This is a genomic window from Tepidamorphus sp. 3E244, from assembly GCF_046159835.1.
Lineage (GTDB): Bacteria > Pseudomonadota > Alphaproteobacteria > Rhizobiales > Tepidamorphaceae > JACKJK01.
In genome coordinates, this window is record NZ_JBJXCY010000002.1 from 616,299 (window position 1) to 672,198 (window position 55,900).

The window sequence follows — 55,900 nt, forward strand, 5'->3', positions numbered from 1 at the left end:
GCGCGGCATGAGCCTGCAACTGTTCAACGGTACATTCGCAAGCCCCCAGGGCCATCCGCTCTGGGACGATGTTCTGGAGCGCGCCTGGCGAATGCGGATGGCAATCAGCAAGGACGTGCTGGATTCAACCGGACCGCTCGTCTTTGCTGCCGCAGTCGCAGGCTTTGCGAAGCCTGACGAGATCTCGGTGAACTCCTGCCACCTGTTCAGCCCGAACGGCAAGGACGGCAAACCGGCCAGCGATGTGCGACACGGCGACTACGGACACCTTGGCCTGTCGCGGCACAACTGGGCCGGAAGCTGGTTCTCAGACTACCGAGCCAAGCCGTTCAACAATTTCAAGGGTCGCTTCCGCAAGCGCCGCGCGCAGCGCGATGCCAGGCGCTATCCGAGCCCGGAAGATCAACTTGCGAAGATCGATCGCGAGCGCGCTTTGCGGCCGCTGCCTGCCTACCGCGATGATGCCCCGCCCAGCGTCGCGATCTTCGTTCCCGTCCGCAACGCTGCCCACGCCGTGCGCCTGTTGATGCAGCAGGTTGCCCGGATCGACTATCCCCGCGACAGGTTGCGCGTCGTCTTCGGCGAGGGGCCGAGCACCGATGCGAGCGCCGCCATTCTCCAGCGGTTGAAAGAACGCCACGAAGGCGATTTCGCGGGCTTTGACGTGCTGACTTTCGACGGTCCCGACCGCCGATCGAGCGGGTCGCGCTGGCTGCCGTCCGAGCAGCTTGTCCGCCGGGCCGCCATCGCCAAGGCGCGCAACCGGCTGCTGCGCGAGGGTTTGCGCGATACCGACGAACGCGTCCTGTGGATCGACGCCGACGTCTGCGAATTTTCACCCGGCATCCTGCGCCGGCTGCTTTGCGAGGACGAAAAGATCGTCACGCCCAATTGTGTGCTGGAATGGAACGCACACAGCTTCGATCTCAACGCCTTCCTCCAAACCGCCGAAGTCGTCGAAGTGATCCGTTACAAGCACTACAAGCACGGCCTCATGCAGCCGCCGCCGAACGACTACACCCGCCGCCATCTGCACGAACTTCGATACCTCGAGCGCATCCCCCTGACGGGGGTTGGCGGCACAATGCTGCTGGTCGATGCAGAATTGCACCGCGCAGGGCTGGTCTTTCCCGAAACGCCCTACCGCGAACTGATCGAGACGGAAGCCTTCGGCGTGATGGCCAACGATCTCGGTATCGTCCCCATCGGGCTGCCGAACGTCGAAATCCGGCACGTTTCAGCGTGAATGGGGCGTCAGCGAAGCGCCCGTGAGGCTGCTTGTCCTCCCGATTCGGCACAAACTTTCGCTCTGTTAACCATCCGTTTACCACCAGCTAGGAAATTATTGCCCATCGGGCGGTTGCACCGGCAGGCAAGAATTTCCCCTTCCGCACCTTGCAAGCCGCGCATCCGCCCGCAACTGGCCAGGGGCAACACGTGCTGAATCCGCTGTTCGATTTCCTGAAAAGCCTTGGCGCACCGCGCATTGCCGCGATGGGCGCGGTCTCGCTCGGCCTGCTCGGCTTCCTCGTCTGGTTCGTGATGCGGCTCTCCACATCCCCGCTGGTGCCGCTCTACACCGACCTCACATTCCAGGATTCCAACGCGATCGTGGGCGAACTTGATTCGCGCGCCATCGAATATGACCTGCGCCAGGACGGCGCGGTGATCCTCGTCCCGCGCGACCAGGTCCTGCGCCTGCGCATGGACCTCGCAGCGGACGGCCTCCCGTCAGGCGGCGGTGTCGGCTACGAGATCTTCGACAAGGGCGACAGCCTCGGCGCGACGAGCTTCGTCCAGAACGTCAATCACCTGCGCGCGCTGGAAGGTGAACTTGCCCGCTCGATCCGCACCATCAAGGGCGTGCAGGCCGCGCGCGTGCACCTCGTGCTGCCCGAGCGCCAGCTCTTTGCCCGTGACCGCACCGAACCCTCTGCCTCGATCGTCCTGAAGTCCCGAGGCATGATGGAAATGTCGCAGATCAAGGCGATCCAGCACCTCGTTGCCTCCGCCGTGGAAGACCTGTCTCCGGGCCGGGTGTCCGTCGTCGACGAGCGCGGCAAGCTGCTCGCATCTGCTGAATCCAACGATGCCTTTGCCATGTCCGCCACCCTCGACGAACGCCGCGTCGAGATCGAGCATCACCTGCGCAACAAGGTCGAGGCGCTGGTCGCCTCCGTGGTCGGCAACGACCGCGTGCGGGTGCGCATCGCAGCCGACATCAACACGACCCGCACCACCGAGACCGCCGACATCTATGATCCGGCCGGTCGTGTGGTGCGCTCCACCCAGACCCGCGAAGAGCAGAACACATCCAGCGAACCTGTCGCCAATGACGGCGTGACGGTGGGCAACGAACTCCCCGGCGCCAACCAGAATGGCGCTGATGACGGCAACGCGACCCAGGCCGGCAACACGACGGAAGAAGTCGTCAACTACGAGATTTCGCGCACCACCCGCACCCAGGTGCAGGAAGCAGGCAACCTGCGCCGCCTCTCCGTCGCGGTGGTCGTCGACGGAGTCTACAGCACCGGCAACAACGGCGACGTCGTCTACCAGGAGCGCACCCAGCAGGAACTCGACCGAATCTCGGCGCTGGTGCGCAACGCCGTCGGCTACGACGAGAGCCGTGGCGACAGCATCGAGGTCGTGAACCTGCGCTTTGCCGACAACCCTGTCTCGCTTGCAGCGGCTGACGAGGGTGGCTTCCTGACCTTCACCAAGGAAGACTACTTCTCGATTGCAGAGATGGTGGTGCTGTTGATCGTCGGCCTGCTCGTCCTGCTGCTGGTGGTGCGTCCGCTGGTGCGCCGCATCCTGGCCGAACAGCCCAAGCCCGAGGCCGACAAGGCCGCGCAGCTGACCGACCAGAGCGCTGACGCGGCCGCCGCCCTGCCCGCGCCGCAGGCAGAACGCGCGCCCGCGCCCAAGCCCGAATTCCTGGAAGCCGCGAAAGCCGCCGGCAGCGTCCAGGCGGAAGTCATGGAAGAAGTCGGCCAGATCGTCGAATCCAATCCCACTGAAGCCGTCAACGTGCTGCGTCACTGGATCCAGGAGGCGGCATGAGCCAGCAGGTCGCCACCATCGATCCGACGACCCCGACCGTCCGCGATATCGACGCCAACACACCGCTAACCTCGATTTCCGGATCGGAGAAGGCGGCCATCGTGTTGCTCGCGCTCGGCCAGGAACATGGCCGTGCCGTCTGGGCTGCATTCGATGACGACGAGGTGCGCCGCATCTCGATCGCCATGTCCAGGCTCGGCAAGGTCTCCCCGGAAATCGTCGAGCAGCTGCTCGGTCAGTACATCATGGAGCTCGGCAAGGCCGGTGCGCTCGTCGGCAACTTCGAGAACACCGAGCGCCTGCTGGTGCAGTTCCTTCCCGAGGATCGCGTCAACGCGATCATGGAAGAAATCCGCGGCCCCGCCGGGCGCACCATGTGGGAGAAGCTGTCCAACGTTCAGGAAGACGTTCTCGCCAACTACCTGAAGAACGAGTACCCGCAGACCATCGCAGTGGTGCTTTCAAAGATCCGCGCCGAACACGCCTCGCGCGTTCTCTCCATCCTGCCGGAGGAACTGGCGCTGGACGTGGTCGCCCGGATGCTGCGCATGGAATCGATCCAGAAGGACATCCTGGACAAGATCGAGCAGACCCTGCGCATCGAGTTCATGGCCAACCTCTCGCAGACGCGCCGCCGCGATGCGCACGAGTTGATGGCCGACATCTTCAACAACTTCGACCGACAGACCGAGAGCCGGTTCCTGACCGCGCTGGAGGAAGACAACCGCGAAGCCGCCGACCGCATCAAGCAGCTCATGTTCACCTTCGACGATCTCGGCCGCCTCGATGCCGCCGGCATGCAGACGCTCATGCGCAGCGTCGACAAGGACAAGCTCGCCATCGCCCTGAAGGGTGCCAGCGAAAAGATGCGCGACTTCTTCATGGAGAACATGTCGCAGCGTGCCGCCAAGATGCTTCAGGAAGACATGGACGTTCTGGGGCCGGTGCGCCTCAAGGACGTCGACGAGGCACAGGGAAGAATGGTCAACATGGCCAAGGACCTCGCCGCACGCGGCGAGATCCAGATCAGCAAGAAGGGTGGCGAGGACGAGATGGTCTACTGACCATCCGCCTCTGGTTGAGAGTTGAAAGTGGAAATGATGGCAAAGCCCGCTCCGTACATGTTCGACGAGGTCTTCGCGATTGCGCAGACCGGCGAACCCGAGCCCGAGCGTTATGAGGAGGAAGACCTCAAGAAGGCCGCCCATGACGCGCGCCAGGAAGGCTATGCCGCGGGCGAAGCCGCCGGCCGCGCTGCCGCGACCGCGCGCATCGAAAACCAGCTTGCCAAGGCCTGCGACCGACTGTTCGACACCCTGCCCGGCCTGATCGCCGCCTCCGACGCCCACCGCCACATGGCCGAGGATGCCGCTGTCGACGTTGGCGTTCAGATGGCCCGCAAGCTGTCGCGCGCGCTCGTTGCCCGCTACCCGCTGGTCGAGATCGTCGACCTGTTCCGGCAGGCCATCGACGAGGTCCGCACCATTCCCCACATCGTTCTACGCGTGCACGAATCCCTGTCCGAACCGCTTTCGGAACGCGTCGACAAGCTTGCGCGCGAAACCGGCGTGCAGGGTCGCATCGTCGTGCTCGGCGACCCGGACATCATCCCCGGCGACGCACGGCTCGAATGGGCTGACGGCGGCATGGTTCGCGACAGCGCAGAACTGGAAGCCAGCATCGAGGACGCCGTGAAGCGCTTCGCACTGCGCCGCCCGCAGGCGCGCCCCGGCCGCCCCGAACCCATGGCCGACGACGTGAGCGGCGGCCCGGGCGACGACACGCAAAATTCACCGCAAGACGGCCAGGAGGCCTGACCCCATGTCCGACGAAACAGATACCCCGTTCGGCGAGATCGGCGACCTGCCGGCAGGCGGTGCGTCCCACTCGCATGACCACGACGACGACAGCGGCCACCACACCGCCGGCGAGCTGGAAGCCGTCTTCGACATACCGGTGAAGGTTTCCGCCGTGCTGGGCCGCTCGCGCATGGAGGTGAACGACCTCCTGAAGCTCAGCGAGGGCTCCATCGTCGAACTCGACCGCAAGGTCGGTGAAGCCATCGACATCTACGTCAATGACCGCCTCGTGGCGCGCGGCGAAGTCGTGCTCGTTGAAGAGCGCCTCGGCGTGACCATGACGGAAATCGTGAAGGACGAGCGCGCCTGAGTGCGGCTCGCGGGAGATTGAGCGATGAGACTGCTGATTGCCGGAACGCTGAAGGGTCAGCTCACCGAAGCCACCCGGATCGCCATGAGCAAGGGCGCGAAGGTTGTCCACGCCGAGACGGTCGACCAGGCGCTCGCCACGTTGCGCGCCGGACAGGGTGCCGACCTGGTGATGATCGACGTGATGCTCGATGTCGCCGATCTCATCACCAAGCTGTCGGCGGAACGCTTCCACGTTCCCGTCGTCGCCTGCGGCACCGATACCGACACCCGCGCTGCCGTGACCGCCATCCAGGCCGGGGCCAAGGAATACATCCCCCTTCCCCCGGACCCGGAACTGATTGCCGCCGTCCTTGCCGCAGTCGCCGATGAGAGCCATGCGCTCATCTACCGCGATGCCAACATGGCCGGCGTCGTGCGCCTCGCCGAGCAGATCGCTGGCGCCGACGCCTCGATCCTGATTTCCGGCGAGTCCGGCACCGGCAAGGAGGTTCTCGCCCGCTTCGTGCATCGCAAGTCCAAGCGCAACGAGAAGCCGTTCATTTCCATCAACTGCGCCGCCATTCCCGAAGCGCTGCTGGAATCGGAACTCTTCGGCCACGAGAAGGGCGCCTTCACCGGCGCCGTCGGGCGGCGCATCGGCAAGTTCGAGGAAGCCAACGGCGGCACCCTGCTGCTCGATGAAATCTCCGAGATGGACGTGCGCCTTCAGGCGAAGCTCCTGCGCGCCATCCAGGAACGCGTGATCGACCGTGTCGGCGGCACGCGCCCCGTCCCCGTCGATATCCGCATTCTGGCGACCACCAACCGCAACCTGGCCGATGCGGTGAAGGCCGGGACCTTCCGCGAGGACCTGCTCTACCGCCTCAACGTGGTGACGCTGAAGATTCCGCCGCTGCGCGAGCGCCCGGAAGACGTGCTCGCACTGGCAGACCATTTCGCCCACAAGTATGCCGAAGCCAACGGCATGGACGAAAAGCCGCTGTCGGCGGACGCGCGCCGCGAACTGGTACGCAATCGCTGGGTCGGCAACGTGCGCGAGCTGGAAAACACCATCCACCGCGCCGTGCTGCTGTCGATGGGTGGCGAGATCGGGCCAGAAGCCCTTGCCATGCCGGATGGCGCGAGCCTCTCCTCCGGCGATGCCGCCTCGCAGGCGGCGATGACGGCGGAGGCCGTGACCCGCAACCTCGTGGGCCGCACCGTGGCCGACGTGGAGCGCGATCTCATCCTCGACACGTTGGACCATTGCATCGGCAACCGGACCCATGCCGCCAACATTCTCGGCATCTCCATCCGCACGCTGCGCAACAAGCTGAACCAGTATTCGGCCGAAGGTCACGACATCCCGCAGCCGGGCGAAAGTCGCTCCGTCGCCTGACTTTTTTCGTCCGCTCCGCGGCCCGATTAACCATCGGTTAACCATGAACCCGGCAAAAATTGCCGGGTACACCGGGCCACGGGAACATTGATGAGCGACACCAGCAGAGCCAGCGCACGCACCGCCGAGGGAGGGGGCGTCCCCACCTTCCGCGAGATCGTGGATTTCATCCGCCGTGGTGATATCGCGCTCGCGCTCGGCGTGATGACGATCCTCGTCGTCCTCATCATGCCGATGCCGCCGTTCGCGCTCGACATCATGCTGGCGATCTCGATCATCTTTTCGGTCCTGATCCTGATGACCGCGCTGTTCATTCGCGGCGTCCTGGAATTCTCAGCCTTCCCGACCGTGCTGCTGGTCGCGACCATGCTGCGCCTGTCGCTTAACCTCGCCTCCACCCGACTGATCCTCGCCAACGGCCACGAAGGCACGTCAGCGGCTGGCCGCGTCATCGAGGCTTTCGGCAACTTCGTGATGGGCGGCAACTTCGTGATCGGGCTGATCGTCTTCGCGATCCTCGTCACGGTGAACTTCGTCGTCATCACCAAGGGTTCGGGCCGTATCGCGGAAGTCGCCGCGCGCTTCTCCCTCGATGCCATGCCCGGCAAGCAGATGGCGATCGACGCCGACCTGTCCGCCGGTCTCATCGACGAGGAAACCGCCAAGACCCGCCGCCGCAACCTCGAAGACGAAAGCGCCTTCTACGGCGCCATGGACGGTGCCTCGAAGTTCGTGCGTGGCGATGCCATCGCCGGCCTCATCATCACCTTCATCAACGTGATCGGCGGCATCATCATCGGCGTCGGCCAGATGGACCTGAGCTTCGCCGAAGCCAGCGCCTCTTACACGCTGCTGACGGTCGGTGACGGCCTCGTCTCGCAGGTGCCCGCGCTCATCGTCTCCATCGCTGCCGGCCTTCTGGTTTCCAAGGCCGGCGTCAGCGAGGATTCCGATACCGCCCTCGTCACCCAGCTTTCCAGCTACCCCAAGGCCCTTGGCATGACGTCCGGCGTCATGGCCGGTCTCGCCCTGCTGCCGGGCATCCCGCTGCTGCCGTTCCTTGGCCTGTCGGCTGCGGTCGGCGCGATGGCGTGGTCGACGAACAAGTCGAAGCAGAACGCCGTCGTCGAGGCCGAGCAGAAGGAGTTCGAGGCAGCCCAGCCCGTGGTCCCGGCGGAAGAGCCGATCTCTGCCGCGCTCGCCATGGACGACATCAAGCTGGAAGTCGGCTACGGCCTGCTGCCGCTGGTCAACTCGGCTGACGGCGAGGACCGCCTCACCAACCAGATCAAGGCGCTGCGCCGCCAGCTTGCGCAGGAACTGGGCTTCGTCATGCCGCCGGTGCGCGTGCTCGACAACGTGCAGCTCGAGGCCAACGACTACTGCGTGCGCATCAAGGAAGTCGATGCCGGGTCCGGCACCATCTTCCCCAATCAGGTGATGGTGATGGACCCCGCGGGCGGCCAGATCGACCTGCCCGGCTTCCACACGGTGGAGCCGACATTCGGCCTGCCGGCGACCTGGTGCGAGGAAAGCCAGCGCGACCGCGCCGAGATGAAGGGCTACACCGTCGTCGACCCGGCGACAGTCATCTCCACGCACCTTACCGAGTCCATCAAGGCCAACATGTCGGAACTGCTGTCCTACGCCGACGTGTCCAAGATGCTGGCGGACTTGCCGGGCGACCAGCAGAAGCTGGTGGACGACATCGTACCGGGGCAGGTCTCCATGTCCGCGATCCAGCGCGTGCTGCAATACCTGCTTGCCGAGCGTGTCTCGATCCGCGACCTGCCGACGATCCTCGAAGGCATTGCCGAGGCCGCGTCCTTTGCCCGTTCCCCGCAGGCCATCGCCGAGCACGTTCGCTCGCGGCTTTCGCGCCAGCTCTGCGCGCAGCACATGGCGCCGGGCGGCTACCTGCCGATCCTGTCGCTGTCGCCCGACTGGGAGCACGCCTTCTCGCAGTCCCTCGTCGGCGAAGGCGAGGAGCGCCAGCTCGCCATGGCGCCGTCCAAGCTCCAGAACTTCGTGCAGAACGTGCGCGATTCCTTCGAGCAGGCCGCCCGCGACGGCGAACTGCCCGTGCTGATGACGAGCGCCGCCAACCGCCCGCACGTACGCGCCATCGTCGAGCGGTTCCGCCCGCAGACAACCGTCATGTCCCAGAACGAGGTGCATATCCGCGCTCGCCTGAAGACGCTCGGCAACGTCGCCGACACCCGGGCCGCCGCCTGACGGCGTTTCGCGCGCGCTCCACCGCTTGACCGCGCCGCCGATCCTGCGCCAACTGGCGCGATGAATACGATACCGCTGACTGTCAACGGCCTGACCGAGCTTCCCCACGGCATGATCGCTTCCATCGCGACCATGCTTGAAATGAAGGCACCCCCCAAAGGCTTCGCGCCGATGCGCTCGCCCTTCGGCTATTCGCTGGAGCGCCTGAAGGGCGCCGACGTGGACCGCTACCTCACGCTCTACCGCGATATTGGCGGGCCGTGGCTCTGGTACTCCCGGCTGATCCTGCCCGAGGACGAGTTGCGCGCCATCCTCGATGATCCGCGCGTCGAGGCCTACGCCATGACAGGCGGCGGACGCGATGTGGGCATCCTCGAACTCGACAACCGCGTCTCGGGGGAAACCGAACTGGCTTTCCTCGGCCTGACGCCGAAGCGCGTCGGCGCAGGCTTTGGCCGCTACCTGATGAGCGAGGCGATCAACCGCGCCTTCATGCGCGGCATCCGCAGGCTGTGGGTCCACACCTGCACGCTGGACCACCCCAAGGCCATCGACTTCTACAAGGCATCCGGCTTCGAGCCATATGCCATCGGCATCGAGATTGCAGACGACCCGCGCGTCACCGGCCTGCTGCCGCGCGATACGGCTCCGCATGTGCCGATCATTGCCGAACGCGTCGTGATCTGAAGGGCCATCGATGACTTCCACCCACGACTACGAGGACGACCCGCGCAACGCCACGATCCTGATCGACGTGAACGGCGAATTGAAACACCGCGCCGAGGCCACCGTCTCGGTCTTCGATTCCGGCTTCATCCTCGGTGACGGCGTCTGGGAAGGCCTGCGCGTCATGGATCGTGGCGTCGCGTTTCTCGATGCCCATCTCGACCGACTGTTCGAAGGCGCCAAGGCCATCGACATGGATGTCGGGCTGACGCGCGCGCAACTGGCGGACCGCATCTTCGCCTGCCTTGCCGCCAACGACATGCGCGACGGCGTGCACATCCGCCTCATGGTGACGCGTGGCATCAAGCGCACGCCATATCAGGACCCGCGCGTGACCATCGGTCCCGCCACCGTCGTCATCATTCCCGAGTACAAGGAAGCGAAGCCGCAGGTGCGCGCCCGCGGCATCTCGCTCTTCACCGTGCACGTGCGCCGCACCGGCCCTGCCGAGCAGGACCAGAAGCTGAACTCCCATTCCAAGCTCAACTGCATCCTCGCTTGCATCCAGGCGGCCAAGGCCGGCGCGGACGAGGCGCTGATGCTGGACCCGGACGGGTTCGTCGCCACCTGCAACTCGACGCACTTCTTTATCGTGCGAAAGGGCGAGGTCTGGACCTCGACGGGCGACTACTGCCTCGGCGGCATCACCCGCGCCAACGTAATCCAGGTCGCGCAAGAATCCGGCCTCACCGTTCGCGAGAAGCGGTTCTCCCTGACGGACGTCTACGGCGCGGAGGAAGCCTTCGTTACCGGCACATTCGCGGGCCTCGTGCCCGTGCGCGAAGTCGACGGGCGCACCATCGGCAAGCCGGGCGAGGACACCGTTACCGCCGGACCCCTGACCCAGACGCTGTCGGATGCCTACAAGGCGCTGGCGGCGCGCTCCATCACCAGACAGGACACTTCCAGATGAGCGATACCGATATCGAGATCATCCGTGAGGACGGCGAGACCAAGGGGCGCTACATCGCCCGCATTCCCGGAAAGCCGGATGCCGAGCTGACCTATTCGAAGGCCGGGCCGTCACGCATCATCATCGACCACACCGGCGTGCCCGATGCCCTGCGCGGACTTGGCGTTGGCAAGGTGCTGGTGGAACGCGCGGTGAAGGATGCCCGCGAGGCCGGCATCAAGGTGCTGCCGCTGTGCCCCTTCGCCAAGGCGATGATCGAAAAGACCCCGGAATGGCAGGACGTGCTGTGAACGATCCCGTCCGCATCGCCATGTGGTCGGGTCCGCGCAATATCTCGACCGCGATGATGCGCAGCTTCGGCGCGCGCCCCGACAGCTTTGTCACCGACGAGCCGTTCTATGCCGCCTACCTCGATGCGACGAATCTCGACCACCCGATGCGCGATGACATCATCGCCGATGGCGAGCAAGACCCGCACAAGGTCGCGGACTGGCTCACCGGCCCGGTGCCGGGTGGCAAGTCGGTCTTCTACCAGAAGCACATGACGCACCACATGATCCCGTCGGTCCCGCGCGAGTGGATGGGCAAGGTGTCCCACGCGTTCCTGATCCGCGAACCCGAGCGCGTTCTGGCGTCCTACGTCGCCAAGCGCGAGCGCGTCGAACTCGCCGATATCGGCTTCGTCGTCCAGGCAGAACTTTTCGACATGGTGGCCGACATGCTGGGCGAGGCACCGCCCGTCATCGCCGCCCATGACGTGCGCGAGAATCCGGAATCGATCCTCAAGCAGCTTTGTGAACGGCTGGGCGTGACCTTTCTGCCCGACATGCTGTCATGGAAGCCCGGCATCCACGCCACCGACGGCATCTGGGCGAAACACTGGTATCATCAGGTCGAGCGTTCGACCGGCTTCGCACCGCCCGCAGAAAAAGACGCAGGTCTCCCGGTCCTGCCCGCGCACCTGCAACACATCGCGGACGAGGCGCGCCCGCATTACGAGCGGCTCGCACGCCACAGCCTGCGCCCCTGAGCCCGCGCCCTTGGCGGGTCAGTCACACGTCCTCACAAGCGCACGGACGCAGACACGCTTCAGGCCCGTGGCGGTGTTATCCGCCACGTGCCCGGAGCAAGGTGTCGTTTTTGGTGGAACGTCAGCCCTGGAAGGCGAGACGTCCGGCCAGTGCGTCCATTTCCGCCTGATCGCGCTGCGCTTCGGCTGCACGTTCACGGTCGGTGGAGCGCTCCTCGAGAATCTCGATCTTCTTGAGATCTTCGAGCGCCTCGGCCAGCGCATCCTGCGCATCGCGCAACTGGCCGTCCAGTTCGCCTGCCGAGGCAAGCACGTTATCGCGGCGCTGCATCGCGGCGCGTGCAAATGTCGGATATGCGAAATGACCGATATCGGTCACCCCCGCGCGGCTTTCCTCGTCCTTGATCTGGCGCTCCAGATCATCCGCCATGCGGTGGAACTCGGAAATCATGGTCTCGATCTGCGCCAGGTGGCGGCGTTTCTCATCAACCTGAAAACGCTTGAATCGAATCAAGCTTTCTCGCGACTTCATGGCCTCACTCCTTACTCATCAGCCTTACCAGCCCCGGTGACCCCAACAATGGCTGCAAGTTTCCGGTAGCCTTCGTCTATCGTCGTTGCCTCGTCCTTGGCTTGGCTCAGGAATTCTTCCAGCGGTGCGTTGAGGACGATTGCCTCATCGACCAGCGGGTCGCTCCCCTTCCTGTAGGCACCAAGCCGTATCAACTCCTCCATGTCCGCATAGGTGGCGAGCAGATTGCGCGCCCGCTTGATGGCGGGACGGTACTCGGCTGCCGACGATTCAGGCATGGTACGCGAAACCGATTTCAGAATGTTAACGGCGGGGTATCTTCCGCGCTCCGCGATCGATCTTTCCATCACAATGTGTCCGTCGACGATGGAACGAACCGCGTCCGACACCGGTTCATTGTGGTCGTCGCCATCGACGAGCACGGTGAAAAGCCCGGTGATGTTGCCGCTGCCGGCCGGCCCGGGACCTGCCCGCTCCAGCAGGCGCGGCAATTCTGTGAAGACGGTCGGCGTATAGCCTTTGGCAGTGGGCGGCTCGCCGCTGGCAAGGCCGATTTCGCGCTGTGCCATGGCAAATCGCGTCAGCGAGTCCATCATCAGCAGCACGTTCTTGCCCTGGTCGCGGAAATATTCCGCGACCGTCATGGCCATCATCGCAGCCTGCCGGCGCATCAAAGCGGGTTCGTCCGAGGTCGCGACGACGACGCAGGCGTGCTTGAGACCCTCTTCGCCAAGATCGTCCTGCAGGAACTCCTGGACCTCGCGGCCACGTTCGCCCACCAGACCGATGACCGTGACATCGGCATCGGTATTGCGAGCGATCATGGAAAAGAGCACCGACTTGCCGACGCCGGAGCCTGCAAAAATGCCCATGCGCTGCCCGCGGCAGCACGTTGCAAACGTATTGAGCGCGCGCACGCCAAGGTCGATCGGTTTGCCGACGCGCTGTCGGGTGTGTGCCGCCGGCGGCTTTGCGCGCAGGTGGTAGGGATCGGCGCCGCCATCCATGCGGCCCTTGCCGTCCATCGGCCGCCCGCGTCCGTCGATCACCCGGCCAAGCCAGCCGTTGGTCGGCCGGATGACCGGGTCTTCATCCTCCACCACGGCGCGGCAACCCATCCGCACGCCTTCGAGCGGGTCGAGCGGCAGGGCCAGCGCGCGCTCACCGCGAAAGCCCACCACTTCGCAATAGACAATGTGATCCTCGGTGTCGGCGATCCGCAGCCGCGAGCCAACGCGCATCTGCCGCACCGGCCCGGCCACCTCCACCAGCAAGCCCTGCAGCGCCGCCACACGGCCGAAAAGCTCCACCTCGCCGATGGTCTCGACGTCGGCCGAGAGCGCGCGCAGGCGCTCGCTCGACTTCGTCGGCGCCGAAGATGGGGCTGAACGGGCGGCGGAAACCATTTGTTTACGATCTCCGAAAATAATGTGGATGAACGGCGCCCCGCGCCGCGATCCCCAAAACAGTTACCGAAAACGGGTGAACCGCCTGCAAACGGCGAGTCGGATGAATCATCTGCACTCCGTTCTTAAAGTAATTTGTTAACCATATTGGGGCCAAAATCATTCAGTTTTTCAGTGCTCTGGGGCGATTCGCGTAACTCGGAGTCTAACGTAAAAGTTGACGCGAATCAGTTTTTGTTAACCATTGGGCGTTAACAATCGGATTCGCAGGCCGCGGCAGGCACGGGGACTCGCAAGGAATGCGAGTGAGCCTCGCCCAGGATAGGCAGCGGAAGGGATTTTCAGTATGCGGATTTTGCTGATCGAGGACGACAGCGCGACAGCGCAGAGCATCGAGTTGATGCTCAAGTCGGAGAGCTTCAACGTCTATGTGACGGATCTCGGCGAGGAAGGAATCGACCTCGGCAAGATCTATGACTACGACATCATTCTCTTGGATCTCGGGCTGCCGGACATGAGCGGCTACGAGGTTCTCAAGACCTTGCGCCTTTCAAAGGTGAAGACGCCGATCCTCATTCTCTCGGGCAATTCCGGGGTCGAGGACAAGGTTCGCGGTCTCGGCGTCGGCGCCGACGACTACATGACCAAGCCCTTCCACAAGGACGAGCTGGTCGCGCGCATCCACGCCATTGTCCGTCGCTCCAAGGGTCACGCCCAGTCGGTCATCACGACCGGAGACCTCACCGTCAACCTCGACACCAAGACGGTGGAAGTCGCCAGCCAGCGCGTGCACCTGACCGGCAAGGAATACCAGATGCTGGAGCTGCTCTCGCTGCGCAAGGGCACGACGCTGACCAAGGAAATGTTCCTGAACCATCTCTATGGCGGCATCGACGAGCCGGAGCTGAAGATCATCGACGTCTTTATCTGCAAGCTGCGCAAGAAGCTCTCCACCGCAACCGGCGGCAAGAATTACATCGAGACCGTCTGGGGCCGCGGCTACGTCCTGCGCGATCCCGAAGACGAGATGGCAGCCTGACGCAACGCTTCAGGCAAGCAACCAAGAAAAACCCCGCAGTCGGAACCGGCTGCGGGGTTTTTCTTTTGTCTGTCAGCCACTTGAGGCTTCAGCCCGATTCAGAATCCCGCCTCTGGCAAAGCGGACTCTAAGCCTGAACTTCAGCGCGGGCGAACACCCGTGATCGGGAGAACATTCGATCCAGCACGTGTCGCAGAAACCGGGCTTGCCGCAGGCGCAGCGGCGCCGCTGCCGATGCCGCCGAAGGCACCGCCATTTGCGGCCAGTCGCATGGCCGGCCGTTCAGCCGCCTTGCCGTGTCCGTTGGGCCGGTAGATGCCGCGCCCACCCTGCTGCGGAACGAAATCCGTGGTCAGGCCGACAACCGTCTCGGCTGCACCCAGGACCAGGTAGCCGTCGGGAGCGAGAACCCTGGAAATGCGGTTCAGCACGTCGAGTTTCGTCTGCGCATCGAAGTAGATCAGCACGTTGCGGCAGAAAACGACGTCGAACTGGCCGAGATTGGAGAAATTCTCCAGCAGGTTCAGCGTGCGGTACTGCACCATGGCGCGAATGGCCGGGTTCAGCTGCCACATCTCGCCCTGCTGCTCGAAATACTTGAGCAGCATCTGAACGGGCAGGCCGCGCTGAACCTCGAACTGGCTGTAGAGACCGGCGCGAGCCTTTTCCAGCACCTCGTTGGACAGGTCGGTGCCGATGATCTCGGTGCGCCAGTTGGGAAGCTGCGGGGCCATCTCCTTCAGGATCATGGAGATCGAGTAGGGTTCCTGGCCCGTGGACGCTGCCGCGCACCACACCCGCAAGCGCTTGTTCACGCCGCGCGTCTTGATGATGTCGGGCATCACCTGGTCGCGAAACTGGTCGAAGGGCGTCTTGTCGCGGAAGAAGAACGACTCGTTTGTCGTCATCGCTTCCACGACAGCGTTTTCCAACGCCCGGTTGCGGCCTGCGCGCAGCTCGCGCGCGACCTCGCCAATGTCCTCGATGCTGTTGCGGCGAAGGATCGGCTTCAGCCGGCTTTCGAGGAGATATTCCTTGTCGGCGGCGAGCGCGAGGCCCGAACGCTGCTTCAGGAAGGTCTGGAAAAAGGCAAAATCTGCGGGTGTCACGCGAGCGCCCCCATGGCGAGACTGTTGATCTTTCTGCCGATTTCTTCGACCGTCATAAGTGCCGCGCTGGCGCCGGACTGGGCCACGGCCCCCGGCATGCCCCACACGACGCTGGATTCCTTGTCCTGCGCGAGGATCGTGCCGCCGGCATCGGCAATGCTGACCGAGCCGTTGGCCCCGTCACATCCCATACCCGTCAGCACCACGCCGAGCACGGCGGAATTCCACACCGTCGCAGCCGATTGGAAGAGCGGATCGACCGCCGGCTTGCAGAAGTGCACGGGCGCATCGTCGGTCAAGCGGATCTTCGGCGCGGCGCGCGTGCCTGCCACGATCATGTGCTTGCCGCCCGGCGCGACGTAGATGCGGCCCGGAACAATCGGTTCGCCGTTTTCGGCCTCGGCAGCCGGGATGCGCGCGGCGCGCGTCAGATGCTCGGCCAGGATGGCGGTGAACGTCGCCGGCATGTGCTGGGTAATCAGGACCGGCATCCGCTTCCAGATATCGGAAGAAAGCGTCCCCAGGAGCTTGGCAAGCGCCGGCGGGCCGCCGGTTGAAGAACCGATAACCAGCGCGGTGGGCCGGATGCGCGAGAATGACCGGTGCTTGATCGGCTCGCCGGCACCACCTGCGGGCGCAAGGCCCGGCGAGGGCGCAGCGGTCGCGGGACGCGCAGCAGCCGCACCCGGCTTGGCAGACGGCGGCGTGCTGAAGGGCACGCGTGCCTGCGGACGGCCGGCGGCGGCAGCACCCAGCGCGCGGATCTTCTCGATCAGCTCGCGGCGGAAATCACTGGAGGTCGAGACCCCGGAATTGGTCTCGGGCTTGGGCACGTAGTCGGCCGCGCCAAGCGACAGCGCCTTGAGGCTGATCTCGGCATTGCGGCGCGTCAGGGTCGATGCCATGACGATCTTCACGCCCGGGCAGGCCTTGAGCAGCAGCGGCAGCGCCGTCAGCCCGTCCATCTCGGGCATCTCGATGTCGAGAACGATGACGTGCGGTTTGTCCTGCGGCGCTTTTTCAACCGCGACCTGGCCGTTGCGATAGCTGCCGACCAGTTCGATACCGTCTTCCTCGTTGACCCAGCGGGTGACCATGCCGCGCACGACGACGGCGTCGTCGACCACGCAGACACGAATGGCGTTGGCGGCCGAGGCCGGTGGAGAAGTGGGACGGGTGGCGGTCAGTGTCATCGGTCTCGGTCCTGGAGGCGTGAGCACCGGCGAACCGGCTGGAAAGGAAACAGGCCGCCCGAGGGCGGGCAACCCGTCGTCAGGCCAGCAGTCCAGTCTGGAGCAGCTTGGCTTCGACGATTTCGCGGTCGAACGGCTTCATGATGTATTCGTCGGCACCCGAGCGCAGCGCGCGGGCGATCTTGCCGATGTCATTTTCCGTCGTGCAGAAAACGACCTTCGGCGCATCGCCACCGGGCAGCGAGCGAATTTTTTCCAGGAAGGAAATGCCGTCCATTCGCGGCATGTTCCAGTCGAGAAGGATCGCATCCGGGAAGGCATCCGCGCAGGCATCAAGCGCGGTATCGCCGTCCTCGGCTTCGCTGACCATGAAGCCGAGATCTTCAAGGATGCGCCGAGCGACTTTCCGGATAACGCTGGAATCGTCGACGACAAGGCATGTTTTCATCGGGTATCCCCGTACGCTGAACTACAACTCACCACCCGGCATCCTATCGCCGGCATCTTGCCAAAAGCTTACGCGGCGACTGGCTCGCTGGACATCGCGAGCACGCGCGACACGTCGAGCAGAACCATCAGCTGGCCTTCCAGCCGGCACACGCCGGTGGCAATCTCGGCCCACTTGCTGTCGAGGTTCGTCGGCGTCGCCTCGATGGCGGAATTCTGCAGGCGCATCACCTCACCGACCTCGTCGATGACGAGACCGTAGGATTCGCCTTTGTGCTCAATGCCAACAGCCATCGGCAGCGCATCCTTCTCGCGCAGCGGCAGGCCGAGCTTGCGGCGCATGTCGATGGCCGTGACGATACGCCCGCGCAGGTTCAGCACGCCGGCAATGTCACCGCGCGCCTGCGGCACCGGGGTCATGTTCTGCGGGATGAACACGTCATGCACGTCGTTGATGTGCATGCCGAAAAGCTGCTTGCCGATCACCGCGGTGATGTATTCGCGGGTCTCGCCGTTGTCGTTGTCCTGGATCATCTCGGCGCTCATGCGGCAACTCCGGTGCGGTTCTGGCCGAATTCGCCGATCGCGGCGAGAAGGCCGTGGCGGTCGAACTTGGCGACAAAGTCATGGAAGCCGGCCTGGCGGCCGCGTTCGATGGCGGCCGGTTCGCTGTGCGAGGACAGCGCAATGACCGGAAGGCGCGAATGCGAGTTGCTGCGCGAGATGCGCTCGGCCAGCTCGAAGCCGTTCATCTCGGGCATCTCGATGTCGCTGACGACGAGGTCGAACTCTTCGCCCGCTTCGAGTGCTGCAAAGGCAGCCGCACCGCTGGAATAGGTCTTCACCTTGTAACCGGCGGACTTCAGCACCGGCGACAGCATGTTCAGGAAGAACGGCGAGTCGTCGACCAGCATGATGGTGCGGTCGAGGGAGGCTGCCGACATTTCCTTGCGGCCGAACCAGTCGTCGAACGCCATCGGCAGGAAGTGACCCACATCGATGATCTCGGTGGCGTGGTCCTTGACGACCGCCGAGCCGAGAATGCCCGGAAGCGCGGACTGTACCTCGATGTTGAGTTCGTCCTCGACGATGTCGACGATCTTGTCGATCACCAGGCCCATGGAGCGGTTGTTTTCAGTGAAGACCAGCATCGGCTGGGTGCCGGAATCGCGCAGCTTCACCTCTTCGCTGACAAAGATCAGTGGCATCAGGCTGCCGCGATACTGCACCAGCAGGCGTCCGTTGGACCGCTCGATTTTCTCCACTGGGATCTCTTCCAGTCGCGTGACCAGCGAAAGCGGAACCGCCTTCGGATCTTCGCTGCCGGCAGTGAACAACAGCAGGCTCGTCAGTTCGCGGGCGCTGCTGCGCTCCTCGGCTGCCGCGCTGGTGTTGGCGAGCGCCTCGACCACGTCGTTGCGGATCGTGTTCGCGACACCGTTCGGGTCGAGGATCATGATGACCGAACCGTCGCCCAGGATGGTGTTGCCGGAGAAGGTCGGGATGTTGCGGAGCATCGTGGACATCGGCTTCACGACGATTTCCTCGGTGTGGAAGACGCCGTCCACCACGATGCCGAAGATGTTGCCGCCAACCTGCATGACGACGATGAAGCCGCTATCGGCATCCTCCACCACGCTGCCCTCGTCACCGTCGGCGGTTGCCGTGGCATGTTCCATGCCGAGGATGTCGCGCAGCGACATGAGCGGAAGCAACTGGTTGCGCAAGCGAAGGACTGGCGTGTCCTTGATGCGCTCGATCTTGTGATCGCTGTCGGACTGCGCACGCACCAGTTCCACCACCGCAAGCTGCGGGATGGCGAAACGCTGGCCGGCGCACTCCACGATGAGCGCCGACACGATGGCCAACGTCAGCGGAATCTTGATGGTGAATGTCGTGCCTTCGCCCTGTACCGACTTCAGGTCGATGGACCCGCCGATGAGTTCGATATTGGTGCGCACCACGTCCATGCCCACGCCGCGGCCGGAAACCGAGGTGATGGCGGCAGCGGTGGAGAAACCGGCGTTGAAGATGAAACGCTGGATCTGCGTTTCCGACATCTTCTCCATCTCGGCTTCGGTCGCCAGGCCCTTCTCGATCACCTTCTGGCGGATCTTCGCGGCGTTCAGGCCGCGCCCGTCATCGGCGATGGAGATGATGATGTGGCCGCCTTCGTGATAAGCCGAGAGCCGGATGAGGCCCTTGCCGGACTTGCCCTTGGCAACGCGGTCCTCGGTGGTCTCGAGCCCGTGGTCGGCGGAGTTGCGGACCATGTGGGTAAGCGGATCCTTGATGAGCTCCAGAACCTGACGGTCAAGCTCGGTCTCCGCACCGATCATTTCGAGTTCGATATCCTTGTCCAGTTCCTGGGCAAGGTCGCGAACGATACGCGGAAGCTTCTGCCACGCATTGCCGATGGGCTGCATGCGCGTCTTCATGACGCCTTCCTGCAGCTCGGCCGTAACATTGGAGAGGCGCTGCAGCGGCACCTTGAATTCGGAATCCTCGTGGCGGCGCACGATTTCCAGAAGCTGGTTGCGGGTCAGCACCAGTTCGCTGACCATCGTGATGAGGTGCTCCAGCGTCTCGACATTGACGCGCAGCGAGGCCTGCTGGACCGGCGCTTCGCGCTTGGCCTTGTCCTCGGCCTTGGCCGGCTCTTTCTTCGACTCGGGCGCAGCAGCCTTCACTTCAGCGGCAATGGCATCAAGATCAGGGCCCTCGGCTTCCAGGAACGCACGTTCCAGGTCGTCGAGCGAAACTTCACCGGGCTTCAGCGGGCGTTCCAGTTCCTGGAAGACACCGGGAGACTCACCGGCGGCCTGTTCTGCCACGGCTTCGGCGGGGGCCTCGTCGGCCTCGGCAACTGCTTCGCCCGGCTCTTCGGCAGGCGCTGCCTCGCCGCTGATGGCGCGCGCACCTTCTTCCGAAAGCCTGTCGAGTTCGGCGATCAGGTCGTCGTCGGAACCTTCCGGCTCCGCGCCTGTCTCGCCGAGGAGATTCAGAATTTCCTTGATTCGGTCGATCGACTTGAGGATCAGCGAAACTGCCTCTTGCGTCACCGGCGCACCATCACGGAACTTGCCCATGAGGCTTTCGCCCGCATGTGCGAGTGCTTCAAGGCGCGGCAGGCCGAGGAAGCCGCACGTTCCCTTGATCGTGTGTACGAGGCGGAAAACGTTGTCGAGAATCTTGGCGTTGTTCGGTTCCTGCTCGAACTGAACAAGTTGCACATCGACGACGTCGAGGCTTTCGTGGGTTTCGGTCAGAAACTCGCTAAGAAGATCATCCATACGATACGCCCATCTTGTCGGGTTGCCGGCCGTTCGAGCCGGATTTGACCGAATAGTGGGGGCAAACCGTTAAGGATGGATTGCACCGATCTTGGTAGAGCGATGTAGTTTTTGCTTTTAGGCCGGTACCGCGGTGATCGTGCAGCTTTGTTCGCCGGGCTGAAAAGCAACCACAAGACCAGCATCTGCCGCGACAAGCTTGGTGTAGTACGGCTGGATGGAATGGGCATCGATGCCGGTTTCCGGCATCTCTCCCGACACCAGTTCACGCACACCCGCCGGCACCTTCGCATTGGTGCCCTTGGCAAAAACCTTCAGGCTTCCTGTATCGCGGTTCACGTCGGCGGTGATCTCGCCACCGCGCGGAATGATCGTGTTGGCGATGATGATGAGGTTCAGCAGCAGCTTCACCTTGTCCTTCGCAAGCGCGCCGTGGGGCGCGGCCCAGTTCAGCTTTGTCCGCTCGCTCTCGATGAAACCGCGCGTGACCTGCCCGGCTTCGCCAAGATCGATCTCGCTGCCCGCCGACGAGCCGGCACCGTAGGCCATGCGGCAGAACTGGAGCTTGTTGCTGGCCTGTTCGGCGCTCTTGACCACGAGGTCGAGCGCGAATTCATGCATGTCGGCATTGGCTTCATCGGCCATGACTTCGAGGCCGTTGTTGATTGCGCCGACGGGACTGATGAGGTCATGACAGATCTTTGAGGTCAGCAATGCTGCAAGTTCCATCGGGCCGGGCGCTTCTGCTTGGCTCATGTCGGTCCTCCGCATCATTGTGCCGCCACGTCAGCCGAGCAATCGCTGCCGGGTGCAAATCAGTGACCGGTTGATACAATGCGTCGCCCGGCGCTGCCAAGCCGCGATGGACAGGACTGCCATGACAAATTCGGATTTCGACCCCGCTCGCGGCATCGGCGCGACGCTCGCAGCCATCGCGATCGAGGCAGGAATAGCCATTCTCGACGTCTTCCACTCGAATTTCGACGTGGACGAAAAATCGGATCATTCCCCCGTGACCGCAGCCGACAAGCGCGCCGAGCGGATCATCCTCCAGAGACTCGTCGAACATTTCCCGGACGTTCCCGTGATCGCCGAGGAGTCCGTGTCGGCCGGACAGGTCCCGGCGCACGAGGCCCGGATGTTTCTCGTCGACCCCCTGGACGGCACGCGTGAGTTCATCGCGGGGCGCGGCGAGTTCACCGTCAACATCGCGCTCATAGACAACGGCGCGCCGATTGCCGGCGCGCTCTATGCACCTGCGTGGCGCGATGCCTCTGGCTGGATCTGCTTTGCCGATGGCTCGCGCGGGGCCTGCGAGGCGGATGTGGAAAACCCGTCCAGCGAAGACGCGTGCCTGCCACCACAGTCCGCGTGGCGGCGCCTTTCAACCCGCAAGCCGGACGCGAACGGGATGAAGGCGGTTGCCAGCCGCTCGCACCTGAGTGCGGAAACGCGTGACTACCTGGCGCGCATCGGCATCGAACAAACCGTGAGTGCCGGCTCGGCGCTGAAGTTCTGCTTGCTGGCCCGTGGTGAAGCCGACGTATATCCGCGCCTCTCCCCTACGATGGAGTGGGATACGGCGGCAGGCGACGCGATCCTGCGGGCGGCTGGCGGCTGCGTGGTGCGGCGCGACGGCGAGCCGATGGATTACGGCCAGCGGCCGGGTGAATATCTCAACCCACATTTCATCGCGTGGGGAACACCCGAACCGCCGGAACGCTTCCGCGTGACGGCGAACAGGCAGGCCGTCTCAGGCTGAGAGATCAGTTGAAGATGTCGGGAGCAGGCGCATCCGGCGAGGTCGGCTCGACCTTCTTTTCCGGCTTCGGCTCGGGAAGGCCGTTCATGCGCCGCCACTCGGCTTCCGCCATGGCAACGAACTCGTCCGGTGCTTCGTTGAACACGGCGATCTGCTGCGGCGTGTGGAAGAGCAGCACACCGCCCTTGTGCATGACGTAAAGCTCGGGATTGCCGGACGCGTAGTGCCCGCGCGCGAGAGACACGACGCTGAAGCCGCCGAAGCGTGGTGCATAGAGTTCCGGGTGCGCGTCGAAAGCCTGCTGATTGCCGGGATTGGCGAAAATCCAGGCCGCATCATGCCAGCGAGCGAGGTTCAACGGATCACCGGCGCGCGGCCGCCCGTCGGTGAAATAGCTCACCGGGTCAAACCCGGCGATGGCAAAGCCCGTGGTTGCGTCGACGGAAACCGGCAGCGCGTTTTGCGGCACCGGCTGGCCCGGCACCTGCCCGGCAGCTTTCGCGCCACCACCGAACATGATTGCAACAGGCAGCGCGAAAAGCGCCACCAGTGTTGCCACGCCAGCATTTGGCCGGATTGCCGACATTTTGTTAACCAACTCGCTACCATACTGCGCCGCAAGAGCGGCTCAATGGCCGTGAGCGTGCACCTGCAGGCGTTAAAAAACAGCCAAGCAGCGCTTGCGACGGGTCGCCTGGAAACTTTCGGAGACAGTCCATGCTGAACCGTCGCAACTTCGTGTCCGGCCTCGCCGCCACCGGCGCGACCACCGCCGCGCCGTTGACCGCGCTGGCCCAGTTCGCAGATCCCAATGCAACCTATTCTTCCGACGAGATCGTCGACACCGGCCACCGCTTCTTCGGTGCCGTGTCCAAGGGCCTCGCAAAAACCGTGGAATATTGCTTCAGCCAGGCTGGCCGTCCCAACGGCTACATCCTCGGCGAGGAAGGCAGCGGCGCGATTGTCGCGGGCCTGCGCTACGGCGAAGGCACGCTCTACACCAAGAATGCCGGCATGCACCGCGTCTACTGGCAGGGCCCGACCATCGGCTGGGACTTCGGTGGCGAAGGCAGCCGCTGCATGACGCTGGTCTACAATCTCCCCTCCGTTCCGGAACTCTACAAGTATTATGGCGGCGTGAACGGCTCGGCCTACGCCATCGCCGGTCTTGGCGTTGCCTTCTACGGCAACAATAACATGGTGCTGGCACCGATCCGCTCAGGGATCGGCGCGCGTCTGGGCGCCAATATCGGCTACCTCAAACTGACCGCGCACCCGACCTGGAACCCGTTCTGATCTGACGGTTTCCACACCGCTGAATTGACGAACGGCCGGCGCCCTCGCCGGCCGTTTTCGCATGTGCGGCTTTTCGCGTTAGCCTTGATGAAAGGTAAATCTTTCGGTTCGGACAGCTTCCATGGCAAGATGGCTCCACAGGGAACTGTCAGTGTGGGCAAGCATTGTCCGGCACCGCCGATCCGGCGGCACGAAATCACCGAAATCGACGACCAGCGACACGAAACAAAAGCGTTCCAGGCACGGGTGAGAGTACGATGATCGAGTGGATCATGTTGTTCGCGTTGGGTTTTTGCACGGCCGGCATTCTCGCCGTGCTCGCAATCCCCGTCATCTGGCGGCGCGCTGCCAAGATCACCGGACGCCGCATTCGTGGCGCGCTCCCCGTCTCCATGGGCGAAATCCAGGCCGACAAGGACCAGATGCGCGCCGAGTTCGCCATGGCCGCGCGCAAGCTGGAACGCTCCATCGAGGAGTTGAAGCAGAAGTCCGCGCGCCACCAGGCCGAGATCGGCAAGCGTGACGAGGTCATCCGCAGCCAGAAGGTCGAGATCATCAATCGCCGCCGCACCGAGGAAGAGCTTCTCGAGCGCGTCGAGAAACTGGATTCGCGCCTCTCCAAGCAGGACAAGGAACTCTCGACCCGCGACAACGCCATCGAGGCGCGCGATTCAACGCTCGCCGAGCGCCAGTCCGCACTGTCGCGCAGGGATGCCGAAATCGCCGAACTCAACACCCTGTCGGATACCCGCCGGGTCGAGGTTGTGGCCCTGAAGACGCGCATGGAAGCGCTCAAGGCCAACCTGTCGGAGCGCGACGAGAACATCGCCAAGCTGAAGGCCCGCATCACCGAGGCCGAGGACGAGATGAAGTCCGTCCGCAAGATGCTGGCCGAGCGCGAGACAGAATTGTCTGCCCGCGATGGTGAAGTCCGTCGCCTGCGCCAGTCCATCGACAAGCAGGAAAAGGCGATTGCGGAAGCAGACTCCAACATTGCCGGCCTCAAGCGAGCACTCGCGACCGAGCGCAAGCTGGTGACGGAGAAGGATCGGGAGATCGACACCGCCACTGGTTCCATGTCCGAGCGCAACGCCGAGGCGGGACGTCTGGCGGCACAGCTTGCAACTGCCAACAAGCAGCGCGTGCGCGCCGAGGAAAAGCTTCAGAAGCTGGAAACCGAACTGACCGAACTGCGCGCTGGAAACGGGTCGCGCTCGCGCGCCGGCGTCGTGGCGAACGGCAACGGCTCACCCGTCGTCGCCGACAAGGAATGGGAAACGGAGAAGCGCGAGAACGCGCTGCTTCGCGAGCACCTGAACGACTTGGCAGCGGAAGTCGTCAGCCTCACGAGCGCGCTCGATGGCGACAACGGCGAGATCCGCAACATGGCCGACGATCTCGTCTCGACGCCGGCTGGCGGCGAGAGCAAGTCGGCACAGTCGCTGGCGGACCGCATCCGCGCGCTGCAGAGCCAGGTGGCCCGCCATTAGGCGGACACCGATACGAAGTGGCCCGCCATTAGGCGGACACCGATACGAAGCGGCCCGCCACTAGGCGTTTTCTGCGGCTTCTTCCAGGTCCACGTCCACCGCATTGCTCGCCCGCCGGTTCAGCACCTGCCGGTAGACGAAGGCGGCCATGAAGGTCGCCGTCAGCAGCAGGATGATGGTCGGCGCGGGCGCGCTGTCGAGCCAGAAGCTGGCATAGACGCCCGCCACCATCGCGAAGGCCGTGACCAGCACGGCCACCACCATCATCTGCGAGAAGCGGTTCGTCAGCAGGAAGGCGATGGCGCCCGGCGCGATCAGCAACCCAATGGCGAGGATCAGCCCGACTGCTTTCAGCGTGCCCACCACCGTCAGGGAAAGAAGCGCCAGCAGCCCGTAGTGCAGCACGCGCACCGGCAGCCCCACGGCGCGCGCCTGCGCCGGGTCGAAGGCATGCAGCAACAGGTCCTTCCAGCGCACCAGCAGCAGCGCCGTCACCAGCGCGGCGATTAGGCCCGTCGTCCACAGATCTTCTGACCCCACGCCGAGCATGTTGCCGAACAGGATGTGGTCGAGATGCACGTTGGTGCTGACCTTCGTGTAGAGCACCATGCCGAAGCCGAACATGCCGGAGAACACGACACCCATGATCGTGTCCTGCTTCACGCGGCTGTTTTCCTTCAGGTACCCGGTCGCGAGCGCGCACGTCATGCCGGCGATGAAGGCCCCGACCACCAGCGGGATATTGACGATGTAGGCGATGACGATGCCCGGCAGCACTGCGTGGCTGATGGCATCGCCCATCAGCGACCAGCCCTTCAGCACCAGGAAGCACGACAAGATCGCGGTTGGCGGTGCCAGCAGCAGCGCGATCCAGAACGCGTTCTGCATGAAGCCGAACTGGAAGGGCACAAGAAGCTCCATCAATGCGCCTCCTCCAGCGCCAGCCGCGCGCGGCGTCGCGCTGCCAGCAGGCCGTGCTTGGGTGCAAACACGAAGACGCCGAGGAAGATCAGCGTCTGCAGGGTAATGATGATGCCGCCTGTCGCCCCGTCGAGAAAGAACGAGAGATAGGCACCCGCAAAGCTCGTCACCGCGCCGAGAACGACGCTGATGGCGATCAGCCGGGGAAACCGGTCGGTGAGCAGGTAGGCCGTCGCACCCGGCGTCACCACCATGGCGATGACGAGGAATGCGCCGACCGTCTGCAGCGCGGCGACGCACGACGCCGACAGCAGCACGAAAAAGATGAACTTGAGCACGTCGGGCCGCAGGCCGATGGAGCGGGCGTGATCCTCGTCGAAGAACACGACCATCAGGTCCTTCCACTTCAGCAGTAGCACCGCCAGCGACACGAAGCCGATGAGCGCCAGTTGCACCGTGTCGGCGGGCGTGATGGCGAGGATGTTGCCGAGGATGATCGTCTGCACGTCGACCGGCACCGGCGAGACGGAGACCATGAACAGGCCAAGCCCGAAGAAGGACGTGAAGATGATCCCGATGATCGTGTCTTCCTTCAGCCCCGTGCGCTGGTTGAGAAACAGCATCGCGGCGGCTGCCAGCCCGCCGGAGAGAAACGCCCCGACCGCGAACGGCAGGCCGAGCATGTAGGCCCCGGCGACACCGGGCACGATGGAATGGCTCAGCGCATCGCCGATCAGTGACCAGCCCTTGAGCATCAAGTAGGCGGAGAGGAACGCGCAGACCCCGCCCACCAGCGCGCTCACCCACATTGCGTTGGTCATGTAGCCGTAGGCGAAGGGTTCCAGCAGCGTACTCAACTCTCGTCGCGCTCCGCCAGCGTCTTGGTCTGCTCGTCGTAGATGACGAAAGGGCGCTCGTCGTCGGTGATGATGGTCACCTCGCGGTGGTCCTCGTCGTCGTGCAGGTCCTGCCCGCCGAGCACGAAGTGCCGCAGCACGCCGCCGAACGTGTCTTCCAGGTTCGCCCGCGTGAAGGTCTCCACCGTCGGCCCGTAGTGCAGCACGGTGCCCTTCACCAGCACAGCCTGGTCGCAGAATTCCGGCACCGAGCCGAGATTGTGGGTGGAGACGAGCATGACGCGGCCCTCCGCGCGCAACTCGCGCAACAGCGCGATGATCGCGGCCTCGGTCTTCACGTCGACGCCGGTGAAGGGTTCATCGAGCAGGATCACCTGCCCTTCCTGCGCCAGCGCGCGGGCAAGGAAGACCCGCTTTCGCTGGCCGCCGGACAACTCGCCGATCTGCCGGTCGGCAAACTCGGCCATGTTGACCCGTTCCAGCGCAGCGGAGACGGCATCGTGGTCGATACGCGATGGAATGCGCAGGAAGCCCATGCGCCCGTAGCGGCCCATCATCACCACGTCGCGAACGAGGACCGGAAAGGTCCAGTCGACCTCCTCGGCCTGCGGCACGTAGGCGACAATGCCCTGCCCGACCGCGTCCTTCACGTCCATGCCGAGCATTCCGATCTTGCCGCGCCCGAACGGCAGGAACCCCATGATCGCCTTGAACAGCGTGGACTTGCCAGCACCGTTCACGCCGACAAGCGCGGCGATGGTGCCGCGCGGAATGGCGAAGCTCGCATCGCGCAGCGCCGTTACGCCGTTGCGGTAGGTGACCGTGACGCCATCGGCCCACAGCCCGGCTTGCGCCTTGTCGGAAACCTCGACTCGCTCGTCGACCTTCATGTCCATGAGGCGCTCCCGGTCATTGTCCGCCCAGTCCCTTGGCGATGGTGTCGACGGTCACGCGCAGCAGGTCGAGATAGGTCGGCACCGGGCCGCCCTCTTCCGACAGGCTGTCTACATAAAGGACGCCGCCATAGGCAGCCCCGGTCTCCCGCGCGACCTGTTCGGCAGGATCGGTGTTGACGGTGCTCTCGCAGAACACGGCGGGAATTGCGTTGTCGCGCACCGCGTCGATCATCCGGCGCACCTGCTGCGGCGTGCCGACCTGGTCAGCATTCATCGGCCACAGGTAGATTTCCTTCAGGCCGAGATCGCGGGCGAGATAGCTGAACGCGCCTTCGCAGGTGGCAAGCCAGCGCTTGTCCTGCGGCACCGTGTCGATCTCCGCGCGCAGCGGCGCGAGTGCTGCATCGATCTGCGCCTTGTAGCTTTCGGCATTCGCGGCATAGGTGTCCGCGTTTCCGGCGTCCTGCGCCGACAGCGCATCGCGGATGTTATCGACATAGATCTTGGCGTTGTCCGGCGACATCCAGGCATGCGGGTTCGGCTTGCCCTCGTAGGAGCCTTCCGAGATCGGAATCGCGTCCACGCCCTCGCTCAGCGTGGCCGAGGGCACGTCACCGAGATTGCGCAGGAACTGCTCGAACCACAGCTCCAGGTTCATGCCGTTCCACAGGATGAGGTCCGCACCCTGCGCACGAACGAGGTCGCGCGGCGTCGGCGCGTAGCCGTGGATTTCCGCGCCGGGCTTGGTGACGGATGCGACCTCCGCCGCGTTACCGGCCACGTTCCGCGCGATATCCGCGATGACGGTGAAGGTCGTGACGACGCGCAGCTTGTCGGCGCGCGCTTCGGCGAACGGCGCCGCGGCAACAAGGGCGATCAGCATCAGGGACGCCATCAGGCGCGGAAACATCAAACACATCCTTTGCAGAAACTCGACTTCTCCAGTGAATATAGCAAAGGCTAATTTAATGGCAATGGGCTGAATTTCATTGGCCTTGCAATTCCCCTCGTGAGGAATCTTCGTGGCGCTAGCGAGAAGTTAGCCCTTGCTATGAAAGTGTTCACCCGCGAAAATCGTTTGCACGATAACCACCTGCGGGAGAGAGCCAGATATGACGGGACGTACCGCCAGACGCGCCCTCCCCGATGCGGAAGCCCAATCGCAAAGCTTCAAGCAGGTGCGCGAGGCCCGACGCAGCGCGCTGGTCGAGGATTACGTGGAACTGATTTCCGACCTGATCGGCCGCGATGGCGAGGCCCGGCAGGTCGATATCGCGACCCGCCTGGGCGTTTCCCAGCCAACCGTCGCCAAGATGCTGAAACGTCTGGTGGAAGAAGGCCTCGTCACCCAGAAGCCCTATCGCGGTGTCTTCCTCACAGAGGCCGGCCAGACCATCGCCGCCGACAGCCGCGCGCGCCACCAGACGGTGGAATCCTTCCTGCGCGCGCTGGGCGTCAGCGAGGAGACAGCCCGCACCGACGCTGAAGGCATCGAGCACCACGTCAGCGAAGAGACACTCGAAGCCTTCCGCCGCTTCATCGGCACGAAGCGCTAGGCCTGGCCGCTTCGCGCGACGCGACCCTCCAGCGGATAGGCCGGGTCGGAGTAACCCGGCGTCGAGGGGTGCCCTGCCGGCACGAGGCTGTCGACGAGCGCCTCGTCCTCTGCTGTGAACGTGTAGTCGAGCGCGCCGAGATAATCGGTCCACTGCGCGATGGTGCGCGGCCCCGCGATGGTGCCCGTCACCAGCTTGTTGTTCAGCACCCATGCAACCGCGAACTGCCCCGGCGTGATGCCGCGCGCCTGCGCGTGTTCTTTCAGCGTCTGCGCGATCCGCAGCGATTCCTCGCGGAACTCCGCCTGCATGATGCGCTTGTCGCCAGACCCGGCGCGCGTGTCGCTGGGAGGGGCTTCACCCGGCGCGTACTTGCCAGACAGGACGCCGCGCGCCATCGGCGAATAGGGAAACACCCCGAGCCCGAAATGCGCGCAGGCCGGCAGGTGCTCGACCTCCGGCATCCGGTTCATGGCGTTGTAGTAGGGCTGGCTCACCACCGGCGGGGTGATGTTCATCTCGCGGCAGATGCGCACGATTTCCGCAACCCGCCACGAGCGGTGGTTGGAAACGCCGATATAGCGGATCTTGCCCGCGCGCATGAGGTCGGCAAAGGCGCCGATGGTTTCCTCAAGCGGCGTCGCGTGGTCCTCGCGGTGCAGGTACTGGATGTCGAGATAGTCCGTGCCGAGCCGCTTCAGGCTCGCCTCGGTTTCCTCGATCACGTACTTGCGCGACAGGCCCACCTGGTTCGGCCCGTCGCCGGTCTTGTTGCCAAGCTTCGTCGCCAGCACCCAGCGGTCGCGGTACTTGCCGATGGCGCGCCCGACGATCTCCTCCGACGCGCCCTCGTTGTAGACATCCGCCGTGTCGATGAAGTTCACGCCCGCATCGAAGGCGTGCGCGATGATCTTCTCCGCGTCGAGGCGCTCCGTGCGTCCGCCGAACATCATCGTGCCGAGGCAGATCGGCGAAACCTTCAGGCCGGACCGGCCAAGCGTGCGATAATCCATTCTTGTCCCCTCACGCCGCCGGCCGCAGGCCGAGCAGCTTGCGCGCCTCGGCGACACTCGCGACCGTGCGCTCATATTCGCCGCACATGTCGGCGACGCGCTTCACCAGTTCCGCGTTGGAAGCGGCAAGCCGCGTCTTGTCGAAACGGATGTTGTCCTCAAGCCCGGTGCGGCAATGCCCGCCCAGTTCCAGTGACCACTTGTTGAGCGTCAGCTGGTCCTTGCCGATGCCGGCCCCGGTCCAGGTTGCGTCGGGCATGAGACGGTTCAACTCGCTCACCATGAATTCGAGTGCCTCGCGCACCACCGGCAGCGCGTTCTTCACGCCCATGACGAATTGCACGTGCAGCGGCGCCTTGATCTTCCCCTCGTCCGCCAGCCGCAGCGCCTGGTACAGCATCGACAGGTCGAACGCCTCGATCTCCGGCTTGATGTCGTATTCCATCATCTTGTCCGCGAGATCCTCGATCAGCTCCGGCGGGTTCTCGTAGATGCGCAGCGGGAAGTTGCACGATCCCGTGGACAGCGAAGCCATGTCCGGGCGGTGATGCAGCATGCCGCCGCGCTCGTTGCCCTGCCCCGAGCGCCCGCCGGTCGAGAATTGCACGATCATCCCCGGGCAGTGCTTGTCGATCCCCTCCTTCAGGCGCCCGAACTTCTCCGGGTCCGAGGTGGTCGACCCGTCGTCATTGCGCACATGGACATGGGCAAGTGTCGCACCGGCCTCGAAGGCTTCCTGCGTGGACTCCACCTGCTCGGCGACGGTGATCGGAACCGCCGGGTTGTTTTCCTTGCGCGGGACCGAACCCGTGATGGCGACAGTGATGATGCAGGGCTTGGACATGGGTGCGCTCCGGCGTGGTGATCTTCAGGCGGAGCCACACGATGCGGATTTTCCGCGCCGGGTCAAACGTGGGAAGGCAAGCCGATCACGATGGCGCTGTTGCCGTATGGTCACGCGGTGTCGGATTCGGTTTTCCTTGCACAGAAATGAACTGGGGTTTCCGAGAGGCGGACGTAGGTTCTTCACTGCATTGGGGGGCTACGAATCATGACTGATCGCACGGAACAGAACTTCCGCAAGGGCCTGCGCAACGCGCGCTACGCTCCGGCTTGCATCGCGGCCGTTCTCGGCGCGACCATCGCGCTGTCGGGAACAGCAAGGGCCGAGGGTCCGCTGGACTGGTCCGGCTGGTACTACGGCGCCCATGTCGCCGACGCGCATTCCTCGTTCGAAGATCCGGCGGATGCGATCAACGACAACACGACCATGGTTCACAACGAGACCAACGCGACTGGCGCCGGTCTCCATGCCGGTTACAACTGGCAGCGCAGCGCGTGGGTTGGCGGCGTCGAGGTCGACGCGACGCTCTTCGAGGGCTACCGCGTGCTGCCGCGCGGCGGTGGCAGCTCGATGGACGTGAGCGCTGCATTCTCACTGCGTGCCCGCCTTGGCTACGCGATGGGCCGCGCCCTGCCCTATGTCACGGGCGGTGTCTCCGCCATGACCGTCGATTTTGACGGCGACACGACCGATGACCCGGTGTTCTGGGGCTACGTGCTCGGCGCGGGCCTGGAATATGCGCTCAACCCGGCCGTCAGCGTGCGCACCGAGTATCTCTACAATTTCGGTACCGACGAAGTGACCGGCGAAGGCGGCACGGGCGATGTCGACCTGTCGACCCACATGTTCCGGATCGGCGTGTCCTTCAAGTACGACGCAGTTCATGGCGCAGGCGCGACCGAGTTTGCCGAGACCGCCGCGTCCGTCGACTGGAGCGGCTTCTATGTCGGTGTTCTCGCCGACATGACCAACGCCGTCGTCTCCGACAAGGATGAGGACATCACTGACATCGACGTCAATCACTTCGGGTTCTCAGGCAATGGCATCGGTGTCTACGGTGGTTATTCGCACCAGTGGAACCGCATCGTCGCAGGCGTTGAAGCGAGCTACACGGCCAACCAGGTGGCCGACCTGATCGGTGGCACCGCAGGCTTCCGGATGGAACTCGACGACACGTACATGGTGCGTGGCCGCCTCGGTTACTCTTATGGAAACGCCCTGCCGTTCGTGACCGCAGGCGTCGCCGGTGGCGATCTCGTGATGTTCGACGATGGCGACATCATCAACAACGCCGTCGGTGACCTGGTCGGCTACACTGTCGGTGCCGGTCTCGACTGGCTCATTGCACCGCACGTCGTGGCGCGCGCCGAATACTTTTACACCGACTACGGTACAGCCAACTATGACGGCGGCCCGGAGGAAGTCGGTCTGACGACGCACACCATGCGCGTCGGCCTTGCCGTCAAGACCGGGGACAGCGATCCCTCGGGTGGCCTTGGCGGGATGGAAGAACCGTTCAACTGGACCGGCGTCTATGCCGGCTTGCACGCCGGCTCCAGCAACTTCGAAGTTGACGATCCGGACGAACAGATCGGATCCGGCCCGAAGTTCAATATCGATGGCGTCGCCATGGGCGGCCTGATCGGTGCGAACTACCAGTACAATTCGCTGGTCTTCGGCGTCGAAGCCGATATCAGCCACACGCCGTTCGACACCTGGGCACCTTCGGGTGGCGACCGCGTGGAAGCAAACGACATGCTCTCGGTCCGAGGCCGTCTCGGCTACGCGCTCGGCAACACGCTGCTCTTTGCGACCGCCGGCTGGGCAACAACTGAAATCGACACCAACGATCGTGACTTCGGCCGCCTCGATTTCGACGGCTTCATCGTCGGTGGCGGCTTCGAACACGCCGTCTCGCGAAATGTCGTGGCGCGTCTGGAATACCTCTACACGGATTTCGGTTCCGAGCTTGGTCCCGACAACGATCCAGACGAGGTCTACACCCCCAACAACCAGACCATCCGCGGCGCGGTCACCTGGCTCTTCCACACGCAGTAAGTGGCGGCCCGGTGGTTCGGCCGTGGGCGTCGAAAGCCTTGTGCGGCATCTGCTGTTTCGCTGGAGCGGCACCGCGGCCCTGCTCGGGGCGGCGCGGTCGCTGAACCCGTCGCGCCGCACGGGCACGGCCTATCTCGCAGCCTATGACGACGCCGACGCCATGGGGCCGATGCAGCGCTCCGAGGCGCTCCTGCTGCATGCCATGGTGCAGGTCACGCAGCCGCGCACCATCGTCGAGTTCGGGTTCTATCTGGGCCACAGCGCCAACGTGCTCCTGAAGGCGGCGCCATCAGACACGCTTGTCGCCAGTTACGAGATCGACCCCGCCGCGCAGCGAAAGGCGCAGCGTTATTTCGGCAGGCGCCCGAACCACCGTCTTTTCGTGAAGTCGCAGACGGACTTTGAGCCTGGTGACGTCGATGGCCGGCCAGTCAACCTCGCCTTCATCGACGCGTCCCACGATTTCGATCTCAACTGCGCGTGTTTCGAAAAGCTCAATCCCAGCCTTGCAGATGACGCGCTCATCGTCTCGCACGACACCGGGCTATGGCACCGCGACGTGATCGGACCAGCCCAGCAGGGGCACGTGGATGCCGGGATAGGGACTTGGGTCGACGACGATCACTATGCCCACGTCGTTGCCGAGCGCCGCTTCGTGGACTGGATCCAGGGGACGTATCCGGCGTTCGGCGCCGTGCATTTTCACTCGACGCGCGTGCTTCGCCACGGAATGAGCATCCTGCAACGCCAGCGAAAACTCGCAAACGGGCTGTAAACCGCTTCAGCGTTCCTCGAACAGGCGCGACGCTTTCAGCAATTCCGCGTTGAGATCGCCTAGTGGCTTTCCCGTCCACGACTGCTCCACCAGCAGTCGCTTTTCCGCCGACTGCACCGCCGTCATCGCCTGCTCGACGAGCTTGCGTCCGTGATCGGTCAGGACGACGGGCTTGCGGCGCGCATCGTCCTGCGCCTGCGGCCGCGCGATCAGGTCCCGCGCCTCCATCGCCTTCAGGACCTTTGTCAGGCCACCAGATGACAGGAGCACGCGGTCGTAGAGATCCGTCGGCAACAACGCGTGCTCGTCGGAAATGCGCAAGGCGCACAGCACCTCGAACGCCGTGAAGCTCAGATCGAAGGGCTTCAGCGCCTCGCGGGCCGAGGCGTTGAGTTGGGCCGCGATATACTGAACGACGAAGGAGAACACGCCGCTCTCGTTGCCGATCTGCGGCCAGTTCCGCGATATGTTATCGATGGCATCCTCCACCTTCCCCATACCCGCATGACCTTCCTGCATAATTTATCTTGCCAGAAAGATAAAACCTCCTATCTGTCCGTCAAGCCGGGGACGCCCGGCACTTTGGGTTCCACGAGGTTGAGACATGAACTTCTCCCCGGAAAACGCCCGGCCCGCATTCTGGCGATCGCTTCCGCACGCAGTGCTGACCCTTGCCTTGATCGTGAGCGGCGCCGCTCCCGCGCTGGCGCAGGCCGGTGGTCCAGGCGCCGGTGCGCGCGGCCCGGCCAAGGTCGGGGTCGTTGAAATGTCGCGCGTACCGGTCCCCTACACGGTGACGGTGCCTGGACGCGCAATTGCCGCCGACGAGGTGGAAATTCGTCCCCGCGTCGACGGATTGATCTCGAAAATTCACTACCAGGTCGGCGAGAAGGTCGCGGCGGGCGATCCGCTGTTCAGCATCGAGGACGATGTCTACCAGGCCGAGGTGCTGGCTGCCGAAGCCATGGTGGAAAGCGCGACGTCAACCGTCGGCACCGCCCAGAGCAAGGTCGACCGCTATGCGCAGATCCTGCAGACCGGCATCACTGCGACAGAGTTTGAAGCAGCCCAGGCCGAACTGGCCTCGGCAAAAAGCAGCCTCAGCACAGCGGAAGCAAACCTCAAGATGGCGCACATCAACCTCGACCGCACCACGATCAACGCACCGATCGACGGTGTCGTCGGTTTGGCGAGCGTCTCCGTTGGCGAGGTCGTCACCACCAACCAGTCCGATGCGCTGACCACGGTCACGCGGCTCGACCCGGTGCATGTTGATATCGCGGAATCCTCGGTGCGCATCCTGCGCAACCGCGAACGCCTTGCCTCCGGCGCGATCAAGCGCGGCGAGACCATCGACCTCCGCTTGACACTGGAGAACGGCGTTCGCTATGAGGCCGTCGGCACCTTCGTCGCGCCGGGCATCTCGGTGTCATCGACCACCGGCACCCAGACCATGCGCGTCAGCTTCCCGAACCCGGATCGCAAGGTTCTCCCCGGCCAGTTCCTGCGCGTCGATACGACGCTCGGCACCACGCAGGCCATCCTCGTGCCGCAAGGCGCGACAACGCGAACCGGCAACGGCACGCTGCAGGCTTTCGTCGTCCGGGACGGCAAGGCCGAGCGTGTCCAGCTCACCGAAACCGGATCGCACGAGAACGCCTGGATCGTGACCGGCGGAGTCGAGGACGGCGACCTCCTCATTGTCGACGGGCTCACCGGTCTTCAACCCGGCGCGGAGGTGGAAACTGTCGCGGTGACGATCTCGCCCGATGGCGTCGTCAGCGAGTTGCCAGCCCCGGATGAAAGCACCGCTGCTGCGCAAGACCAGAAGGCGGACTGACGCAACATGGGACAGTTTTTTGTCGAGCGCCCGGTCTTTGCCTGGGTGATTGCCATCATCATGATGCTGGGCGGCGCATGGGCGCTGCAGTCACTGCCGGTGGCGCAATATCCCGACATCGCACCGACGACGGTTCGCGTCTCGGCGAACTATCCCGGCGCGACGGCGGCCACGGTCGAGAACTCCGTCACCCGCGAGATCGAGGACAGGCTCACCGGTCTCGACGGCCTTCTCTACATGGTGTCGTCCTCGCGCGAAGGCTCGGCCTCGATCCAGCTGACCTTCGACAATTCCGTCACCCCGGTGGAAGCGGAAAACGACGTGCAGACGCTCGTTCGGCAGGCGGAATCACGCCTGCCGTCATCGGTCCAGCGGCAGGGTGTAAACATTCGCCGTTCCAACAGTTCGATACTTCTGGTCGGCGCGATCGTTGCGGACGGCGACGACTACACCACGGCAGCACTCGGCAATTTCCTCGAAGAGACCGTCGAGAACGAAATCCTGCGCACCGAGGGCGTCGGCGACATCAACATCTTCGGCTCCGGCTACGCGATGCGCGTCTGGCTCGATCCGCTTGCCATGGCCCGCTACCAGTTGACCGCGACCGACGTGGTCAATGCCGTCTCGACCCAGAACGCCGTTGTCGCGGTCGGGTCGCTCGGCAGCCAGCCGACCGTAGAGGGCCAGCAGTTCACCGCGACGATCACCGCGCAAAGCCAGCTGACCAACGTCGCCGACTTCGAGGAAATCCTGCTCAAGACGGAGACGGGCGGCGGCACGGTCCGGCTGGCCGATGTGGCGCGCATCGAGATCGGCAACGAATCCTACGGCTCGAGCTCGCGCTACTCCGGCAAGGTTGCCGCGGGCTTCGGCGTCAGCCTTGCTGCCGGCGCAAACGCCGTGGACACCGCAGCCGCCGTGAAGGCGAAGCTGGAGAGCCTCGCGCCGGGCCTGCCCGAAGGCACTGAATTTAAGATTGCTTACGACACCTCGCCCTTCGTGGAACGCTCCATCGAGCAGGTCTATCGCACACTCATCGAGGCGGTTTTCCTCGTCTTCGTGGTGCTTATCGTCTTCCTGCATTCGTGGCGCGCGACCCTGATCCCGATGATCGCGGTACCGGTCGTGCTGCTCGGCACGTTCACCGTGCTGGCGTTCTTCGGCTACTCCATCAATACCCTGACGATGTTCGCCATGGTGCTCGCCATCGGACTTCTGGTCGACGATGCCATCGTGGTGGTGGAGAACGTCGAACGCCTGATGGACGAAGAGGGCCTCACACCGCTTCAGGCCACCCGGCAGAGTATGCGGGAGATCACCGGCGCGCTGATCGGCATTGCCGTGGTGCTGTCGGCCGTCTTCTTGCCCATGGCATTCTTCGAAGGGTCCACCGGCGTCATCTACCGCCAGTTCTCCATCACCATGGTGACGGCGATGATCCTGTCGCTCGGCGTGGCGGTGATCCTGACGCCGGCGCTCTGCGCAAGCCTCCTGCGCCGTCGCAAGGGCGAAGCCATATGGCCCGCGCGCAAGTTCAACCAGGGCTTCGACAAGACATCGCAAGTCTACAGCCGCGGCGTGCACTGGCTGGTGCGTTGGCCGCTGGTCGCGGCACTCGTCCTGCTGCTGACGCTCGGCGGCGCATGGGCGATCTTCGAGCGCCTCAACGCCTCGTTCCTGCCGACCGAGGACCAGGGCATGCTGATGTCGATGGTCACGCTGCCCGAAGGCGCCACGACCCCGCAGACGCTCGCCACCGTGAAGCGTGTCGAGGCACACTTTGCAGAGGAGCCTGCCGTCGCTTCCACCTTTGCCGCCGTCGGCTTCTCGTTCGGCGGCTCGGGGCAGAACCGCGCGATGGTGTTCGTGCGGCTCAACGATTTCGACAGCCGCGAGGAAGCCGACGCGCAGGCCGCAGCCGTGGCCGGCCGCGCCAATGCCGCCTTCGCCGGCATCCGGGCGGGCCGCGTCTTCGTCATGCAACCGCCCTCGGTTCCGGGCCTCGGCAACACCGGCGGCTTTTCCATGTACCTGACCGACCTGTCGGGCCGCGGGATCGATCAGTTGAGCGCAGCTGCCGCACAGCTGAGCGCGACGGCGGCAGGAGACGCGCGCCTGACGGGCGTACGCGCCGAGAACAACGAGAAGAAGAGCGCGCTGAAGCTCGTCATCGACCAGCAGAAGGCGGAAAGCTTCGGCCTCTCGCTGAGCGACATCAATTCCATGCTGGCGACGATCTTCGCCGGCACCGAGGTCAACGATTTCGAGCTAGGCACCAGCCTGCGGCCCGTCATCGTGCAGGCGGATGCGCCCTACCGCATGCAGCCCGAAGACATCGAGGGCTGGTACGCGCGCAATTCCGGTGGCGAGATGGTGCCGATGAGCGCCTTCACGACAACCGAATGGGAGCCGGTCGCCCCGAGCCTTGCGCGCATCAACGGCCAGCCTGCCATCGAGATACAGGGGTCGGCCGCGCCCGGCACCAGTTCAAGCACGGCGATGGATGCGATGGAGGAACTCGTCGCGAACCTGCCCGGCGGCTACGGCGTCGCGTGGACAGGCCTCAGCTACCAGGAACGCCAGTCGGGCGAGAACGTGTGGCTGCTTTACCTGCTGTCGGGATTGATCGTGTTTCTGGCGCTCGCCGCGCTCTACGAAAGCTGGTCGATCCCCTTCGCGGTCATGCTGGTGGTACCGGTCGGCATCCTCGGCGCGCTCGCGGCCGCCTGGGCGCTTGGCCAGTTGAACGACGTCTATTTCAAGGTCGGCATCCTGACGACCATCGGCCTTGCGGCACGCAACGCGATCCTCATCGTCGAGTTTGCCGAAACGCTGGTGGCGGAAGGCCGCGACCTGATGGACGCCGCCGTGACAGCGTCCCGCCAACGCCTGCGCCCGATCATGATGACAGCGCTCACCTTCATCTTCGGCGTGCTGCCGCTGGCGACCGCGACGGGTGCCGGCGCCAACGCGCAGAACGCCATCGGCATCGGCGTCATCGGCGGAATGCTGGCCTCCACCGTGATCGGTATCTTCCTCGTGCCGGCGCTTTATGTCGGCGTGCGCAAGGTCACAGGATGGCGCAAGGCAGCGTGACGCGACGCGGCGCAACCACGTGCAACTTGCGCAATGCTCGCATCGCCAAAGGCGGCAAATTATAGGATTATTGGCACTCCCAAGGGGAATCGAACCCCTGTTTCCGCCGTGAGAGGGCGGCGTCCTAGACCGCTAGACGATGGGAGCGCATGCGGCCCGTGATGAACGGGAGACGCGATATAGCGTTTGTGGCCTCAAAGCGCAAGCGAAGTTGATGCGCTCAGTTGGCCGGAGACACCAGCCTGATACGCCCGGTCGGCTCGCCGTCGGGCAGCGAGAACAGCCGGATTTCCTGCGCGCCGTCGGACATGCGCACCGTCACTGTCAGCACGTCGTCACTGGCAGAAGACGAGACCACTTGCGCACCGGCGGGGATTTCGGCAATGGCATCGACGCTCGCCGTTTCCGGCCCGCCAAACGCACCGATCCGGTAGAGGATTGCGAACATCACCGCCAGCAGCCCGAGGACCATCACGCCAATGGAGCCGAACAGCAGCCGCGCGAGCTTCACCCGCACCCGCTCCACGGCGGGGTCGAGGGGGGCGTCTTCCTGATCGTCGTGATTGTTCGTCATGGACTTGTCGCCTTCACCGGAACCGGCGCAGGGCAAAGCACGGCTGGCCGCGCGACGCAAGCCGCTCGCGCCTGGCGCAAGCCGCTCGCACTGAGTGACACGCGGTGCTAGACCCGCTCTCGCCATGGACCAACGCGAATTCACACTCTGCGAGTATGCGGAAAAGCCGGTGCGGCTCGACGCGGCGCTGGCCGCTGCGTGCCCGGAGATTTCACGCGCCCGTTTCCAGGCGCTGATCCGCGACGGCAACGTGCTGATTGGCGGCCAACCCGCGACCGACCCCTCCCGCAAGCTGCGTGAACCCACGACCGCGATCGTCACCCTGCCGCCGCCCGAACCCGCCGAGCCGGAAGCCGAAGACATCCCGCTCGATGTCGTCTTCGAGGACGAGCACCTGATCGTTGTCGACAAGCCGGCTGGCCTCGTCGTGCATCCCGGCGCAGGCAATGCGTCCGGCACCCTCGTCAACGCGCTGCTGCATCACGCCGGCGACAGCCTGTCGGGCATCGGCGGCGTCGCACGCCCCGGCATCGTCCACCGCATCGACAAGGAAACCAGCGGCCTGATGGTGGTCGCCAAGAACGATGCCGCCCACAAGGCGCTCAGTGCCCAGTTTGCAGACCACGGCCGCACCAGCGCGATGGAGCGGGCTTACAAGGCCGTCGTCTGGGGCGTTCCCGGCAGGCCGTCGGGCACGGTGGATGCACCGCTGGCCCGCGATCCCGGCAACGCGACCCGCATGGCGGTGCGAACCGGGGGTCGCCACGCGCTGACGCACTGGCAGCGTCTCGAACGCTTCGAGGGCGGCGGCAAGCCGCTTGCAAGCTTGCTCGAATGCCGGCTCGAGACGGGCCGCACGCACCAGATCCGCGTGCACATGACCCATATCGGCCACCCGCTTCTGGGTGACCCGGTCTACGGCACCGGCTTCAAGACCAAGGCCGCACACCTGAGCGAGGACGCCCGCGCGGCGCTGGTCGAACTGGACCGTCAGGCCCTGCACGCCTTTCTGCTGGCGTTCGAGCACCCGGCGTCCGGTGACGTCATGCGATTCGAATCATCTTTGCCTGTGGATATGCAGGCGCTGCTGGACGGGTTGCGCACGCAAGGTTGACCGCAAATCCCGGATGGAACGCTTGCGGCGCGCTCTCGTTGGGTCAATACAGGCGCTTGAGGCCGCGATTTGCCGCCTCGTATTGCGCGAGGCCGGTCGCGTTACCATATATGTCGGTCTGCATTTCAGGGTTTCGCCCACGATGCCGCCTGAACGGGGCCCAGGCGCGAAACGCCATTCACGAGGGAATACGACATGGCCAGAGCGGCTTTGCCGACGATCAGCTCTGATGGGGGCCTATCTCGCTATCTCGACGAGATCCGCAAGTTTCCCATGCTTCAGCCGGACGAGGAATTCATGCTTGCCAAGCGTTGGCGCGAGCATGACGACCGCGACGCGGCGCATCAGCTCGTGACCAGCCACCTCCGGCTCGTCGCGAAGATCGCCATGGGCTATCGCGGCTACGGCCTGCCGGTAAGCGAGATCGTGTCGGAAGGCAATATCGGCCTGATGCAGGCCGTGAAGCGGTTCGAGCCGGACAAGGGCTTCCGCCTGGCGACCTATGCCATGTGGTGGATCCGCGCCTCCATCCAGGAATACATCCTGCGTTCGTGGAGCCTCGTGAAGATGGGCACCACCGCCAACCAGAAGAAGCTGTTCTTCAACCTGCGCAAGGTGAAGGGACAGATTTCAGCGCTGGAAGACGGTGACCTGAAGCCCGAACAGGTTTCGGAAATCGCCACCCGCCTCGGCGTCAACGAGGAAGAAGTCGTGTCGATGAACCGCCGGTTGGGCGGTGATTCCTCGCTCAACGCGCCGCTGCGCGCCGACACCGAAGGTGCTTCGGAATGGCAGGACTGGCTGGTCGATGACAGCGAGGACCAGGAAACCCTGCTCGCAGAGAACGAGGAACTCGACAATCGCCGCACCATGCTGGAAGCGGCGATGGACAAGCTGAACGACCGCGAACGCCGCATCTTCGAGGTACGACGCCTCTCCGAGGACCCGCTGACGCTGGAAGAGCTGTCGGAGGAATTCGGCGTCAGTCGCGAGCGCGTCCGCCAGATCGAGGTTCGCGCCTTCGAAAAGGTCCAGAAGGCCGTCGTCGAGGCATCCAAGGCGCAGGAACGCGGCCCCGCCGCGCTCGAACACCAGGCGTCCTGACGCGCTGCACAGGAAATGCGCGGCGGCTCACCGCAACGTGAAACCGCCCTGCTTCCCTGATCGCCGCATCGTCCTACCTCTCTCCTGACATCGCGCGGGCGTTTCCCGCGTCCCCGACAGGAGTTCTATCCATGACCGATATCCAGCCCGTTCTGCCGCGCGCCAAGGCGCCGGACCTTGCCGTCCCCACCGTTGGCGGCGGCCACTGGCGGCTTGCCGACAGCCACCCGCAGACCTTCACGCTGGTCGTGTTCTATCGCGGGCTGCACTGCCCGCTGTGCAAGGCGCAACTCAAGGATCTGGAGTCGAAGCTTCCTGAATTCGACAAGCGCGGCGTCACCGTCGTCGCCGTCTCTGCCGACGATGCCGAACGCGCGTCCACGGCCGTGAATGACTGGGGGCTGGAAAAGCTGACGATCGGCTACGACATGCCGCTCGACGTCGCCCGCTCATGGGGCCTCTACATCTCGTCAACGCGCGGCACGACGTCGGCGAAGATCGAAGAGCCGCACCTCTTTTCCGAGCCGGGCCTGTTTCTCGTCAAGCCGGACAACACGGTCTTCTTCGTCTCGGTGCAGTCGATGCCGTTCGCTCGCCCGCACCTGTCCGATGTGCTGAGCGCGGTCGATTTCGTGCTGGCAAAGGACTACCCCGCGCGCGGCGAAATCGCCGATCTGAAGACAGCCGAAGCCGCTTGAAAACAGAAGACATACCGGGCGGCGCGAACCGCCCGGCAAGTCTCGTTCGTCAGCGCAGCGTCACTGCGTAGTCGCTGACCGGGACCGTTTCCTTGATCAGCCCCTGTTCCTTCATGAACTCACCGAACCGCTCGTAGCGGCCAACGTCCAGCGCGAAAGGTCGCTTGGCAAAGCGCGGCATGGTGTCGACCCACGCGCGCTGGTTCAGCGCGTTGTCGAGGTCGGGATGCGCGGCCTTGAACAACTCCCAACCCTCGTCGGGGTGGTTGGTCATCCAGATCGTCGCCTTTTCGATGGCCCGCATGAAGCGCAGCAGCTTCTCGTCGCCGGTCCGGTCCTTGTGGGCGACAAAGATCAGCTCGTCATAGACCGGCACGCCGTGCTCTTCCGGGTAGAAGGCAAGGCCTGTCTTTCCCTCGATATCCAGCTGAGTCAGCTCGAAGTTGCGGAACGCGCCGATCACCACATCGACCTTGCCCGCGATCAGCGCAGGCGACAGGGCGAAGTTGACGTTGACGAGCTTCACGTCGTCGAGCGTCAGGTTTTCCTGCGACAGCATCATCTTCAGCAGCGCATCCTCGAAGCCGCCGACAGAGAAACCGATGGTCTTGCCTTTCAGGTCGGCGAGGGTCTTCACCTCGCCGCCTTCGAGCGCGACCAGCGTGTTGAGCGGCGTCTCGACGATTGTGCCGATGCGCACCAGCGGCAGCCCCTCGCCGATCTGCTGGTGCAGGCTAGGCTGGTAGGAGATCGCGATGTCGCCCTGCCCGGCTGCGACGAGGCGCGGCGGTGCGGATGGGTCCGCCGGCGGCACGATCTCGACGTCGAGGTTTTCATCCGCGAAGTAGCCCTTCTCCTGCGCGACGATCACCGGCGCATGGTCGGGGTTCACGAACCAGTCGAGCAGCAGGGTCAGCTTGTCGGCGGCCTGTGCCGGTGCGGCGATGGCCAGTGCGATGGTGACGAGGGCCAGCGAGAGCAATCGCTTCATGGCGCGTATCTCCTTGTCGGTCTTGAAGAGTTCATGCCGGCAGTTCGTCCACCCAGTGAACGAGCCGGCGCGTGGAAAATTCCACGATCAGCCGCAGCGCGAGCGCGGCGACCGCGAGGAACAGGAGGCAGGCGAAGACGAGCGCGGTCTGCACCCGTGCATTGGCCTGCAGCATGACGAAACCCAACCCTGCCGAGGCCCCGACCCATTCGCCGACAACGGCGCCGATGGGCGCGATGGCCGCCGCGACCCGCAGGCCGGAGGCGAGCGCTGGCAGTGCCGCAGGCACCCGCAGCACCAGCGTCGTGGCGACGTTCGACGCGCCATACAGGCGGGCGAGATCGAGCAGGTGCGGCTCCGTGCGGCGCAACCCGTCATAGAAGGCGGAGGCGACGGGGAAATAGATGATGAGCGTCGCCATCGCGATCTTGGAAGCCAGCCCGAAGCCGAGCCAGATGACGAGCAGCGGCGCGATGGCAAAGACGGGAAGCGCCTGGCTCGCCACCAGCAGCGGCAGCACCAGGTGCCGCGCCGGTCGGAACAGGGTGACGGTGAGTGCAGTCGCGACACCCAGCACGGTGCCGACGATCAGCCCGAGCACCATCTCAAGAAACGTGATGCCGGCGTGATGGGCGAGGTAGCCCCACTGCGCGGCAATGGCCTGAAACACCGCTTGCGGGCCGGGGAAGATGAAGGCCGGTGGCGCAAACGTCGCGTGGGCCACCCACCAGACGACGAGCAACCCGGCAACCCACAGCGCGCCGCGCAGGACAGCTCCACCGATGTCGTTGACCGTGTCGCGCAAGGCGTTTCGTCACTCCGGTTGTGAGACCGGGTGCGCGCACGAATGAGAATTGGAAAAGCGGACCTTCGCCGCAACCAGTTCCCGTCCCTACGCCGGCATCACCCGGGTCAGGTTCGAAGGGTTCGGCGGTGCCGCCATCTCAGTCCCGCGGCACCAAGGCCTGAGGACACCCCTAGGAACGAATTTTGTGGTCCGGCTCCGCGTTTTGCTTACCGCGCGGAACCGGGTGGGAAGAATCGTCTACTGCGACTGGTTCTGTCCCCATTCCGCGAAGGCCTCGCGGAAAACCTGTTCGCCTTCCGGCCCCTTGGCCATCGTCACGATGGCGCGCTGGCCGTTGGCATAAACCATCGGCACGTCGAGGAACGGATGCTGAGACATCGCCTGGATGTTGCGCGGCGTGTCCTGGTCGCCCGCCAGAAGCGCCATCAGGAAGATGCCGTCATCGACGCGCACGACCTCGCCCGCCAGCGGCCCGCCACGCGCCTTCGGCGTCGTCTTGGTCAGCAGGCCCGGCACGTTGTTGATGCCACCACCGCCGAAGCCCGGCGGGATCGAGAAGACGAAATCGATCGTGTGGGTGGCCGGGAAGGCCGGATCGGTGTTCTTGCGGATCATCACGCTGAGCGCGAAGTCGCGGGAGGGAACGCGTACGCGCCCCTCGATGACCGGAATGCCGTTCTCGCGGTTCAGCGTCCAAGTGACCGAGCCCGGAACTTCAGCCGGGGTCGCCTGCGCGGTCTCGCCTTCTTCCACGAGCAGCGCCTCGATCACTGCCTCGCCGGGCGGCGCCGCGGGCGGTTCGGGCGCGGGCTCAGCCGGCTGGTCCGGCGCGGCCGGCGCATCCTGGCCGGCATTCTCGCCGTCGCCGGGAAGACGGGCCTCGACCTTCTCGTCGTCGGCACCTTCCTGCTGGATCAGGGCGAGCAGCGGAGCTGCCGCATCCATGATCGCGTCACGCTTCCAGTAACCGACACCGGCAATGCAGCCGACGATGAACAGCGCGATCAGCCAGCCCCACGGGCGGCTGCGCGTCTCAAGCTCGTAGGCGCCGGGATCGGGCCAGTCGTCAAAATGCTGGTCGTCCTCGGGGCCTTCAGGGACACCCGGAGGCGGGGCGAAGCCGTCATCGTCCATCTCGACGGACGGCGCGTTGGAATAACCCGGCGAAACCGGCTGGTTTGGAAGCTGCGCCGGATCGACCTGTACCGCGGGCGCATCGGGATCGGGCTGCGCCCTCTGGTTTGGCGGCGGCGGCGTGGGAGAGGCGGCCGGCTGCAGGAACTGGTCAGGGCGCTGTCGCTGCGGCGACACGTAACCCGGCGAACCGGGAATGGAGGGACGCGGCGTCGAACCAGGCTGCGCGGGCGGCGCAATGGCCGCCGGTTGTGCCGGCGGGGCGACGGCAGGACGTTCCGGCGGTGCCGCCAACGCAGGCCCCTTCGCCGCCTCTTCCGCCTCGATGGTGCGAACGGCAGCACGCAGGTTTTCCCGCATCTTCGCGATGTGCTCGGCATCCGCTGGCGGATCCGACTTCTGCAGCTGTGCGACGAGCGCTGTTTCGGCACGCGCGTACAGCTGGCGGCGCGCGGCAACCGTGTTCTCTGGCAGGTTGCCGATGGCTCGGCGCAGGACGGAATTGAAGTCGGTCATGTCGAATACACTGATCTACGCTTTTGGGCGGCTGGTGTGCGTCGCCGCCGGGTTGGTCATTAACCTAATCGCGGAATGGGTCATGAACAAGGATGGTGTCCTCGCGCTCCGGGCTGGTCGAAAGCATCGCAACGGGTGCCCCGATCAGTTCCTCGATGCGGCGGACATACTTGACTGCCTGCGCCGGCAGGTCGGCCCATGAACGCGCACCTGCCGTGCTGCCGCTCCAGCCTTCGAGCGTCTCGTAGACCGGCGTGACGCGCGCCTGCGCGCCTTGCGAGGCGGGGAAGTAGTCGATGCTACGTCCGTCGAGTTCATAGCCGATGCAGACTTTCAACTCATCGAAGCCGTCGAGAACGTCGAGCTTGGTCAGCGCGATGCCGGTCACGCCGGAGGTGATCATCGCCTGGCGAACCATCACCGCATCGAACCAGCCGCAGCGGCGCTGGCGGCCCGTGACGGTTCCGAATTCGCGGCCGCGCTCGCCCAGACGCGCACCGACCTCGTCCTTGAGTTCGGTCGGGAACGGCCCCTCGCCGACGCGTGTCGTATAGGCCTTGGTGATGCCGAGAACATAGTCGACGCCGCCCGGGCCAAGGCCCGATCCGGCAGCGGCCTGGCCGGCAACCGTGTTGGAGGAGGTCACGAAGGGATAGGTGCCGTGGTCGATGTCGAGCATCGCGCCTTGCGCACCCTCGAACAGGATGCGCTTGCCCTCGCGGCGCATGTCGTCCAGCAGCTTCCACACCCGGTCGACATAAGGGAGCAGGCGCCCGGCAACGGATTCCAGTTCCTCAAACAGCGCATCCGGCGCGATCTCCGGCTCGCCGAAACCGCGGCGCAGCGCGTTGTGGTGCGCCAGCATGCGGTCGATCTTCGCCGGCAGCGACTTGAGGTTCACGAGATCCATCACGCGGATCGCGCGACGGCCGACCTTGTCCTCGTAGGCCGGGCCGATGCCGCGACGCGTGGTGCCGATGCGCGCGCCTTCGCTGGCGGCGTTCTCGCGCATGCCGTCGAGGTCGCGGTGGACCGACAGGATCAGGCAGGCATTGTCGGCGATGCGAAGATTGTCGTGGGACAGTTCGACCCCCTGCCCGCGCAGGCGCTCGATTTCCTCGGCCAGCGCGTGCGGGTCGATGACGACGCCGTTGCCGATGACCGACAGCTTGCCCGAGCGCACCACGCCGGAGGGCAGCAGCGACAGCTTGTAGACCTTGCCATCGACGACGAGCGTATGGCCCGCGTTGTGACCGCCCTGGAAGCGCACAACGACATCCGCGCGTTCCGAAAGCCAGTCGACGATCTTGCCCTTGCCCTCGTCGCCCCACTGGGAGCCGACGACCACGACATTAGCCATGCGTAATCCAACCCTTCACGTGTTCCGCCCGTCTCATTTCACCGCGCGACAGTGTGCGCAAGGGGCCTGCCCCTGTCATGCAATCTCGCTGATTACGGTGAAGGCGGCGGACATTACCAACAAAGTTTCGCAAAATCGACAGCCAGAAGCACGCATGGCTGCCACCGTCGCGACAGGCTTTACACGAGCCCCGCCGAACCGCTAGCGCTTGCCTCCCGGCGTGGTGTCACGCCGGCGAACAGAAAAGCTCGATCGACCCATGGCAAGCCCGGCCGAACCCGCAACGCGCGCGGGCGTTTTCTCCCACCCTTACCTGCTCCTGACGCTGACCGCGCTGTTCTGGGGCGGCAACGCCGTGGCGGGCAAGCTGGCAGCGGGATCGATTCCCCCACTGACGCTGACCGCCGTACGCTGGGCCGGTGCGGCAATACTGATTTTCCTGCTGGCACGCCCGCATCTCGCCAAGGCCATGCCGGTGCTTCGCCAGCGCTGGCGATTCCTTTTCCTGGCAGGCGCGATCGGTTTCACCCTGTTCAACTCGGCTCTCTACGGCGCGCTGCACTACACTTCGGCGATCAATGTCAGCATCGAGCAGGCCGCGATGCCGATGATGATCATCCTCATCTCGTTCATCGTCTTTCGCGAACCGATCACCTTGGTTCAGGGTGTTGGCGTCATCGTCTCCATCGTCGGCGTGCTGCTCACCGCGACGCATGGCGACCTCGGCATGCTCGTACGCATGGAACTGAACCTCGGCGACGCCATCATGCTGCTCGCTGTTGTCGCCTATAGTGGGTACTCGGTTGCCCTGCGCAAGAAGCCCGACCTGCCCTGGCAGGTGCTGATGTTCGCGCTGGCCCTGTCTGCCGCGATCAGCGCGCTGCCGGGCCTTGCCTACGACCTTGCCTCAGGCCGCTACCCCACGCCCTCGCCGGTCACCTTCGGCGTGCTGGCCTACGTGGTGCTGTTTCCCTCGCTTCTGGCGCAAATATTCTACATGCGCTCGATCCAGATGATCGGTGCGAACCGCGCAGGCGCCTTCTTCAACCTCGTCCCCGTCTTCGGCGCGGCGCTCGCTGTGATCGTGCTGGGCGAAAGCGTCGAGATCTATCAGGCTATAGGGCTGGTGCTCGTCATTGGCGGCATCGCACTGGCCGAACGCTCCGCCCATAATGCTGCCGCGCGCGCGCCGGGCGGCGAGTGAACCGGTCGATCAGCGTCAGAAATTGACGCGGTCTGCGCCCTTTAGTTGCAGGATGTCGCGCGCCTCCGCCGGCGTCGCGACCTCAAGGCCCAGTTCCTCGATGATCCGGCGCACCTTGGACACCTGCTCGGCGTTCGACTTCGCCAGTTGCTTTGGCCCGATCCACAGCGAATCTTCCAGCCCGACGCGTACGTGGCCGCCCATCGACGCGGCGATGGCCGCGATCTTCATCTGGTTGCGGCCCGCCCCGAGCACCGACCACTTGTAGTCGTCGCCGAACAGCCGGTCTGCCGTGCGCTTCATGTGCGCAATGTCTTCCGGGTGCCCGCCGATCCCGCCGAGAATGCCGAACACGCTCTGAACGAAGAACGGCGGCTTCACCAGCCCCCGGTCGACGAAGTGCGCCAGCGTGTAGAGATGGCCGATATCGTAGCACTCGATCTCGAAGCGCGTGCCGTTCTGCGCGCAGGTCGTCAGGATCATCTCGATATCGGCGAAGGTGTTCTTGAAGATGCGGTCACGGGATCCTGCAAGGTAGTCGTGCTCCCAGTCATGCTTGAGATCGTTGAACCGGTCGAGCATCGGGTAGAGGCCGAAATTCATCGAACCCATGTTGAGCGAGGCAACTTCCGGCTTGAACCGCGCCACCGGCTCCAGCCTCTCCTGCACGGTCATGGTCGCCGCACCGCCTGTGGTGATGTTCACCACGCAATCGCAGCGCTGCTTGATGACTTTCAGGAACGGCTCGAAGCGCTCCGGCGACTGGTCGGGCGCGCCGGTCTGCGGATCGCGCGCATGCAGGTGAACGACGGCGGCGCCCGCCTCCACCGCACCAATGGCCGCTTCCGCGATCTCGTCCGCCGTCACCGGCAGGTGCGGCGACATGGACGGCGTGTGGATCGAGCCGGTCACCGCGCAGGTGACGATGACCTTGTTCTTGAGTGCCATGCCGTCTTCCTCTCGTGTTGTTCCCGCAATGGCGGAACCGGGTCCCGAAGCCCCGTGTTGTCGTGGCCCGCCTTGAGCTTTGCCCTATGTTGCCTGATAACCGCGACCTGAGAAATGGCAGCAAGAGGGAACGAACGCAGACATGGCAGACTGGCCCAAACACGCGAAGATCACCGGCCCCATCGTGATGATCGGCTTCGGCTCCATCGGACGCGGCACGCTGCCCCTGATCGAACGCCATTTCGACTACGACCCCAAGCGCTTCGTGGTCATTGACCCGGAGGATTCCGACAAGGAACTCCTGGACGAGCGCGGCATTCGCTTCATCTCCGAGCATGTCACCAGGAAGAACTACAAGAAGTTGCTGAAGCCCCTCCTGAGCGAAGGTGAAGGCCAGGGCTTCTGCGTGAACCTGTCGGTCGACACGTCCTCGCTCGACATCATGAAGCTCTGCCGCCAGATCGATGCGCTCTACATCGACACGGTTGTCGAGCCGTGGCTCGGCTTCTACTTCGACAGCAAGGCCGACAATGCGAGCCGCACCAACTACGCGCTGCGCGAAACGGTGCGCGAGGAAAAGCGCAAGAACCCCGGCGGTACCACCGCCGTCTCGTGCTGCGGGGCAAACCCCGGCATGGTTTCGTGGTTCGTGAAGCAGGCGCTCGTCGACCTCGCCAACGACACCGGCATCAAGTTCTCCGAACCGGCCACCGACGACCGCGAGGGCTGGGCCAAGCTGATGAAGAAGCTGGGCGTGAAGGGCGTGCACATCGCCGAGCGCGACACCCAGCGCGCCAAGGACCCCAAGCCGCTCAACGTGTTCTGGAACACGTGGTCGGTGGAAGGCTTCATCTCCGAAGGTCTTCAACCGGCAGAGCTCGGCTGGGGCACCCACGAGAAGTGGATGCCAAAGAACGCCCGCAAGCAGAAGAAGGGCAACAAGGCCGCGGTCTTCTTGGAGCAGCCCGGCGCAAACACCCGCGTGCGCACCTGGTGCCCGACGCCGGGCGCGCAATACGGCTTCCTCGTCACGCACAATGAATCGGTTTCGATCGCCGACTTCTTCACCGTCCGCGACAAGGCCGGCAAGGTCACCTATCGCCCGACCTGCCACTACGCCTACCACCCCTGCAACGACGCGGTGCTGTCGCTGCACGAGATGTTCGGCGCGGCCGGCAAGGCGCAGCCAGAGCTGCACGTGCTGGACGAAAACGAGCTTGTCGACGGCATCGACGAGCTTGGTGTCCTGCTCTACGGCCACAAGAAGAACGCCTACTGGTACGGCTCGCAGCTTTCGCTGGAAGAGACCCGCGAGCTTGCCCCCTACCAGAACGCCACCGGCCTGCAGGTCACGTCCGCCGTGCTGGCGGGCATGGTCTGGGCGCTGGAAAACCCGAAGGCCGGCATCGTCGAGACCGACGAGATGGACTATCGCCGCTGCCTTGAAGTGCAGCGCCCCTATCTCGGCCCGGTGAAGGGTTACTACACCGACTGGACGCCGCTCGATGGACGCCCTGGCCTGTTCGAGGAAGACATCGACAAGAAGGACCCGTGGCAGTTCAAGAACATTCTCGTTCACTGGTAGGACGGTGGCGGCGGCGAACCACCGCCACAGCGCACCCTAGCGCCGGCCGAGCAGGATGCGCTCGCCGTCCGGCCAGTCGATCCGGAAGCCGAACGCCAACCTGCGCTCAGCACCCGGCTCCAGCGCGAACCGCCATGCCATCACGCCGGGCTTATCATCGACATCCGTCTCGTCCGGCTTGTCGTTGGTGGAGAGCGCCGCGACCGTGATCCTTTCATCGAGCGGCTGCGGCAGGCTCTCCAGCACCACGACATCGACGGGCACGGAATGGTGATTGGTGATCGCCGTGCGCCAGTCGGTGACGTCGGTCTTCGCCTTGGAGAAGATGCCCTCCTCGCCCTGACGCTTTGAGACAAGCTGACGCTCGACCGTGATGCGCTCGTCGCGCCCGAAGCCGAGTTCGGTCTCGTCGCCCGTCATGGCCAGCGGCATCTGGCCCTGCCCGATGAAGATGCCGTCCCGGAACAGCCGGACCTGGCCTTCCGGCAGCGGCGCGTCGCCTTCGTGAATGAAGCGCACGGTAAGGAATGCCGCCTCGAAGCGCGCCGGCACGATCCGCGCCTCCATGTTCGCATCGCTCTCCCACGTTCCGACCTGCAGGAGCTTGGCATCGTCGGTCGACGGCACCGCGACAAGCCCCGGCACGGCGTACATGGCATCGAACCCGAGGTCGGTAACTTGCGCGCGCTGCTCTTCTGCTTCGCGCTGCACCGTCGGCTGCGGCGGTTCGGCAGCTGGTGCAGGCGCCATCATCGCAGCATCGCCATCCTGCATGAACGAACCGCCCACGCGTCGCTCCTTTCGCTCCGGCCGCGCGAAGCCGACATAGCGCACGTCCGCTTCGGGCGCCGCCGTCATGCCGCTCGGGCGCGTCGTCGCAAGTGCCATGCGCACGCCGGACCAGTCCTCGCCCGTGCGCTGGTTCACCGCCGCGCGCTGGGTGATCGTCAGCCCGCCGCTTTTCGCCTGCGTGTCGAGCCGTGCGTCATAGACCGGCTGCCATGAGGCCCGTGCGTGGCGGTAGCGCAGCTTCAGTTCACTCCCACCCGCGCCCGCTGCATCGACGTTGACGATCACGCGCGTCGCCCAGTCGCCGGTGCCGTTCTGGCGGGAAAGCTCGCGGTCGATCTCGGCAATCCGCCGCTCGATGTCGCGAATGTCCTTGCGGGCTTCGAGGATCGTCGCCTCGATCTGTCCGTGCCGTTCGGCAATGAAGGTAAACAGCGCTTCCGGCGGCATCGGCGGCGCGGCGGCGGGCTGGTCAGGCTGCGCGGCCGGCATCTGGACCATTTCGCGGATCATGTCGCGCTGAAGCTCCGCGGTGCGGATCCGCCCCTCGATCTCGCTCTTGCGGTCGGTAAGGCTTTCGCGCTCGGCTTCCAGTGCATTGCGAAGGGCCGGATCGCCGGTCACCGGAACCCGCGCAACATCCACCGAGCCGATGAGAAGTTCGCCCGCGCTGACACCCTCGACGCGTACGTCGTCCGCGCGGATGCCGTCCGGCAGGTTGTCGAAGACGATCTCGTGGGACCCGTCGGACAGCTGCACCGACGCGATGCGCTCGATCTCCGCCCCGGACGGGAAAACCGTCACCGCGTCGATCCGGCTGTCAGGATTGTACTGCGCGGCAAGCGCGCTGGAGGCAAGCAGGCTCGCTGTCGTGATGGCGAGGACGCCGAGCGAGCGGGCGGGAAGGGAAAACGGCATGGGGGCACCTGTTGATCTCGTCGCGCCCCCACCCGGTTTGCCAGCTTGCAGCCGATTGCGGCGGCAACGCGGCCACCGCCCCGGACCGTCAGAAGCGCAGCGGCTTCACCTGGTTCACCATCGGCAACTTCGCGATGCCCGCCAGCAAGTCCGGCGACACAGGCTGGTCGACTTCCAGCAGGCAGATCGCATCCGCGCCGGGTGCCGTGCGCCCGAGGTTGAACGTCGCGATGTTCGCGCCCGCATCACCGAACAGCGTGCCGATGGCCCCGATGAAGCCCGGCTTGTCGTCGTTCGTGACGTAGATCATGTTCGGCGCGAGTTCGGCTTCCATGTTGATACCCTTCACCTGGATCAGGCGCGGCTTGCCGTCCGAGAAGACCGTGCCGGCAACCGACCGCTCCTGCCGTTCGGTGACGACCGTCAGGCGGATGTAGTTTTCATACGCCCCCTGCTGCGCGCGGCGCACTTCCTCCACCTTGATCCCGCGATCCTTCGCAACGATGGGCGCAGAGACCATGTTCACGTCCGATAGCGCCGGGCGCATGACGCCGGCAAGGGCTGCCGCAGTCAGCGCCTTGACGTTCATCTCGGCAACGTCGCCCTCGAACTCCAGCCGGATCGCCTTGATGCCGGTCTCGGTCAACTGACCCGCGAAGGAGCCGAGCGATTCAGCAAGCTTCACATACGGGGTCAGGCGCGGGGCTTCCTCCGCCGAGATCGACGGCATGTTGAGCGCGTTGGTGACGGCGCCCGTCAGAAGGTAGTCGGCCATCTGCTCGGCGACCTGAAGCGCGACCTTCTCCTGCGCTTCGTGAGTGGCAGCCCCCAGGTGCGGCGTGCAGATGAGGTTCGGCGCGCCGAACAGCACGTTTTCCTTCGCCGGCTCTTCCGAGAACACGTCGATGGCAGCACCCGCAACGTGCCCGCTTTCAAGGGCTGCGCGAAGGGCTGCTTCGTCCAGCAACCCGCCGCGCGCGCAATTGATGATGCGCACGCCGGGTTTGGTCTTGTTGATGGCATCGGCGCTGAGGATGTTGCGCGTCTTGTCGGTCAGCGGCGTGTGCAGGGTGATGAAGTCGGCGCGCGACAGCAATTCGTCCAGCTCGACCTTTTCGATGCCGAGTTCCATTGCCCGCTCCGGCGACAGGAACGGGTCGAACCCGATCACCTTCATGCGCAACCCTTGCGCCCGGTCGATGACGATGGCGCCGATATTGCCGCAGCCGATCACGCCGAGGGTCTTGCCGGTGATCTCGACGCCGACGAACTTGTTCTTCTCCCACTTGCCGGCCTGGGTCGAGGCATCGGCTTCCGGTATCTGGCGCGCCAGCGCGAGCATGAGCGAGATCGCGTGTTCCGCTGTCGTCACCGAGTTTCCGAAGGGCGTATTCATCACGATGATGCCCTTGGAACTGGCGAACGGCACGTCGACATTGTCGACGCCGATGCCCGCGCGACCGATGACGCGCAGCTTGTCGACGTCGCGCAGCACGCTTTCCGTCAGCTTGGTCGCCGAGCGGATGGCGATGCCGTCATAGTCGTTGAGGACCGCGACGAGCGCATCCTTGTCCTTGCCGAGTTCCGGATTGAAGTCGACCTCGATGCCGCGATTGCGGAAGATATCGACGGCGGCATCCGACAGCTGGTCGGAAATGAGTACGCGGGGAGCCATGGGCCTTGTCTCCTGTGTGTGCCCGCAAGGGCCGGTCATGCGGCGCGGGCTGAACTTCGCTGAAAATGGGAAAATCGCGGGCAGCGCGTGCCGCCCGCTTGAGGTTTCAGGCCGTCAGGCCGCCGCCTTGAGTGCAGCCAGCTCGCAGGCATACGCCCAGTCGAGCCACGGCATCAGCGCTTCGAGGTCGGATGTCTCGACCGTCGCGCCGCTCCAGATGCGAAGCCCGGGGGGCGCATCGCGGTAGCTGCCGATATCGAGCGCGACATCTTCCGCTTCGAGCCGCGAGACCATCGCCTTGGCGAAGGCCGCCTGTGCCTTTGGGTCGAGCGCGGCAATGTCCGGGTCGACAATGCACAGGCACACGGAGGTGTTGGAGCGCGTTGCCTCGACCTTCGGCAGGAAGCCGATCCACTTCGTTCGCGCGACCCAGTCCTCGATGACGCCGAGATTGGCATTCGCACGGGCCACAAGAGCGTCCAGCCCGCCGAGGCTGTCAGCCCATTCCAGCGCGTCGATATAGTCCTCGACGCAGAGCATGGACGGGGTGTTGATCGTCTCGCCGGAGAAGATGCCCTCGATTAGCTTGCCACCCTTGGTCAGGCGGAAGATCTTCGGCAGTGCCCGATCCGGCTTGAAGCTTTCAAGCCGCTCGACCGCGCGCGGCGAGAGGATCAGCATGCCGTGCGCGGCTTCCCCGCCGAGCACCTTCTGCCAGGAGTAGGTCACGACATCGAGCTTGGCCCAGTCGAGATACTGGGCGAAGGCGGCGGACGTCGCGTCGCAGATCGTAAGACCCTCGCGGTCTCCCGCGATCCAGTCGCCATCCGGCACGCGAACGCCGGACGTGGTGCCGTTCCAGGTGAAGACCACGTCGCGGGTCTTCGTGTCGACGGTGGAAAGGTTCGGAAGCGTGCCATAGGAGGCTTCAATGGTGCGCACGTCGTCCAGCTTCAATTGCTTCTGGACGTCACTCACCCAGCCGGAGCCGAAGCTTTCCCACGCGAGCATGTCGACGCCACGCGCGCCGAGCATGGTCCACATCGCCATTTCGACCGCGCCGGTATCCGACGCCGGCACGATGCCGATGCGATAGTCGTCCGGCACCTGAAGCACCTTGCGCGTCAGGTCGATGGCATGCTGAAGGCGTGCCTTGCCGGGTTTGGATCGGTGGGAGCGTCCCAGAAGCGCGTCGGACAGAACGTCGGGCGTCCAGCCGGGTCGCTTGGTGCAGGGACCGGAAGAAAAACGCGGATTGTCCGGCCGCGCAGCCGGTTTCGTCTTATCTGTCATGCTACCCTCACAGATAGTCGCCTCTCGTTGGGGAGAGGTGGCCCACTGATGGAGATGACGGGTTTTGCACCGGCCGTCAAGCGCGACGTGAATCGCAGGCCAAACGGCCGGCGCGGAGTGCCGTGTTACTCGGCGGCTTCGCTGGTGCCGTCCGCCGCCACGGTCTGGATGACGGTGAAGCCCTCGAATTCCGGGTGGCCGAGATAGAGCGAGCCGCGCTCGCCCACGCCCTTGTGTGCATCACGGA

At 64.6% G+C, this 55,900-nt stretch carries 51 protein-coding genes, 1 tRNA gene and 1 riboswitch (2 of these 53 only partly in view); of the genes, 25 read left to right on the forward strand and 27 right to left on the reverse strand.

Annotation, left to right across the window (positions count from 1 at the left end):
* The 11 genes from ACKTEK_RS11795 to ACKTEK_RS11845 all read left to right on the forward strand — a co-directional run.
* Positions 1 to 1,246 carry the 3' portion of a glycosyltransferase gene (locus tag ACKTEK_RS11795; RefSeq protein WP_409165494.1) on the forward strand. It extends 395 nt beyond the left edge of the window, so 1,246 of the gene's 1,641 nt are visible here — the last part of the coding sequence; its start codon lies beyond the left edge, outside the window; the stop codon is at positions 1,244 to 1,246.
* 191 nt (positions 1,247 to 1,437) lie between these two features.
* Positions 1,438 to 3,066 carry a flagellar basal-body MS-ring/collar protein FliF gene (gene fliF / locus ACKTEK_RS11800; RefSeq protein WP_409165495.1) on the forward strand — a complete coding sequence of 543 codons (1,629 nt, stop codon included), beginning with the start codon at positions 1,438 to 1,440 and terminating at the stop codon, positions 3,064 to 3,066.
* A complete protein-coding gene (fliG, locus tag ACKTEK_RS11805; protein WP_409165496.1) occupies positions 3,063 to 4,130 on the forward strand; it encodes a flagellar motor switch protein FliG in 1,068 nt (355 codons plus the stop codon). Before fliF ends, fliG begins: the two co-directional genes overlap by 4 nt.
* 36 nt (positions 4,131 to 4,166) lie before the next feature.
* Complete coding sequence (locus ACKTEK_RS11810) at positions 4,167 to 4,883, forward strand: flagellar assembly protein FliH (RefSeq protein WP_409165497.1); 717 nt, start codon at positions 4,167 to 4,169, stop codon at positions 4,881 to 4,883.
* A gap of 4 nt (positions 4,884 to 4,887) precedes the next feature.
* Positions 4,888 to 5,235, forward strand: coding sequence for a flagellar motor switch protein FliN (gene fliN, locus ACKTEK_RS11815; RefSeq protein WP_409165498.1), 348 nt, complete (start codon positions 4,888 to 4,890; stop codon positions 5,233 to 5,235).
* Positions 5,236 to 5,259: 24 nt separating this feature from the next.
* Positions 5,260 to 6,615 carry a sigma-54-dependent transcriptional regulator gene (locus ACKTEK_RS11820; RefSeq protein ID WP_409165499.1) on the forward strand — a complete coding sequence of 452 codons (1,356 nt, stop codon included), beginning with the start codon at positions 5,260 to 5,262 and terminating at the stop codon, positions 6,613 to 6,615.
* A 90-nt stretch (positions 6,616 to 6,705) separates the two neighbouring features.
* On the forward strand, positions 6,706 to 8,850 hold the full coding sequence (flhA, locus tag ACKTEK_RS11825) for a flagellar biosynthesis protein FlhA (protein ID WP_409165500.1): 2,145 nt from the start codon (positions 6,706 to 6,708) through the stop codon (positions 8,848 to 8,850).
* A gap of 60 nt (positions 8,851 to 8,910) precedes the next feature.
* Entirely contained in the window at positions 8,911 to 9,537 is a 627-nt protein-coding gene (locus ACKTEK_RS11830; RefSeq protein WP_409165501.1) for a GNAT family N-acetyltransferase, read from the forward strand.
* Positions 9,538 to 9,547: 10 nt separating this feature from the next.
* Positions 9,548 to 10,489 carry an aminotransferase class IV gene (locus ACKTEK_RS11835; protein ID WP_409165502.1) on the forward strand — a complete coding sequence of 314 codons (942 nt, stop codon included), beginning with the start codon at positions 9,548 to 9,550 and terminating at the stop codon, positions 10,487 to 10,489.
* The gene (locus ACKTEK_RS11840) at positions 10,486 to 10,779 is read left to right on the forward strand and encodes a GNAT family N-acetyltransferase (protein WP_409165503.1); all 294 of its coding nucleotides are present in this window, start codon (positions 10,486 to 10,488) and stop codon (positions 10,777 to 10,779) included. Before ACKTEK_RS11835 ends, ACKTEK_RS11840 begins: the two co-directional genes overlap by 4 nt.
* On the forward strand, positions 10,761 to 11,519 hold the full coding sequence (locus tag ACKTEK_RS11845; protein WP_409165504.1) for a hypothetical protein: 759 nt from the start codon (positions 10,761 to 10,763) through the stop codon (positions 11,517 to 11,519). The genes ACKTEK_RS11840 and ACKTEK_RS11845 overlap by 19 nt, the downstream gene beginning before the upstream one ends.
* Before the next feature lie 121 nt (positions 11,520 to 11,640).
* Here the strand turns inward: ACKTEK_RS11845 and fliJ are convergent, their stop codons facing one another.
* Both fliJ and fliI read right to left on the reverse strand, forming a co-directional pair.
* Entirely contained in the window at positions 11,641 to 12,051 is a 411-nt protein-coding gene (gene fliJ, locus ACKTEK_RS11850; protein ID WP_409165505.1) for a flagellar export protein FliJ, read from the reverse strand.
* An 11-nt stretch (positions 12,052 to 12,062) separates the two neighbouring features.
* Complete coding sequence (gene fliI / locus ACKTEK_RS11855) at positions 12,063 to 13,400, reverse strand: flagellar protein export ATPase FliI (protein ID WP_409166151.1); 1,338 nt, start codon at positions 13,398 to 13,400, stop codon at positions 12,063 to 12,065.
* Between the two features lie 403 nt (positions 13,401 to 13,803).
* Between fliI and ctrA the strand changes: the two genes are divergently transcribed.
* On the forward strand, positions 13,804 to 14,496 hold the full coding sequence (gene ctrA, locus ACKTEK_RS11860; RefSeq protein WP_409165506.1) for a response regulator transcription factor CtrA: 693 nt from the start codon (positions 13,804 to 13,806) through the stop codon (positions 14,494 to 14,496).
* Between the two features lie 140 nt (positions 14,497 to 14,636).
* Here the strand turns inward: ctrA and ACKTEK_RS11865 are convergent, their stop codons facing one another.
* The 6 genes from ACKTEK_RS11865 to chpT all read right to left on the reverse strand — a co-directional run bounded on the left by ACKTEK_RS11865 (position 14,637) and on the right by chpT (position 21,294).
* Positions 14,637 to 15,605: a CheR family methyltransferase gene (locus ACKTEK_RS11865; RefSeq protein ID WP_409165507.1), complete on the reverse strand. Its 969-nt coding sequence runs from the start codon at positions 15,603 to 15,605 to the stop codon at positions 14,637 to 14,639.
* Positions 15,602 to 16,798, reverse strand: coding sequence for a chemotaxis response regulator protein-glutamate methylesterase (locus ACKTEK_RS11870; RefSeq protein ID WP_409165508.1), 1,197 nt, complete (start codon positions 16,796 to 16,798; stop codon positions 15,602 to 15,604). Before ACKTEK_RS11870 ends, ACKTEK_RS11865 begins: the two co-directional genes overlap by 4 nt.
* A 79-nt stretch (positions 16,799 to 16,877) precedes the next feature.
* Positions 16,878 to 17,246 carry a response regulator gene (locus ACKTEK_RS11875; protein WP_409165509.1) on the reverse strand — a complete coding sequence of 123 codons (369 nt, stop codon included), beginning with the start codon at positions 17,244 to 17,246 and terminating at the stop codon, positions 16,878 to 16,880.
* Positions 17,247 to 17,314: 68 nt separating this feature from the next.
* Entirely contained in the window at positions 17,315 to 17,791 is a 477-nt protein-coding gene (locus ACKTEK_RS11880; RefSeq protein WP_409165510.1) for a chemotaxis protein CheW, read from the reverse strand.
* The gene (locus ACKTEK_RS11885; RefSeq protein WP_409165511.1) at positions 17,788 to 20,538 is read right to left on the reverse strand and encodes a chemotaxis protein CheW; all 2,751 of its coding nucleotides are present in this window, start codon (positions 20,536 to 20,538) and stop codon (positions 17,788 to 17,790) included. The genes ACKTEK_RS11880 and ACKTEK_RS11885 overlap by 4 nt, the downstream gene beginning before the upstream one ends.
* Before the next feature lie 117 nt (positions 20,539 to 20,655).
* Complete coding sequence (gene chpT, locus ACKTEK_RS11890; RefSeq protein ID WP_409165512.1) at positions 20,656 to 21,294, reverse strand: histidine phosphotransferase ChpT; 639 nt, start codon at positions 21,292 to 21,294, stop codon at positions 20,656 to 20,658.
* On the opposite strand from chpT, the gene cysQ reads away from it, so the two are divergent.
* Positions 21,293 to 22,300 carry a 3'(2'),5'-bisphosphate nucleotidase CysQ gene (gene cysQ / locus ACKTEK_RS11895; protein WP_409165513.1) on the forward strand — a complete coding sequence of 336 codons (1,008 nt, stop codon included), beginning with the start codon at positions 21,293 to 21,295 and terminating at the stop codon, positions 22,298 to 22,300. The two genes, chpT and cysQ, sit on opposite strands and share 2 nt — an antisense overlap.
* A 4-nt stretch (positions 22,301 to 22,304) precedes the next feature.
* Here the strand turns inward: cysQ and ACKTEK_RS11900 are convergent, their stop codons facing one another.
* On the reverse strand, positions 22,305 to 22,859 hold the full coding sequence (locus ACKTEK_RS11900; protein WP_409165514.1) for a YHS domain-containing (seleno)protein: 555 nt from the start codon (positions 22,857 to 22,859) through the stop codon (positions 22,305 to 22,307).
* A 158-nt stretch (positions 22,860 to 23,017) separates the two neighbouring features.
* On the opposite strand from ACKTEK_RS11900, the gene ACKTEK_RS11905 reads away from it, so the two are divergent.
* Together ACKTEK_RS11905 and ACKTEK_RS11910 are read left to right on the forward strand one after the other, a co-directional pair.
* Positions 23,018 to 23,596 (forward strand): DUF1134 domain-containing protein, encoded by a 579-nt coding sequence (locus ACKTEK_RS11905; protein ID WP_409165515.1) that lies wholly within the window; start codon positions 23,018 to 23,020, stop codon positions 23,594 to 23,596.
* A gap of 257 nt (positions 23,597 to 23,853) precedes the next feature.
* Positions 23,854 to 25,086 carry a hypothetical protein gene (locus ACKTEK_RS11910; protein ID WP_409165516.1) on the forward strand — a complete coding sequence of 411 codons (1,233 nt, stop codon included), beginning with the start codon at positions 23,854 to 23,856 and terminating at the stop codon, positions 25,084 to 25,086.
* A gap of 60 nt (positions 25,087 to 25,146) precedes the next feature.
* Here the strand turns inward: ACKTEK_RS11910 and ACKTEK_RS11915 are convergent, their stop codons facing one another.
* The 4 genes from ACKTEK_RS11915 to ACKTEK_RS11930 are packed head-to-tail and all read right to left on the reverse strand — an operon-like array spanning position 25,147 to position 28,670.
* Positions 25,147 to 26,007 carry a metal ABC transporter permease gene (locus ACKTEK_RS11915; RefSeq protein ID WP_409165517.1) on the reverse strand — a complete coding sequence of 287 codons (861 nt, stop codon included), beginning with the start codon at positions 26,005 to 26,007 and terminating at the stop codon, positions 25,147 to 25,149.
* Positions 26,007 to 26,864 carry a metal ABC transporter permease gene (locus ACKTEK_RS11920; RefSeq protein WP_409165518.1) on the reverse strand — a complete coding sequence of 286 codons (858 nt, stop codon included), beginning with the start codon at positions 26,862 to 26,864 and terminating at the stop codon, positions 26,007 to 26,009. The genes ACKTEK_RS11915 and ACKTEK_RS11920 overlap by 1 nt, the downstream gene beginning before the upstream one ends.
* Positions 26,861 to 27,760: a manganese/iron ABC transporter ATP-binding protein gene (locus tag ACKTEK_RS11925; RefSeq protein WP_409165519.1), complete on the reverse strand. Its 900-nt coding sequence runs from the start codon at positions 27,758 to 27,760 to the stop codon at positions 26,861 to 26,863. Before ACKTEK_RS11925 ends, ACKTEK_RS11920 begins: the two co-directional genes overlap by 4 nt.
* Before the next feature lie 13 nt (positions 27,761 to 27,773).
* A complete protein-coding gene (locus ACKTEK_RS11930; RefSeq protein WP_409165520.1) occupies positions 27,774 to 28,670 on the reverse strand; it encodes a metal ABC transporter substrate-binding protein in 897 nt (298 codons plus the stop codon).
* A gap of 202 nt (positions 28,671 to 28,872) precedes the next feature.
* Between ACKTEK_RS11930 and mntR the strand changes: the two genes are divergently transcribed.
* On the forward strand, positions 28,873 to 29,316 hold the full coding sequence (gene mntR, locus ACKTEK_RS11935) for a manganese-binding transcriptional regulator MntR (protein WP_409165521.1): 444 nt from the start codon (positions 28,873 to 28,875) through the stop codon (positions 29,314 to 29,316).
* Here the strand turns inward: mntR and ACKTEK_RS11940 are convergent.
* Together ACKTEK_RS11940 and ACKTEK_RS11945 are read right to left on the reverse strand one after the other, a co-directional pair.
* Positions 29,313 to 30,329: an aldo/keto reductase gene (locus tag ACKTEK_RS11940; protein ID WP_409165522.1), complete on the reverse strand. Its 1,017-nt coding sequence runs from the start codon at positions 30,327 to 30,329 to the stop codon at positions 29,313 to 29,315. The two genes, mntR and ACKTEK_RS11940, sit on opposite strands and share 4 nt — an antisense overlap.
* 10 nt (positions 30,330 to 30,339) lie before the next feature.
* Positions 30,340 to 31,173: a 3-keto-5-aminohexanoate cleavage protein gene (locus tag ACKTEK_RS11945; protein WP_409165523.1), complete on the reverse strand. Its 834-nt coding sequence runs from the start codon at positions 31,171 to 31,173 to the stop codon at positions 30,340 to 30,342.
* Positions 31,174 to 31,380: 207 nt separating this feature from the next.
* Here ACKTEK_RS11945 and ACKTEK_RS11950 point away from each other — a divergent pair, with 207 nt between their 5' ends.
* Positions 31,381 to 33,231 carry an outer membrane protein gene (locus ACKTEK_RS11950; RefSeq protein ID WP_409165524.1) on the forward strand — a complete coding sequence of 617 codons (1,851 nt, stop codon included), beginning with the start codon at positions 31,381 to 31,383 and terminating at the stop codon, positions 33,229 to 33,231.
* A 22-nt stretch (positions 33,232 to 33,253) separates the two neighbouring features.
* On the forward strand, positions 33,254 to 34,006 hold the full coding sequence (locus tag ACKTEK_RS11955; RefSeq protein WP_409165525.1) for an O-methyltransferase: 753 nt from the start codon (positions 33,254 to 33,256) through the stop codon (positions 34,004 to 34,006).
* A gap of 6 nt (positions 34,007 to 34,012) precedes the next feature.
* Here the strand turns inward: ACKTEK_RS11955 and ACKTEK_RS11960 are convergent, their stop codons facing one another.
* The gene (locus ACKTEK_RS11960; protein ID WP_409165526.1) at positions 34,013 to 34,504 is read right to left on the reverse strand and encodes a MarR family winged helix-turn-helix transcriptional regulator; all 492 of its coding nucleotides are present in this window, start codon (positions 34,502 to 34,504) and stop codon (positions 34,013 to 34,015) included.
* Positions 34,505 to 34,610: 106 nt separating this feature from the next.
* On the opposite strand from ACKTEK_RS11960, the gene ACKTEK_RS11965 reads away from it, so the two are divergent.
* Both ACKTEK_RS11965 and ACKTEK_RS11970 read left to right on the forward strand, forming a co-directional pair.
* Positions 34,611 to 35,846, forward strand: coding sequence for an efflux RND transporter periplasmic adaptor subunit (locus tag ACKTEK_RS11965; RefSeq protein ID WP_409165527.1), 1,236 nt, complete (start codon positions 34,611 to 34,613; stop codon positions 35,844 to 35,846).
* Between the two features lie 6 nt (positions 35,847 to 35,852).
* Positions 35,853 to 38,942, forward strand: coding sequence for a multidrug efflux RND transporter permease subunit (locus ACKTEK_RS11970; RefSeq protein WP_409165528.1), 3,090 nt, complete (start codon positions 35,853 to 35,855; stop codon positions 38,940 to 38,942).
* Positions 38,943 to 39,013: 71 nt separating this feature from the next.
* Here the strand turns inward: ACKTEK_RS11970 and ACKTEK_RS11975 are convergent.
* Both ACKTEK_RS11975 and ACKTEK_RS11980 read right to left on the reverse strand, forming a co-directional pair.
* A tRNA-Glu gene (locus ACKTEK_RS11975) sits at positions 39,014 to 39,089 on the reverse strand.
* 73 nt (positions 39,090 to 39,162) lie between these two features.
* Positions 39,163 to 39,516: a hypothetical protein gene (locus ACKTEK_RS11980; RefSeq protein WP_409165529.1), complete on the reverse strand. Its 354-nt coding sequence runs from the start codon at positions 39,514 to 39,516 to the stop codon at positions 39,163 to 39,165.
* A gap of 124 nt (positions 39,517 to 39,640) precedes the next feature.
* Here ACKTEK_RS11980 and ACKTEK_RS11985 point away from each other — a divergent pair, with 124 nt between their 5' ends.
* The 3 genes from ACKTEK_RS11985 to ACKTEK_RS11995 all read left to right on the forward strand — a co-directional run bounded on the left by ACKTEK_RS11985 (position 39,641) and on the right by ACKTEK_RS11995 (position 42,432).
* Entirely contained in the window at positions 39,641 to 40,630 is a 990-nt protein-coding gene (locus ACKTEK_RS11985) for an RluA family pseudouridine synthase (RefSeq protein WP_409165530.1), read from the forward strand.
* 195 nt (positions 40,631 to 40,825) lie between these two features.
* Positions 40,826 to 41,734 carry an RNA polymerase sigma factor RpoH gene (rpoH, locus tag ACKTEK_RS11990; RefSeq protein WP_409165531.1) on the forward strand — a complete coding sequence of 303 codons (909 nt, stop codon included), beginning with the start codon at positions 40,826 to 40,828 and terminating at the stop codon, positions 41,732 to 41,734.
* Positions 41,735 to 41,865: 131 nt separating this feature from the next.
* Complete coding sequence (locus ACKTEK_RS11995; RefSeq protein ID WP_409165532.1) at positions 41,866 to 42,432, forward strand: peroxiredoxin-like family protein; 567 nt, start codon at positions 41,866 to 41,868, stop codon at positions 42,430 to 42,432.
* A gap of 49 nt (positions 42,433 to 42,481) precedes the next feature.
* Here ACKTEK_RS11995 and ACKTEK_RS12000 read toward each other — a convergent pair whose 3' ends face one another.
* From ACKTEK_RS12000 to ACKTEK_RS12015, 4 genes are all read right to left on the reverse strand, one after another.
* Complete coding sequence (locus ACKTEK_RS12000) at positions 42,482 to 43,423, reverse strand: ABC transporter substrate-binding protein (protein WP_409165533.1); 942 nt, start codon at positions 43,421 to 43,423, stop codon at positions 42,482 to 42,484.
* A gap of 31 nt (positions 43,424 to 43,454) precedes the next feature.
* The gene (locus ACKTEK_RS12005; RefSeq protein ID WP_409165534.1) at positions 43,455 to 44,228 is read right to left on the reverse strand and encodes an ABC transporter permease; all 774 of its coding nucleotides are present in this window, start codon (positions 44,226 to 44,228) and stop codon (positions 43,455 to 43,457) included.
* A gap of 66 nt (positions 44,229 to 44,294) precedes the next feature.
* Positions 44,295 to 44,412: riboswitch (TPP riboswitch) on the reverse strand.
* Positions 44,413 to 44,468: 56 nt separating this feature from the next.
* Positions 44,469 to 45,881, reverse strand: a complete 1,413-nt coding sequence (locus ACKTEK_RS12010; RefSeq protein ID WP_409165535.1) for a hypothetical protein — start codon at positions 45,879 to 45,881, stop codon at positions 44,469 to 44,471.
* Positions 45,882 to 45,945: 64 nt separating this feature from the next.
* Positions 45,946 to 47,241, reverse strand: coding sequence for an adenylosuccinate synthase (locus ACKTEK_RS12015; RefSeq protein ID WP_409165536.1), 1,296 nt, complete (start codon positions 47,239 to 47,241; stop codon positions 45,946 to 45,948).
* A gap of 259 nt (positions 47,242 to 47,500) precedes the next feature.
* Here ACKTEK_RS12015 and ACKTEK_RS12020 point away from each other — a divergent pair, with 259 nt between their 5' ends.
* Positions 47,501 to 48,445, forward strand: coding sequence for a DMT family transporter (locus ACKTEK_RS12020; RefSeq protein ID WP_409165537.1), 945 nt, complete (start codon positions 47,501 to 47,503; stop codon positions 48,443 to 48,445).
* A gap of 15 nt (positions 48,446 to 48,460) precedes the next feature.
* On the opposite strand, the gene ACKTEK_RS12025 is transcribed toward ACKTEK_RS12020, so the two are convergent.
* Positions 48,461 to 49,393, reverse strand: coding sequence for a 3-keto-5-aminohexanoate cleavage protein (locus tag ACKTEK_RS12025; RefSeq protein WP_409165538.1), 933 nt, complete (start codon positions 49,391 to 49,393; stop codon positions 48,461 to 48,463).
* A 142-nt stretch (positions 49,394 to 49,535) separates the two neighbouring features.
* On the opposite strand from ACKTEK_RS12025, the gene ACKTEK_RS12030 reads away from it, so the two are divergent.
* Positions 49,536 to 50,978: a homospermidine synthase gene (locus ACKTEK_RS12030; protein ID WP_409165539.1), complete on the forward strand. Its 1,443-nt coding sequence runs from the start codon at positions 49,536 to 49,538 to the stop codon at positions 50,976 to 50,978.
* Between the two features lie 36 nt (positions 50,979 to 51,014).
* On the opposite strand, the gene ACKTEK_RS12035 is transcribed toward ACKTEK_RS12030, so the two are convergent.
* The 4 genes from ACKTEK_RS12035 to ACKTEK_RS12050 all read right to left on the reverse strand — a co-directional run.
* A complete protein-coding gene (locus tag ACKTEK_RS12035; protein ID WP_409165540.1) occupies positions 51,015 to 52,685 on the reverse strand; it encodes a mucoidy inhibitor MuiA family protein in 1,671 nt (556 codons plus the stop codon).
* Between the two features lie 88 nt (positions 52,686 to 52,773).
* Positions 52,774 to 54,360, reverse strand: a complete 1,587-nt coding sequence (gene serA / locus ACKTEK_RS12040; protein ID WP_409165541.1) for a phosphoglycerate dehydrogenase — start codon at positions 54,358 to 54,360, stop codon at positions 52,774 to 52,776.
* 114 nt (positions 54,361 to 54,474) lie between these two features.
* Positions 54,475 to 55,653: a phosphoserine transaminase gene (locus ACKTEK_RS12045; RefSeq protein ID WP_409165542.1), complete on the reverse strand. Its 1,179-nt coding sequence runs from the start codon at positions 55,651 to 55,653 to the stop codon at positions 54,475 to 54,477.
* A 125-nt stretch (positions 55,654 to 55,778) separates the two neighbouring features.
* Positions 55,779 to 55,900, reverse strand: the final stretch of a protein-coding gene (locus ACKTEK_RS12050; protein WP_409165543.1) for an antibiotic biosynthesis monooxygenase family protein. 220 nt of this gene lie beyond the right edge of the window; the window shows 122 of its 342 coding nt (coding positions 221–342); the start codon falls outside the window, past its right edge; its stop codon occupies positions 55,779 to 55,781.

Excerpts from the sequence above, each read along its gene's own strand:
- fliG (WP_409165496.1), top strand. The coding sequence starts at position 3,063 with ATGAGCCAGCAGGTCGCCACCATCGATCCGACGACCCCGACCGTCCGC.
- ACKTEK_RS11810 (WP_409165497.1), top strand. The coding sequence starts at position 4,167 with ATGGCAAAGCCCGCTCCGTACATGTTCGACGAGGTCTTCGCGATTGCG.
- fliN (WP_409165498.1), top strand. The coding sequence starts at position 4,888 with ATGTCCGACGAAACAGATACCCCGTTCGGCGAGATCGGCGACCTGCCG.
- ACKTEK_RS11820 (WP_409165499.1), top strand. The coding sequence starts at position 5,260 with ATGAGACTGCTGATTGCCGGAACGCTGAAGGGTCAGCTCACCGAAGCC.
- flhA (WP_409165500.1), top strand. The coding sequence starts at position 6,706 with ATGAGCGACACCAGCAGAGCCAGCGCACGCACCGCCGAGGGAGGGGGC.
- ACKTEK_RS11830 (WP_409165501.1), top strand. The coding sequence starts at position 8,911 with ATGAATACGATACCGCTGACTGTCAACGGCCTGACCGAGCTTCCCCAC.
- ACKTEK_RS11835 (WP_409165502.1), top strand. The coding sequence starts at position 9,548 with ATGACTTCCACCCACGACTACGAGGACGACCCGCGCAACGCCACGATC.
- ACKTEK_RS11840 (WP_409165503.1), top strand. The coding sequence starts at position 10,486 with ATGAGCGATACCGATATCGAGATCATCCGTGAGGACGGCGAGACCAAG.
- ACKTEK_RS11845 (WP_409165504.1), top strand. The coding sequence starts at position 10,761 with ATGGCAGGACGTGCTGTGAACGATCCCGTCCGCATCGCCATGTGGTCG.
- fliJ (WP_409165505.1), bottom strand. The coding sequence starts at position 12,051 with ATGAAGTCGCGAGAAAGCTTGATTCGATTCAAGCGTTTTCAGGTTGAT.
- ctrA (WP_409165506.1), top strand. The coding sequence starts at position 13,804 with ATGCGGATTTTGCTGATCGAGGACGACAGCGCGACAGCGCAGAGCATC.
- ACKTEK_RS11870 (WP_409165508.1), bottom strand. The coding sequence starts at position 16,798 with ATGACACTGACCGCCACCCGTCCCACTTCTCCACCGGCCTCGGCCGCC.
- ACKTEK_RS11875 (WP_409165509.1), bottom strand. The coding sequence starts at position 17,246 with ATGAAAACATGCCTTGTCGTCGACGATTCCAGCGTTATCCGGAAAGTC.
- ACKTEK_RS11880 (WP_409165510.1), bottom strand. The coding sequence starts at position 17,791 with ATGAGCGCCGAGATGATCCAGGACAACGACAACGGCGAGACCCGCGAA.
- ACKTEK_RS11885 (WP_409165511.1), bottom strand. The coding sequence starts at position 20,538 with ATGGATGATCTTCTTAGCGAGTTTCTGACCGAAACCCACGAAAGCCTC.
- cysQ (WP_409165513.1), top strand. The coding sequence starts at position 21,293 with ATGTCGGTCCTCCGCATCATTGTGCCGCCACGTCAGCCGAGCAATCGC.
- chpT (WP_409165512.1), bottom strand. The coding sequence starts at position 21,294 with ATGAGCCAAGCAGAAGCGCCCGGCCCGATGGAACTTGCAGCATTGCTG.
- ACKTEK_RS11905 (WP_409165515.1), top strand. The coding sequence starts at position 23,018 with ATGCTGAACCGTCGCAACTTCGTGTCCGGCCTCGCCGCCACCGGCGCG.
- ACKTEK_RS11910 (WP_409165516.1), top strand. The coding sequence starts at position 23,854 with ATGATCGAGTGGATCATGTTGTTCGCGTTGGGTTTTTGCACGGCCGGC.
- ACKTEK_RS11915 (WP_409165517.1), bottom strand. The coding sequence starts at position 26,007 with ATGGAGCTTCTTGTGCCCTTCCAGTTCGGCTTCATGCAGAACGCGTTC.
- ACKTEK_RS11925 (WP_409165519.1), bottom strand. The coding sequence starts at position 27,760 with ATGGACATGAAGGTCGACGAGCGAGTCGAGGTTTCCGACAAGGCGCAA.
- ACKTEK_RS11930 (WP_409165520.1), bottom strand. The coding sequence starts at position 28,670 with ATGTTTCCGCGCCTGATGGCGTCCCTGATGCTGATCGCCCTTGTTGCC.
- mntR (WP_409165521.1), top strand. The coding sequence starts at position 28,873 with ATGACGGGACGTACCGCCAGACGCGCCCTCCCCGATGCGGAAGCCCAA.
- ACKTEK_RS11940 (WP_409165522.1), bottom strand. The coding sequence starts at position 30,329 with ATGGATTATCGCACGCTTGGCCGGTCCGGCCTGAAGGTTTCGCCGATC.
- ACKTEK_RS11945 (WP_409165523.1), bottom strand. The coding sequence starts at position 31,173 with ATGTCCAAGCCCTGCATCATCACTGTCGCCATCACGGGTTCGGTCCCG.
- ACKTEK_RS11950 (WP_409165524.1), top strand. The coding sequence starts at position 31,381 with ATGACTGATCGCACGGAACAGAACTTCCGCAAGGGCCTGCGCAACGCG.
- ACKTEK_RS11960 (WP_409165526.1), bottom strand. The coding sequence starts at position 34,504 with ATGGGGAAGGTGGAGGATGCCATCGATAACATATCGCGGAACTGGCCG.
- ACKTEK_RS11965 (WP_409165527.1), top strand. The coding sequence starts at position 34,611 with ATGAACTTCTCCCCGGAAAACGCCCGGCCCGCATTCTGGCGATCGCTT.
- ACKTEK_RS11970 (WP_409165528.1), top strand. The coding sequence starts at position 35,853 with ATGGGACAGTTTTTTGTCGAGCGCCCGGTCTTTGCCTGGGTGATTGCC.
- ACKTEK_RS11980 (WP_409165529.1), bottom strand. The coding sequence starts at position 39,516 with ATGACGAACAATCACGACGATCAGGAAGACGCCCCCCTCGACCCCGCC.
- ACKTEK_RS11985 (WP_409165530.1), top strand. The coding sequence starts at position 39,641 with ATGGACCAACGCGAATTCACACTCTGCGAGTATGCGGAAAAGCCGGTG.
- rpoH (WP_409165531.1), top strand. The coding sequence starts at position 40,826 with ATGGCCAGAGCGGCTTTGCCGACGATCAGCTCTGATGGGGGCCTATCT.
- ACKTEK_RS11995 (WP_409165532.1), top strand. The coding sequence starts at position 41,866 with ATGACCGATATCCAGCCCGTTCTGCCGCGCGCCAAGGCGCCGGACCTT.
- ACKTEK_RS12000 (WP_409165533.1), bottom strand. The coding sequence starts at position 43,423 with ATGAAGCGATTGCTCTCGCTGGCCCTCGTCACCATCGCACTGGCCATC.
- ACKTEK_RS12010 (WP_409165535.1), bottom strand. The coding sequence starts at position 45,881 with ATGACCGACTTCAATTCCGTCCTGCGCCGAGCCATCGGCAACCTGCCA.
- ACKTEK_RS12015 (WP_409165536.1), bottom strand. The coding sequence starts at position 47,241 with ATGGCTAATGTCGTGGTCGTCGGCTCCCAGTGGGGCGACGAGGGCAAG.
- ACKTEK_RS12020 (WP_409165537.1), top strand. The coding sequence starts at position 47,501 with ATGGCAAGCCCGGCCGAACCCGCAACGCGCGCGGGCGTTTTCTCCCAC.
- ACKTEK_RS12025 (WP_409165538.1), bottom strand. The coding sequence starts at position 49,393 with ATGGCACTCAAGAACAAGGTCATCGTCACCTGCGCGGTGACCGGCTCG.
- ACKTEK_RS12030 (WP_409165539.1), top strand. The coding sequence starts at position 49,536 with ATGGCAGACTGGCCCAAACACGCGAAGATCACCGGCCCCATCGTGATG.
- ACKTEK_RS12035 (WP_409165540.1), bottom strand. The coding sequence starts at position 52,685 with ATGCCGTTTTCCCTTCCCGCCCGCTCGCTCGGCGTCCTCGCCATCACG.
- serA (WP_409165541.1), bottom strand. The coding sequence starts at position 54,360 with ATGGCTCCCCGCGTACTCATTTCCGACCAGCTGTCGGATGCCGCCGTC.
- ACKTEK_RS12045 (WP_409165542.1), bottom strand. The coding sequence starts at position 55,653 with ATGACAGATAAGACGAAACCGGCTGCGCGGCCGGACAATCCGCGTTTT.